Annotated in this window: 54 protein-coding genes (2 of these 54 cut by a window edge); 27 read left to right on the top strand and 27 right to left on the bottom strand. The window is 67.7% G+C overall.

Features of this window, described 5'->3' with window-relative positions:
- On the top strand, positions 1–258 hold the end of the coding sequence (gene purC, locus GH266_RS05670) for a phosphoribosylaminoimidazolesuccinocarboxamide synthase (protein ID WP_158193028.1). It extends 540 nt beyond the left edge of the window; only the last 258 of its 798 coding nucleotides appear in the window; its start codon lies beyond the left edge, outside the window; the stop codon is at positions 256–258.
- 92 nt (positions 259–350) lie between these two features.
- Here purC and GH266_RS05675 read toward each other — a convergent pair whose 3' ends face one another.
- Positions 351–1,115, bottom strand: a complete 765-nt coding sequence (locus tag GH266_RS05675) for an SDR family oxidoreductase (protein WP_158193029.1) — start codon at positions 1,113–1,115, stop codon at positions 351–353.
- A gap of 243 nt (positions 1,116–1,358) precedes the next feature.
- Between GH266_RS05675 and purS the strand changes: the two genes are divergently transcribed.
- The 4 genes from purS to GH266_RS05690 are packed head-to-tail and all read left to right on the top strand — an operon-like array spanning position 1,359 to position 2,755.
- A complete protein-coding gene (purS, locus tag GH266_RS05680; protein ID WP_158193030.1) occupies positions 1,359–1,598 on the top strand; it encodes a phosphoribosylformylglycinamidine synthase subunit PurS in 240 nt (79 codons plus the stop codon).
- Positions 1,599–1,642: 44 nt separating this feature from the next.
- A complete protein-coding gene (locus GH266_RS23440; protein WP_199270451.1) occupies positions 1,643–1,750 on the top strand; it encodes a phosphoribosylformylglycinamidine synthase-associated small membrane protein in 108 nt (35 codons plus the stop codon).
- A 38-nt stretch (positions 1,751–1,788) separates the two neighbouring features.
- On the top strand, positions 1,789–2,463 hold the full coding sequence (gene purQ / locus GH266_RS05685) for a phosphoribosylformylglycinamidine synthase subunit PurQ (RefSeq protein WP_158193031.1): 675 nt from the start codon (positions 1,789–1,791) through the stop codon (positions 2,461–2,463).
- Between the two features lie 31 nt (positions 2,464–2,494).
- Positions 2,495–2,755 carry a DUF2164 domain-containing protein gene (locus tag GH266_RS05690; RefSeq protein WP_158193032.1) on the top strand — a complete coding sequence of 87 codons (261 nt, stop codon included), beginning with the start codon at positions 2,495–2,497 and terminating at the stop codon, positions 2,753–2,755.
- On the opposite strand, the gene GH266_RS05695 is transcribed toward GH266_RS05690, so the two are convergent.
- The gene (locus GH266_RS05695) at positions 2,725–3,531 is read right to left on the bottom strand and encodes a helix-turn-helix transcriptional regulator (protein WP_158193033.1); all 807 of its coding nucleotides are present in this window, start codon (positions 3,529–3,531) and stop codon (positions 2,725–2,727) included. The two genes, GH266_RS05690 and GH266_RS05695, sit on opposite strands and share 31 nt — an antisense overlap.
- A 115-nt stretch (positions 3,532–3,646) precedes the next feature.
- On the opposite strand from GH266_RS05695, the gene GH266_RS05700 reads away from it, so the two are divergent.
- Entirely contained in the window at positions 3,647–4,186 is a 540-nt protein-coding gene (locus GH266_RS05700; RefSeq protein ID WP_158193034.1) for a peroxiredoxin-like family protein, read from the top strand.
- 11 nt (positions 4,187–4,197) lie between these two features.
- Here the strand turns inward: GH266_RS05700 and yegS are convergent, their stop codons facing one another.
- Positions 4,198–5,097 (bottom strand): lipid kinase YegS, encoded by a 900-nt coding sequence (gene yegS / locus GH266_RS05705; protein ID WP_158193035.1) that lies wholly within the window; start codon positions 5,095–5,097, stop codon positions 4,198–4,200.
- A gap of 188 nt (positions 5,098–5,285) precedes the next feature.
- Between yegS and purL the strand changes: the two genes are divergently transcribed.
- From purL to GH266_RS05725, 4 genes are all read left to right on the top strand, one after another.
- Positions 5,286–7,484 carry a phosphoribosylformylglycinamidine synthase subunit PurL gene (gene purL / locus GH266_RS05710; protein ID WP_158193036.1) on the top strand — a complete coding sequence of 733 codons (2,199 nt, stop codon included), beginning with the start codon at positions 5,286–5,288 and terminating at the stop codon, positions 7,482–7,484.
- 78 nt (positions 7,485–7,562) lie between these two features.
- Positions 7,563–7,796 (top strand): BolA family protein, encoded by a 234-nt coding sequence (locus tag GH266_RS05715; protein ID WP_067216905.1) that lies wholly within the window; start codon positions 7,563–7,565, stop codon positions 7,794–7,796.
- A 69-nt stretch (positions 7,797–7,865) separates the two neighbouring features.
- A complete protein-coding gene (gene grxD, locus GH266_RS05720) occupies positions 7,866–8,198 on the top strand; it encodes a Grx4 family monothiol glutaredoxin (protein ID WP_158193037.1) in 333 nt (110 codons plus the stop codon).
- A 199-nt stretch (positions 8,199–8,397) separates the two neighbouring features.
- The gene (locus GH266_RS05725; RefSeq protein ID WP_158193038.1) at positions 8,398–8,682 is read left to right on the top strand and encodes an antitermination protein; all 285 of its coding nucleotides are present in this window, start codon (positions 8,398–8,400) and stop codon (positions 8,680–8,682) included.
- Between the two features lie 15 nt (positions 8,683–8,697).
- On the opposite strand, the gene GH266_RS05730 is transcribed toward GH266_RS05725, so the two are convergent.
- The 7 genes from GH266_RS05730 to GH266_RS05760 form a co-directional block, all read right to left on the bottom strand.
- Positions 8,698–9,966, bottom strand: coding sequence for an Hsp70 family protein (locus tag GH266_RS05730; RefSeq protein ID WP_158193039.1), 1,269 nt, complete (start codon positions 9,964–9,966; stop codon positions 8,698–8,700).
- A gap of 101 nt (positions 9,967–10,067) precedes the next feature.
- Positions 10,068–11,000 (bottom strand): tRNA 2-thiocytidine(32) synthetase TtcA, encoded by a 933-nt coding sequence (gene ttcA, locus GH266_RS05735; RefSeq protein ID WP_158193040.1) that lies wholly within the window; start codon positions 10,998–11,000, stop codon positions 10,068–10,070.
- Between the two features lie 112 nt (positions 11,001–11,112).
- Positions 11,113–12,909: a diguanylate cyclase gene (locus GH266_RS05740; protein ID WP_158193041.1), complete on the bottom strand. Its 1,797-nt coding sequence runs from the start codon at positions 12,907–12,909 to the stop codon at positions 11,113–11,115.
- A 199-nt stretch (positions 12,910–13,108) separates the two neighbouring features.
- Positions 13,109–14,080, bottom strand: a complete 972-nt coding sequence (locus GH266_RS05745; protein WP_158193042.1) for an MBL fold metallo-hydrolase — start codon at positions 14,078–14,080, stop codon at positions 13,109–13,111.
- A 161-nt stretch (positions 14,081–14,241) separates the two neighbouring features.
- Positions 14,242–14,859: a 30S ribosomal protein S4 gene (rpsD, locus tag GH266_RS05750; RefSeq protein WP_158193043.1), complete on the bottom strand. Its 618-nt coding sequence runs from the start codon at positions 14,857–14,859 to the stop codon at positions 14,242–14,244.
- A gap of 195 nt (positions 14,860–15,054) precedes the next feature.
- A complete protein-coding gene (gene murI / locus GH266_RS05755) occupies positions 15,055–15,876 on the bottom strand; it encodes a glutamate racemase (protein WP_158193044.1) in 822 nt (273 codons plus the stop codon).
- Between the two features lie 57 nt (positions 15,877–15,933).
- Positions 15,934–16,719 (bottom strand): RNA methyltransferase, encoded by a 786-nt coding sequence (locus GH266_RS05760; protein ID WP_158193045.1) that lies wholly within the window; start codon positions 16,717–16,719, stop codon positions 15,934–15,936.
- A gap of 230 nt (positions 16,720–16,949) precedes the next feature.
- Between GH266_RS05760 and GH266_RS05765 the strand changes: the two genes are divergently transcribed.
- The gene (locus tag GH266_RS05765; protein ID WP_158193046.1) at positions 16,950–17,519 is read left to right on the top strand and encodes an HdeD family acid-resistance protein; all 570 of its coding nucleotides are present in this window, start codon (positions 16,950–16,952) and stop codon (positions 17,517–17,519) included.
- 66 nt (positions 17,520–17,585) lie between these two features.
- Here GH266_RS05765 and GH266_RS05770 read toward each other — a convergent pair whose 3' ends face one another.
- Positions 17,586–18,974, bottom strand: coding sequence for a sensor histidine kinase (locus GH266_RS05770; RefSeq protein WP_158193047.1), 1,389 nt, complete (start codon positions 18,972–18,974; stop codon positions 17,586–17,588).
- Between the two features lie 142 nt (positions 18,975–19,116).
- Positions 19,117–19,665: a putative pterin-binding protein gene (locus GH266_RS05775; RefSeq protein ID WP_158193048.1), complete on the bottom strand. Its 549-nt coding sequence runs from the start codon at positions 19,663–19,665 to the stop codon at positions 19,117–19,119.
- Between the two features lie 283 nt (positions 19,666–19,948).
- Here GH266_RS05775 and GH266_RS05780 point away from each other — a divergent pair, with 283 nt between their 5' ends.
- The 4 genes from GH266_RS05780 to GH266_RS05795 all read left to right on the top strand — a co-directional run bounded on the left by GH266_RS05780 (position 19,949) and on the right by GH266_RS05795 (position 23,991).
- Positions 19,949–21,163 carry an NADP-dependent isocitrate dehydrogenase gene (locus tag GH266_RS05780; RefSeq protein ID WP_158193049.1) on the top strand — a complete coding sequence of 405 codons (1,215 nt, stop codon included), beginning with the start codon at positions 19,949–19,951 and terminating at the stop codon, positions 21,161–21,163.
- A gap of 159 nt (positions 21,164–21,322) precedes the next feature.
- On the top strand, positions 21,323–21,763 hold the full coding sequence (locus tag GH266_RS05785) for a hypothetical protein (RefSeq protein ID WP_209001550.1): 441 nt from the start codon (positions 21,323–21,325) through the stop codon (positions 21,761–21,763).
- Between the two features lie 145 nt (positions 21,764–21,908).
- Positions 21,909–22,778 carry a cupin-like domain-containing protein gene (locus tag GH266_RS05790; RefSeq protein WP_158193050.1) on the top strand — a complete coding sequence of 290 codons (870 nt, stop codon included), beginning with the start codon at positions 21,909–21,911 and terminating at the stop codon, positions 22,776–22,778.
- Positions 22,779–22,782: 4 nt separating this feature from the next.
- On the top strand, positions 22,783–23,991 hold the full coding sequence (locus GH266_RS05795) for a GNAT family N-acetyltransferase (RefSeq protein WP_158193051.1): 1,209 nt from the start codon (positions 22,783–22,785) through the stop codon (positions 23,989–23,991).
- A 47-nt stretch (positions 23,992–24,038) separates the two neighbouring features.
- On the opposite strand, the gene GH266_RS05800 is transcribed toward GH266_RS05795, so the two are convergent.
- From GH266_RS05800 to GH266_RS05815, 4 genes are all read right to left on the bottom strand, one after another.
- Positions 24,039–25,427, bottom strand: a complete 1,389-nt coding sequence (locus GH266_RS05800) for a cyclic nucleotide-gated ion channel (protein WP_158193052.1) — start codon at positions 25,425–25,427, stop codon at positions 24,039–24,041.
- A gap of 109 nt (positions 25,428–25,536) precedes the next feature.
- On the bottom strand, positions 25,537–28,215 hold the full coding sequence (alaS, locus tag GH266_RS05805; protein ID WP_158193053.1) for an alanine--tRNA ligase: 2,679 nt from the start codon (positions 28,213–28,215) through the stop codon (positions 25,537–25,539).
- A gap of 266 nt (positions 28,216–28,481) precedes the next feature.
- Positions 28,482–29,561 (bottom strand): recombinase RecA, encoded by a 1,080-nt coding sequence (gene recA / locus GH266_RS05810; protein WP_158193054.1) that lies wholly within the window; start codon positions 29,559–29,561, stop codon positions 28,482–28,484.
- A gap of 475 nt (positions 29,562–30,036) precedes the next feature.
- Positions 30,037–30,615: a histidine phosphatase family protein gene (locus tag GH266_RS05815; RefSeq protein ID WP_158193055.1), complete on the bottom strand. Its 579-nt coding sequence runs from the start codon at positions 30,613–30,615 to the stop codon at positions 30,037–30,039.
- Positions 30,616–30,805: 190 nt separating this feature from the next.
- Between GH266_RS05815 and GH266_RS05820 the strand changes: the two genes are divergently transcribed.
- From GH266_RS05820 to GH266_RS05865, 10 genes are all read left to right on the top strand, one after another.
- Positions 30,806–31,747, top strand: coding sequence for a PfkB family carbohydrate kinase (locus tag GH266_RS05820; RefSeq protein WP_158193056.1), 942 nt, complete (start codon positions 30,806–30,808; stop codon positions 31,745–31,747).
- A 131-nt stretch (positions 31,748–31,878) separates the two neighbouring features.
- Positions 31,879–32,853 carry a pseudouridine-5'-phosphate glycosidase gene (locus tag GH266_RS05825; RefSeq protein WP_244953777.1) on the top strand — a complete coding sequence of 325 codons (975 nt, stop codon included), beginning with the start codon at positions 31,879–31,881 and terminating at the stop codon, positions 32,851–32,853.
- Positions 32,854–33,008: 155 nt separating this feature from the next.
- Positions 33,009–34,190, top strand: a complete 1,182-nt coding sequence (locus GH266_RS05830) for a coiled-coil domain-containing protein (protein WP_158193057.1) — start codon at positions 33,009–33,011, stop codon at positions 34,188–34,190.
- Between the two features lie 88 nt (positions 34,191–34,278).
- Entirely contained in the window at positions 34,279–35,217 is a 939-nt protein-coding gene (locus GH266_RS05835) for a DUF6384 family protein (RefSeq protein ID WP_158193058.1), read from the top strand.
- A 94-nt stretch (positions 35,218–35,311) separates the two neighbouring features.
- Positions 35,312–36,769: a coiled-coil domain-containing protein gene (locus tag GH266_RS05840; RefSeq protein WP_158193059.1), complete on the top strand. Its 1,458-nt coding sequence runs from the start codon at positions 35,312–35,314 to the stop codon at positions 36,767–36,769.
- Between the two features lie 193 nt (positions 36,770–36,962).
- The gene (locus tag GH266_RS05845; protein ID WP_209001551.1) at positions 36,963–37,454 is read left to right on the top strand and encodes a hypothetical protein; all 492 of its coding nucleotides are present in this window, start codon (positions 36,963–36,965) and stop codon (positions 37,452–37,454) included.
- A gap of 128 nt (positions 37,455–37,582) precedes the next feature.
- Entirely contained in the window at positions 37,583–38,200 is a 618-nt protein-coding gene (locus GH266_RS05850; protein ID WP_158193060.1) for a CDP-alcohol phosphatidyltransferase family protein, read from the top strand.
- A complete protein-coding gene (locus GH266_RS05855; protein WP_209001552.1) occupies positions 38,197–39,141 on the top strand; it encodes a phosphatidate cytidylyltransferase in 945 nt (314 codons plus the stop codon). The genes GH266_RS05850 and GH266_RS05855 overlap by 4 nt, the downstream gene beginning before the upstream one ends.
- Positions 39,142–39,148: 7 nt before the next feature.
- Positions 39,149–39,802: a lysophospholipid acyltransferase family protein gene (locus GH266_RS05860; RefSeq protein ID WP_158193061.1), complete on the top strand. Its 654-nt coding sequence runs from the start codon at positions 39,149–39,151 to the stop codon at positions 39,800–39,802.
- Positions 39,786–40,352, top strand: a complete 567-nt coding sequence (locus GH266_RS05865) for a hypothetical protein (protein ID WP_158193062.1) — start codon at positions 39,786–39,788, stop codon at positions 40,350–40,352. Before GH266_RS05860 ends, GH266_RS05865 begins: the two co-directional genes overlap by 17 nt.
- 48 nt (positions 40,353–40,400) lie before the next feature.
- Here GH266_RS05865 and cckA read toward each other — a convergent pair whose 3' ends face one another.
- The 7 genes from cckA to flgB all read right to left on the bottom strand — a co-directional run bounded on the left by cckA (position 40,401) and on the right by flgB (position 46,443).
- The gene (gene cckA, locus GH266_RS05870) at positions 40,401–42,944 is read right to left on the bottom strand and encodes a cell cycle histidine kinase CckA (RefSeq protein WP_158193063.1); all 2,544 of its coding nucleotides are present in this window, start codon (positions 42,942–42,944) and stop codon (positions 40,401–40,403) included.
- An 83-nt stretch (positions 42,945–43,027) separates the two neighbouring features.
- Positions 43,028–44,104: a flagellar biosynthesis protein FlhB gene (gene flhB, locus GH266_RS05875; RefSeq protein WP_158193064.1), complete on the bottom strand. Its 1,077-nt coding sequence runs from the start codon at positions 44,102–44,104 to the stop codon at positions 43,028–43,030.
- Positions 44,105–44,108: 4 nt separating this feature from the next.
- Positions 44,109–44,882, bottom strand: coding sequence for a flagellar biosynthetic protein FliR (gene fliR / locus GH266_RS05880; RefSeq protein WP_158193065.1), 774 nt, complete (start codon positions 44,880–44,882; stop codon positions 44,109–44,111).
- A 7-nt stretch (positions 44,883–44,889) separates the two neighbouring features.
- Positions 44,890–45,159, bottom strand: a complete 270-nt coding sequence (fliQ, locus tag GH266_RS05885; protein ID WP_158193066.1) for a flagellar biosynthesis protein FliQ — start codon at positions 45,157–45,159, stop codon at positions 44,890–44,892.
- Positions 45,160–45,231: 72 nt separating this feature from the next.
- On the bottom strand, positions 45,232–45,546 hold the full coding sequence (fliE, locus tag GH266_RS05890) for a flagellar hook-basal body complex protein FliE (protein WP_158193067.1): 315 nt from the start codon (positions 45,544–45,546) through the stop codon (positions 45,232–45,234).
- Positions 45,547–45,579: 33 nt separating this feature from the next.
- Complete coding sequence (gene flgC / locus GH266_RS05895) at positions 45,580–45,990, bottom strand: flagellar basal body rod protein FlgC (RefSeq protein ID WP_158193068.1); 411 nt, start codon at positions 45,988–45,990, stop codon at positions 45,580–45,582.
- 45 nt (positions 45,991–46,035) lie between these two features.
- A complete protein-coding gene (flgB, locus tag GH266_RS05900; protein ID WP_158193069.1) occupies positions 46,036–46,443 on the bottom strand; it encodes a flagellar basal body rod protein FlgB in 408 nt (135 codons plus the stop codon).
- A gap of 481 nt (positions 46,444–46,924) precedes the next feature.
- On the opposite strand from flgB, the gene GH266_RS05905 reads away from it, so the two are divergent.
- Both GH266_RS05905 and fliP read left to right on the top strand, forming a co-directional pair.
- Positions 46,925–48,523 (top strand): flagellar biosynthetic protein FliO, encoded by a 1,599-nt coding sequence (locus tag GH266_RS05905; protein ID WP_158193070.1) that lies wholly within the window; start codon positions 46,925–46,927, stop codon positions 48,521–48,523.
- 13 nt (positions 48,524–48,536) lie between these two features.
- Positions 48,537–49,304 carry a flagellar type III secretion system pore protein FliP gene (fliP, locus tag GH266_RS05910; RefSeq protein WP_158193071.1) on the top strand — a complete coding sequence of 256 codons (768 nt, stop codon included), beginning with the start codon at positions 48,537–48,539 and terminating at the stop codon, positions 49,302–49,304.
- A gap of 53 nt (positions 49,305–49,357) precedes the next feature.
- Here fliP and GH266_RS05915 read toward each other — a convergent pair whose 3' ends face one another.
- From GH266_RS05915 to fliM, 4 genes are all read right to left on the bottom strand, one after another.
- A complete protein-coding gene (locus tag GH266_RS05915) occupies positions 49,358–53,251 on the bottom strand; it encodes a tetratricopeptide repeat protein (RefSeq protein ID WP_199270452.1) in 3,894 nt (1,297 codons plus the stop codon).
- A 199-nt stretch (positions 53,252–53,450) separates the two neighbouring features.
- Positions 53,451–54,209 (bottom strand): MotE family protein, encoded by a 759-nt coding sequence (locus tag GH266_RS05920; RefSeq protein ID WP_158193072.1) that lies wholly within the window; start codon positions 54,207–54,209, stop codon positions 53,451–53,453.
- Complete coding sequence (locus tag GH266_RS05925) at positions 54,206–54,715, bottom strand: DUF6468 domain-containing protein (RefSeq protein WP_158193073.1); 510 nt, start codon at positions 54,713–54,715, stop codon at positions 54,206–54,208. The genes GH266_RS05920 and GH266_RS05925 overlap by 4 nt, the downstream gene beginning before the upstream one ends.
- Positions 54,712–55,718 carry the 3' portion of a flagellar motor switch protein FliM gene (gene fliM / locus GH266_RS05930; RefSeq protein WP_158193074.1) on the bottom strand. The gene runs 217 nt beyond the window's last position, so only the last 1,007 of its 1,224 coding nucleotides appear in the window; the start codon falls outside the window, past its right edge; its stop codon occupies positions 54,712–54,714. Before fliM ends, GH266_RS05925 begins: the two co-directional genes overlap by 4 nt.

The raw sequence follows: 55,718 nt of genomic DNA on the forward strand, positions 1-55,718 counted from the left end.
GGCATCCGTCTCGTCGACTTCAAGATCGAGTGCGGCCGCCTGTGGGAAGGCGACATGATGCGCATCGTCGTCGCCGACGAGATCTCGCCGGACAGCTGCCGCCTGTGGGACATCCAGTCCAACGAGAAGATGGACAAGGACCGCTTCCGCCGCGATCTCGGCGGTATGCTGGAAGCCTACCAGGAAGTGGCCCGGCGCCTCGGCATCCTCAACGACAACGACCGGCCGAATGGCACGGGTCCGGTGCTCGTCAAGTAAGATCGCCGCGCGCTGCGCCCGACGTAACAAGGAAAGCCCCGACCGGAAACGGCCGGGGCTTTCGGCTTTTCGGGGAAGCCTTGCGGCAAAGGTCAGGTGCGGTTGATCGAGACGCCGCCGTCGACCAGCATCGCCGTGCCGGTGGTGAAGCTGGAGGCCGGCGAGGCGAGGTAGAGCGCGGTCCCGGCGACCTCCTCAGGCGAGGAGATGCGCTTGAGCGCATGCAGGCTCTCCACGAAGGCGAGCGCCTCCGGCGTCGAAGCGGCCTCGCGCCCCATCGGCGTGTCGATGCCGCCGGGCAGGATGGCATTGACCCGGATCCCCTTGGCGCCGACCTCGGCTGCCAGCACCTTGGTCAGGCCGACGAGCCCGGCCTTGCTGGCGGCATAGGCCGCCATGCCCGGCAGGCCGGCCGTATGGCCGACAAACGTGGACGTGAAGATCAGCGAGCCGCCGCCGCGCTCCTCCATGGCCGGGATCTGGTACTTCGCCCCCAGGAACCCGCTGGTCAGGTTGGTGGCGAGCACCGTGTTCCAGTCACCGAGCGACAGGGACGGCGCCGGTGCCATGGGGCCGATCATGCCCGCATTGTTGAAGGCGATGTCGAGCCCGCCGAAGCGGTCCTTCGCCAGATCGACCAGCGCCCTGGCATAGTCCTCCTCCTGCACGTCGCCAGCCAGAACCGCCGCCCGGCCGCCTGCCCGCTCGATCTCCCCGGCAACCGCTTCCAACTCGCCCCGGCGCCGCGCGCCGAGAACGACCGCGCAACCTTCCGCGGCGAAGAGCCGCGCTGTCGCGGCTCCCAGCCCGGAGCTCGCCCCGGTGATGATCGCGACCTTGTCTTCCAGTATCGGCATGAAACCCTCCATCGCCGTTGCAATGGCAGGCTTGGTAGGCGGGGAGAGAGCGCGGCGACACCCGATAGCAGATTGAGCGAAGCGCGGGCCCGAACGGGAACAGAAGCCCCTGAAACGCGTCCAGGCATTGCAAAGCGCACAAAAGCCCCTTCCTTCCGCGCGGCCAGCGCGCTAGAAGCGGGCCAACTGCCCAGCCGGCGGACGCCAACGCGCGCCGGCGCCGACTTGCGGAGACATCCCCCGATGAAAGCACGCGTGACCGTTACCCTGAAATCCGGCGTCCTCGACCCGCAGGGCAAGGCGATCGAGGGTGGCCTTGCCGCGCTCGGCTTCGCCGGCGTCGACAGCGTGCGCCAGGGCAAGGTCTTCGATCTGGAGATCAGCGGCCGCGACGCGCAAACCGCGCGCGCCGACCTCACCGCCATGTGCGAGAAGCTGCTCGCCAACACGGTGATCGAGAACTACGACATCGAGATCCTCTGAAGAGGACCGCCCGCAACGCGGGCAGCGAGACGCGGGAGGCCGGCATGGACGAAGACAGCGCCAGGGCCCTGCGTCTCCTGCTGATCAAGGCAGCGGTCTTCATCGCCCTGCCGGCCGCGCTGGCGCTCGCCGCCGCGCTGTTCCTGGTGTGAACCGATCCTGGTGTGATCCGAAAGGGAGCCCTCCCGCCATGAAGTCCGCCGTCGTCACCTTCCCCGGCTCGAATCGCGAGCGCGACATGATGCATGCGCTGGAGCTGGTCTCCGGCCGCAAGCCCGAAGCCGTGTGGCATGCCGATACCAGCCTGCCGGATGTCGATCTGGTCGTGCTGCCGGGCGGCTTTTCCTACGGCGACTACCTGCGCTCCGGCGCCATCGCGGCCCGCGCGCCGGTGATGGATGCGATCCGCGCCTTCGCCGCGCGCGGCGGCCTGGTGCTCGGCGTGTGCAACGGCTTCCAGATGCTGACCGAGGCGGGCCTGCTGCCCGGCGCCCTGATGCGCAACGCGGGCCTCACCTTCGTCTGCCGCGAAGTGCTGCTGGAAACCGCCTCCACGGCCAACCGCTTCACCGCCGGCATGCGCAAGGGCGAGACCTGGCGCTGCCCCGTCGCCCATCACGACGGCAACTATTTCGCGGATGCCGAGACCATCGCCCGGCTCGAGGGCGAGGATCGCGTCGCCTTCCGTTATGCCAACGGCACCAACCCGAACGGCTCGGTCAACGATATCGCCGGCATCGCCAACGAAGCGGGCAACGTGCTCGGCATGATGCCGCACCCGGAAAACTACGTCGACGCGCAGCAGGCGAGCACCGACGGGCGCGCCTTCTTCGAGAGCATTTGCGGAGCCTTCGCCGCCGCCTGATTTGAAAGCGGCGAGACAGGGGAGACAACCGATGAGCCGTTCCGCCTCCGGGTCTCCCTTCAAGGCTGAGGAAAAGGCGGAACTCGCCCGACGGCTGCGCGATTACCTGCGCGACGAGCTGGGCGCCGAGGCCGGCATGCTGGAGACCGAGGCCTTCCTCGACTTCATCGCCGCCGAGATCGGCAACGCCTTCTACAATCGCGGCCTCTTCGATGCCCAGGCGGCGATTGCCGCCCGCCTGGAAGAGGCGACGGACGCGGTCTACGTGCTGGAAAAGCCCACCCGCGCGTGACCGCTCGGCGGCTGGCCGAACTGGCGCGAATAGGCCCGGCTGAAGGCCGAGGCGCTGGAAAACCCGACCCGGCCGGCAACGCTCTTCAACACCCCTCCCCGCTCGATCTCCTGCCGCGCCAGGCATAGCCGCCAGGCCTGCAGATAGGCGCCCGGCGTCTGCCCGACGATCCGGCGGAAGCCGGTGGCGAAGGCCGTGCGCGACATGCCGCAGACCGACGCCAGGTCCTCCAGCCGCCAGCGCCGCTCCGGCGCCTCGTGCATGGCGACCAGCGCCAGCATGATCTGCGGATGGCCGAGCCCGGCGATCAGCCCGTCGCGCGCCTGCCCGGTCTCGATGGCATGGCGCAGGAAGCGGATCACCACGATCTCGCACAGACGGTCGACGATGGCCTTGCCGCCGCAGCGCGGACTGGTCACCTCCTCGTGCAGCACGGCGGCAACCGCCGCCAGCGCCGGCGCCTCGGCAAGGTCGATGCAGACCTCTTCCGGCAGCGCGGTGGCGAGCGGCGAGCCCGGCCCGCCGAGATCGACCCTTGCCGCCACCGCCACCGGCCCTTGCAGCCGGCAGGCCTCGCGCGTGCCGTCGACGCGGAACACCAGCCGCCGCAGGGCGAGCGGCTCGTTCTCGCTAAGGTTCCCATCGCCCGTCAGCAGAAGATGCGCCGGCTCGCCCTGCGGCAGGGCCGTGCCCAGCACGCAGGCGGAAATGCGGAACCGGTCGATCAGGGCCGACAGCCGGTCGACCCGCCCTTGCGGCATGCTGGCATCGTTCATTGAACTCTCGATCATGAAAGGCGGACTGAACTTTTCCTTTCATACATTACCTTGGCACAGCCAACAAGGATGGCCGGCGACGACCGCCCGCCAAGAGCTTCCCGAAAGGACGCCCATGTCCCTCTTTCCCCGCCAGGCAGTTCCCGCGCTCGCGCTGGAGACGCTCGCCCACGGCCGCTTCGATCTTGCCGCCGAGAAGCCGGACTTTGCGACGCTCGTCGTCTTCTATCGCGGCCTGCACTGCCCGATCTGCGCCACCTATCTGAAGGAGCTGGAGCGCCTGACCCCGGCCTTTGCCGAGCGCGACGTGACGACGCTGGCCCTGTCCTCCGACGATAGGGAGCGGGCAGAGGCGATGGCGGAGAAGATCGGGGCGCAGGCCCTGCGCATCGGCTACGGCCTGCCGCTGCAGGTAGCGCGCGACTGGGGGCTGTATGTCTCGGCCGGGCGCGGCACGACCTCCATCGGCATCGAGGAGCCGGAGCTGTTCTCCGAGCCGGGCGTGTTCCTGGTGCGCACCGACGGCACGCTCTACTTCGCCTCGGTGCAGACGATGCCCTTCGTGCGCCCGCATTTCCAGGAGATGGTCGGCGCGCTCGATTTCGTGCGCAAGAACGACTATCCGGCGCGCGGCGAGTACACCGCCGCGGTCTGAGAACCGGGTTTTTACTCGCCGGTGATGAAGCGCAGGGCGCCCGGCTCGACCGCAACGTCGAGCCGGCTTGCCGACATCGGCTCGCCGTCGAGGTTGATCGCCAGATCCTCCTCGGCCTCGATGGTCAGCCTTGTGAAGCTCGCCTTGCGGGCATAGCCGTCGAACTGGCTGTCGGCCTCGCGCAGCAGGCCGGACAGGAGCGTCACCAGATGCTCCGCCTCCGGTTGGGGAAACAGCGTCAGGTCGAGGCGGCCGTCGTCGATGCGTGCATCGGCGCAAAGCGGCACGCCGCCGCCGGCCAGCCGGCCGTTGCCGATGGCCATCGCAATAAAATCGCCCTCCCAGGAAAACCCGTCCGCCTTGAAGACCGCGTGCATCGGCGACAGCTCGCCGATCCGACTGGCGCCGGCGATGAGATAGGCGGCACCGCCCAGCAGGCGCTTGGCACGCGGATCGGTCTCGCGGGTGATGCGGGTGACCGAGCCGCCGCTCGCCACATTGACGAAGACCCGCCCGTTGATGCGCCCGACGTCGATGGGGCGCGGCGTTCCGGTGGCGCAGAGCTTCAGCGCGGCGACGAGGTCTTGGACTGGCAGGCCGAGCCCGGTGGCGAAGTCGTTGGCCGTGCCCAGCGGCAACACGCCGAAGGCGCAGTCGGTCGCGGGATCCGCCTCCAGCGCCGCCGCGACCACCTGGTTCACCGTGCCGTCGCCCCCACCTGCGATGATCACCTGCGGCCGCTCGCCCGGATCGCGCCGCACGGCCTCCTGCGCGAACTGCGTCGCGTCGTCCCCGTCATAGGTCACCCTGACATGCAGCTCGTGGCCTTCGGCCCGCAGCCGCTCGACGGCCTCGCGCACATCCTCACGCTGGGAGGACTTGCCGTTCAGGATCAGCAGGAGACGACGCATGCGGATGTTCCGTTCTGGTGTGGCAGAGGCAGGGGCTGCGGCGGAAGGAAGCGGATGACCGACGATCGGGAGCATAAAGGCAAGCCTTGTGATAGATGGGAACGCCGAAGGAGCATGTCTACAATTCCCTTTGGCCCTCCGGTTTGCTAAACGGGCGGCATCTTCCGCTTCAAAGGTTGCAGGCCCCCATGATCCCCAACGACATCGCCATCACTCCGGAACTCGTCGAGGCGCACGGCCTCAAGCCGGACGAGTACGAGCGCATTCTGGCCTTGATCGGGCGGGAGCCCACCTTCACCGAGCTCGGCATCTTCTCGGCCATGTGGAACGAGCACTGTTCCTACAAGTCGTCGAAAAAGTGGCTGAAGACCCTGCCGACCACCGGGCCCCGCGTCATCCAGGGCCCCGGCGAGAATGCCGGCGTGGTCGATATCGGCGACGGCGAGGTCGTGGTCTTCAAGATGGAGAGCCATAACCACCCCTCCTATATCGAGCCCTACCAGGGCGCGGCGACCGGCGTCGGCGGCATCCTGCGCGACGTCTTCACCATGGGCGCACGGCCCGTGGCGGCGATGAACGCGCTGCGCTTCGGCGCGCCCGAGCATCCGCGCACGAAGCACCTGGTCTCCGGCGTCGTTGCCGGCGTCGGCGGCTACGGCAACTCCTTCGGCGTGCCGACCGTCGGCGGCGAGGTCGAGTTCCACGCCCGCTACAACGGCAACTGCCTGGTCAACGCCTTCGCCGCCGGCATCGCCCGCGCCGACGGCATCTTCCTGTCCAAGGCCGAGGGCGTCGGCCTGCCGGTCGTCTATCTCGGCGCCAAGACGGGCCGCGACGGCGTCGGCGGCGCCACCATGGCCTCGGCGGAGTTCGACGAGACCATCGAGGAGAAGCGCCCGACCGTGCAGGTCGGCGATCCCTTCACCGAGAAGTGCCTGCTGGAAGCCTGCCTGGAGCTGATGACGACCGGCGCGGTCGTCGCGATCCAGGACATGGGCGCGGCCGGCCTGACCTGCTCGGCCGTGGAAATGGGCGCCAAGGGCAATCTCGGCATCACGCTCGATCTCGACGCGGTGCCGGTGCGCGAGGAGCGCATGACCGCCTACGAGATGATGCTGTCGGAGAGCCAGGAGCGCATGCTCATGGTGCTGAAGCCCGAGAAGGAAGACGAGGCCAAGGCCATCTTCCGCAAGTGGGGGCTGGATTTCGCCATCGTCGGCGTGACCACCGACACGCTGCGCTTCATCGTCAACCACCAGGGCGAGACCGTCGCCGACCTGCCGATCAAGGAGCTGGGCGACGAGGCGCCGGAATATGACCGCCCGTGGATCGAAAGCCCCAAGCGCGAGACGCTGGCCGCCGGCACCATCGCCGAGCCGGACGACTATGCCGCCGCCCTCTTGACGCTCATCGGCAATGCCAACGGCGCCTCGCGCCGCTGGGTCTACGAGCAGTACGACACGCTGGTGCAGGGCAACACACTCGCCTCTCCGGGGGGCGATGCCGGCATCATCCGCGTCGGCACCGAGGGCAAGGCGCTGGCCTTCACCGTCGACGTGACGCCGCGCTACGTGGAGGCGGATCCCTTCGAGGGCGGCAAGCAGGCCATCGCAGAATGCTGGCGCAACCTGACGGCCGTCGGCGCCGAGCCGCTGGCCGCGACCGACAACCTGAACTTCGGCAATCCAGAGCGGCCCGAGATCATGGGGCAGCTGGTCGGGGCCATCAAGGGCATCGGCGAAGCCTGCCGCGAGCTCGACTTCCCCATCGTCTCGGGCAACGTCTCGCTCTACAACGAGACCAGCGGCGAGGGCATCCTGCCGACCCCGGCCATCGGCGGCGTCGGCCTGCTGCCCGACCTTGCCCGCCGCGCCGCCGCGGCCTTCGCGAGCGAGGGCGACGTGATCGCGGTGATCGGCGGCCACGGCACGCATCTGGGCCAGAGCGCCTATCTGCGCGATATCCTGGGCCGCGAGGAAGGCGCACCGCCCCCGGTGGATCTGGCCGCAGAGCGCCGCCGCGGCGACTTCGTGCGCGAGCTGATCCGCTCGGGCCGCGTCACCGCCGTCCACGACATCTCCTCCGGCGGCCTTGCCGTGGCGCTGGCCGAGATGGCCATGGCAGGGGCTAAGGGCGCGCGGGTCAAGGTGCCCGCCCCGGCCCATGCCGCGCTCTTCGGCGAGGACCAGGGCCGCTACGTGCTGACGTTCAGCGCCGACGAGGCCGCCTCCGTGCTGGAGGACGCGCTGGATGAAGGTCTCGAGATCGTCGAGATCGGCCGGGTCGAAGGCAGCGATTTGACGGTTGAGGACATCCTCACCATATCCGTTGCAAAGCTGCGCGAGACCCACGAGACTTGGTTCCCGCAGTACATGACGGGCGCCTGAGCGCTCGTCCTCAAACTTTCAGGGCATCGGGGCAGGCCGCCGGCAAGGGCCGCCCCGGAGAGGGAAGGACGGAACGCAATGGCAATGCAGGCGCGCGAGATCGAGGCTCTCATCAAGGAAGCCTTGCCCGATGCGCAGGTTGAAATCCGCGATCTCGCCGGCGACGGCGACCATTACGCCGCGGTGGTGATCTCCTCGGCATTCCAGGGCAAGACCCGGGTGCAGCAGCACCAGATGGTCTACCAGGCGCTCAAGGGCAACATGGGCGGGGAGCTGCACGCGCTCGCCCTGCAGACCAGCGCTCCCGAGTGATCCGCAACCAGGGCACCGGGCAATCCACGGTCGCCGGACCTTGACCCGGCAGAACGAAAGGACAGTGACATGAGCATTCAGCAGTGGATCAAGAACGAAGTCGACACCAACGATGTCGTGCTGTTCATGAAGGGAACCCCGACCTTCCCGCAGTGCGGGTTCTCCGGTCAGGTGGTGCAGATCCTCGACTACGTCGGCGTGCCCTACAAGGGCATCAACGTGCTGGAAGACGACGAGCTGCGCCAGGGGATCAAGGAGTTCTCCCAGTGGCCGACCATCCCGCAGCTCTACGTAAAGGGCGAGTTCGTCGGCGGCTGCGACATCGTGCGCGAGATGTTCCAGAACCAGGAACTGCAGTCGCATTTCGCTGAAAAGGGCATCTCGACCCGCCAGTCGGCCTGATCAAACAAGTTAATAAATGGTTAATAAAGGGCGGATCGAAGTCGATTCGCCCTTTCTTTTTGCAAAATTTGTCGACTAGGCAAAATTTGCCGAATCACTCACGATGAATGCCAGATGAACACGCATTTCAGGCTAGGATCAGTGAAAGGGTGCTAGTCCTCGGTTGTACAGGGGTTCCCGTCACCGAAAGGAACGACAGATGCGGATCGCAAAGCTTGCCGTTGCCGGTATTGCCCTCAGCCTGGGCCTCGGTCTTGCGACCGTAGCGCAGGAATCGGATGCAGGGCTCCGCCGCATCTCCTGCGTCAACCTCACCGTCTTCGCCCCGTCCGCCAGCGGTCTCAGCGACGCCGACACCTGCCGCGCCCATGGCGGGCTTGCGGCAAAGGGCGCGGCGGAAGCCTCCGCCGCCCTCGTCATCCTGGTGCGCAACCAGCCCGCCGGCTTCGACCGCGGGCTGACCATGGCCAGCAACGGATCGTAGCCGCTTCCCCGCAGCTCAGCCCGATCCGTATTTCCGCGCAGCGTCGAGGGCAAGTCCCGCCCCGACGCTGCCGAAGACGTCGCCCTGCACCACCCTTGCGCCCGGCAGCAGGCCGGTCAGCCGCTGCCGCACGAAGGGCACGGAGGCCGAGCCGCCGGTCAGGAACACCGACGAGATCTCCCCCGCCGCAACGCCCGCATCCGCCAGACAGGCCGACAGCGCCCCTTCCACGCCCGCGACCGCCTGGCCGATGGCCTCGATCAGGTCGGAGCGCGACACGTCGACATCGAGCGCGCCGCCGCGCAGCGGAAACGCAAGGCGGTAGAGCTCCTCGTGCGACAAGGCGATCTTCGCCGCCTCGACGGCGCCGGCCAGCGCATGGCCCTGCCGCTCCGACACCACCGACATCAGCCGGTCGACCAGCTCCGGCCGGGCCGCATCCTGCCGCAGGTCCTTCAGCCGCGTGTCGATCTGCGGGGCGTAGAGGAAGTTGATCCGGTGCCACGTGGCGAGCTCGAAATAGGCCCAGTTCGGCAGGTCGCGGCGCGGATCGCGCGAGGGCGTACGGTAGCCGAGCTCCGGCATCACCCGGGAAAGGCTGAGCAGCCGGTCGAAATCCGTGCCGCCGATATGGATGCCGGTGCTGGCGAGAATGTCCTCGCGCCGGTCCGTCTTCGCCCGCCGCTCCGGCGACACGCGCACCACCGCGAAATCCGAGGTGCCGCCGCCAAGGTCGACGATCACCGCCAGTTCCTCGCGGCTCACCGCGCGTTCGTAGTCGAGCGCGGCGGCAATCGGCTCGAACTGGAAGGCGACGGAGGAAAAGCCGGCCTTGCGGGCAATCGCTTCCAGCTCCGCCTCGGCCCGCCGGTCGGCCTCGTCGTTCTCGTCGACGAAACGCACGGGGCGGCCCAGCACCACCTCCTCGAAGGCGTGACCGGCGGCCTGCTCGGCCCGGTGCTTCACCTGCGACAGGTAGAGGCCGATGATCTCGCCGAAGGTCCAGCGCTGCGCCCGGATCGTCGTCTTCTCGGACATGGTGCTGGAGCCGAGGACGCTCTTCAGCGCCCGCATCAAGCGCCCCTCGATGCCTTCCACATAGGTGGCGACCGCATCGCGGCCGAAGCGCACATGCGAATCCTCGAAGGAAAAGAAGATCGTGCTCGGCAGGACGACGCTCTCCCCCTCCAGCGGCAGCAGCCGCGCCGTGCCGTCCCCCTGGAGCAGCGAGGCGGTGGAGTTGGAAGTGCCGAAGTCGATGCCGCAGGGGCGAAGGCTGGTCATGGTCGGATCCGGGTCAGGTCGCGCCGCGGCGGGCGCAAAACAAAAACGGCCGCGGCCGGGAGGCGGTCCTCCCGGCGCGGGCAGCGGTCTGGAAGGGGCGGTTATTCGGCGGCGAACAGCGTCCGCGTCATGGCAAGGCCGGCAGCGCAAGGCTCCTCCGCCTCGCCGCCCGGCGCTGCCGCATCGGCAGCACCTGGACGTATACCGGCGAAATCGAACAGCTGGATGTCATGCAGATGCGAGGGGCGGACCTGCGTCAGCGCCTTCGCCATGGTGGCGAGGCGGCCGGGGCTCTCCTTCTCCCAGCCCTGCAGCATGCGCTTCACCTCGGCGCGCTGCAGCCCGTCCTGGCTGCCGCACAGGTCGCACGGGATGATCGGGAACTCCATGGCGCGGGCAAAGCGCGCGATATCATCCTCCGCGCAGGCGATCAGCGGCCGCAGGACCATCAGGTCGCCCTCGTCGTTGACCAGCTTCGCCGGCATGGACGACAGCCGCCCGCCATGGAAGAGGTTCATGAACAGGGTCTCCAGCGCATCCTCGCGGTGGTGGCCCAGCACCACCGCCTGGCACCCCTCCTCCCGCGCCGTGCGGTAGAGCAGGCCCCGGCGCAGCCGCGAGCAGAGCGAGCAATAGGTGCGCCCTTCCGGGATCTTCGAGGTGACGATGGAATAGGTGTCCTGCCGCACGATCCGGTGCGGGATGCCGTTGTCTGTCAGGAACTGGGGCAGGATATGCGAGGGGAAGCCCGGCTGGCCCTGGTCGAGATTGCAGGCGAGCAGGTCGACCGGCAGCAGCCCGCGCCACTGCAGCTCCAGCAGGACGGCGAGCAGCGTGTAGCTGTCCTTGCCGCCGGACAGGCAGACGAGCCAGCGCGGCCGCTCTCCGCTCGCCTCCACCATCGCGTGGCGGGCGATGGTCTCGCGCGTTTCGCGCAGCAGCCGCTTGCGCAGCTTCTTGAAGCCGACCGAGGACGGCGCATTGCGATAGAGCGCGGGAACGTCGCTCTCCACAGTGTCGGCAAGGTCGGTCATGGCTCGCGCGTGCCCCGGCTGGCTGTCATTCTCGTTTCGGTGGTCCCGCTGCAATAACGCCTCGCGCCGCCCGCGCCAAGCGGAAAGCCGCGCCCACCTCTCGGGCGGCGCTTCAGGCCTCGCCGGCGGGCGGGGCCGCACTCTCGTCGCCGAGGGTCTGGTTGCGGCCCGACGCCTTGGCCGCGAACAGGGCGGCATCGGCACGGCTGCGCACCGTGCCAACGCTCTTGCCGCCGCGATTGTCGGCAATGCCGATGGACACGGTGACGGTGCCGAGGATCCGCCCCGCATGGGAGAGCGTCATCGTCGCCATGCGCGTGCGGATATGCTCGGCGATCCGGTAAGCCTCCTCCGGCGAGACCTGCGGCAGCAGCACCGCGAACTCCTCGCCGCCGAAGCGGTAGCACACGCCGCGCTCGCCGACGATATCGGTGAGGATGCCGCCCACGGTCTGCAGCACCGTATCGCCCGCATCGTGGCCGAACTCGTCGTTGAAGCGCTTGAAGTGATCGATATCGATCACGAAGCAGGTCAGCTCCGGCTCTCCGTCCGCGCGCGCCCAGCCCGCCAGCGCCTCGTCGAGGGACCGGCGGTTGAGCAGGCCGGTCAGCGGATCGCGCACCGCCAGCCGGGTCAGGCGCTCGCGCAGCTGCAGGTTGGCCACCGCCAGCGCGACATTCTCGCCGATCATGCCGAGATAGGCCTGATAGTCGCGGATCACCTCGCGATTGCCCGACAGGTCGGCGAAGGAGAGCACACCGAGCGTGTCGCCATGGGCGCTCAAGGGTATGCACAGGACGGAGTCGGACGCCTGCGCCAGGTGCTGGCAGTCGACATCCTCGCGCTCGCTGGTGCTGTGGTGCGGCTGGCCGCGGCGCAGGCCCCAGCATTCCTGCGGATCGAAGCTCGCGGCTGCCTCCTCCGGCAGCTTCCAGGAGCCAAGCCGCGACAGTTCCGTATTCGCCTCGTTGCGCAAGAACAGCGCGCCGCCGAGTTCGGGAAAGATCTGCGGCGAGAAGCGTCCAACCACCTCGGCGATCTCCGGCACCTTCTGGCAAGCCTGCATCCGGCGCATCATCTGCAGGATCAGGTCCTTCATCTTCAGGTCGCGCCGCCGCTCGGCATCCAGCCGCTCGCGCTCCAGCCCGTTCTCGCGGAAGACGCGGATCGCCGCCGTCAGCTCGCCGATCTCGTCGCGGCGCCCGTCATGCGGCACCTCGACGGCGAAGTCCTGGGTCGCAAGCCGCTTGACGATGCCCGCCATCTGGGTGAGCGGCACGGAGACCCGGCGGCGCAGCACGAAGTAGAGCACCGCGAGGAAGACGACCGCGGTCAGCGCCAGCAGGATGCGGGCGATCAGGCCGAGCCAGTCGGCCCGGATCTGCGCCCGCTGCAGCTCCAGGCCCGTGCGCTGGTCGACCATGGTGCGGAAGCGCTCGACATCGGCGACCAGGCGCACATGCTGGCCGTAGTGCTCGTCGCCGAACAGCGCATCGCGCGCGGCCTGCACATTGCCCGAACGATAGGTCTCGACGGCACCGGTCTCGATCTCCTCCAGCCGGTCGACCGTCGCCGTGATCCGCTTGAGCAGCGCCAGTTCCTCGCCGCTCGCCCCGATGGCCTCGGCCCGGCGCGCCATCTCCTCCAGCCGGTGCTCCTCGTCGTTCACCCGCTCGAAGACCGCCAGATGCGCCGGATCGCCGCGCATCACGTACAGCCGCGCCTCGTCGGTGCGCAGCTCGGCGTCGACCTCCAGCTGCGCACCGAGATCGTTCAGCGCCAGATGCACTTCCACCGACTGCCGCTCGGCCGCGGCCATGCGGTCGGACAGGATGAAGGCAAGGCCGGACAGGGCGGTGAGCAGGACAGTCACCGCATAGGCCAGATTGGTGATGGTGCTGATCTTCATGGGCGTTCCGAAGGCATTCGCGCTTGTTCGCGCTGTTATCCTTCCGGCCGTTTAGCACCCGCAAGCTATCCGAAAAACCAACAAGAGGTTTCGCCCGACCGATTATCGCCGTTTCGGCAACAATCGCCCGGCTTTTATCCGGGCGCGCGGCAGAAAGATCACAGGCCGGAGCAGCCCAGGGCGCCCCGGCCCGCGCGCCTCACGAGGCCGGAACGTAGCGCCAGGCGCCGTCCTTCGCCTCCGCCCGGCCGACACCGGGCCAGGGCAGATGGTAGCCGATCAGCATCAGGCCGTCGGTCGCCGCCCGGTCGAGCAGCTGCCGCCGCGTCGCGGCCGCGATCTCCGGCTGCTGGTCGGTGCTCGGCTGCCAGTCGGGCTTTGCGAAGGAGACGGACGGATGCGTCAAGGCATCGCCCAGCACCAGGAGCTGCTCGCCGCCATCCTCCACCAGCACGGACATGTGCCCCGGCGTATGGCCGGGCGTTGCGATCATCGTCACGCCCGGCACCACCGCGTGGTCCGCGCCGACGCGCTCGGTCTTTTCCGCAACAGCACCCAGATTGCGCTGCGCGCCGAGCGCGAAGGAATGCAGCGCTTCGGGATTGTTCGCGACGAAGCCGGGATCCATCCAGAAGTCCCACTCCGCAGAGCCGATCAGATAGGCGGCATTGGGAAAGCGCTCGCTCTCGTCGAAATCGTCAATGATGCCCCATACGTGATCGGGATGGGCATGGGTCAGCGCCACATGCGTCACCGCCTCGCGGTCGATGCCCGCCTCCTTGAAGCTGTCGGCGAGCTGGCCGGCGGTCTCGAAGAAGTTCATACCCGCGCCCGTGTCGACCAGCACAAGGGCATCGCCCCGGCGGATCAAGGTGATGTTGAGCGCGCTCGCCCGGGTGACGGGGTCATGGCCGTTCGCCTCCAGAAAGGCCGCGCGTTCCGCGTCCGGCACATTGGCGGCGAGCGTGGAGGCCGGCAGCGACAGCCCGCCATCGCTGAGCACGATGATCTCGGTCTCGCCGAGCTGGAAGGAATGCGCCTTCGGCTCGGCGCGGGCGCGTGTGGCAGCCAGCGGCAGGGCCAGTCCGGCACCGGTCAGCACCTGCCCGGCGCGAAGCGTCACGGGCGCGGCCAGTCCGCCGCCCAGAAATGCACGTCTCGAAAAGCTCACGGCGCATCCTCCCTTTATCTGGACCATCATATTCGAACGCACGAATATGAAAAGCCGAAAGCGGTGGGGGGATGCCGGGGGACGGACAACGCGGCGCCAAAAAGCAAAAGGGCGCGCCGATGGCGCGCCCCTTCCAAGGCCTGGCGGTCCTTGTCAAAAAATCAACGCGAGTAGAACTCGACGATGAGGTTCGGCTCCATCTGGACCGGATACGGCACGTCGGTCAGCGTCGGGACGCGCGAGAAGGTCGCGGTCATCTTGCTGTGGTCGGCGGTGACGTAGTCCGGCACGTCGCGCTCGGCCAGCTGGACTGCTTCGAGCACGGTGACGAGCTGACGCGACTTCTCGCGAACCTCGATCAGGTCGCCCGGGTTGCAGCGGTAGCTCGCGATGTTGACGCGGCGGCCGTTGACCTTGACGTGACCGTGGTTGATGAACTGGCGGGCAGCGAAGACGGTCGGGACGAACTTCGCGCGGTAGATCACCGCATCGAGACGACGCTCGAGCAGGCCGATCAGGTTCTCCGACGTGTCGCCCTTCATCCGCGAGGCTTCCACGTAGATCTTGTGGAACTGCTTCTCGGAGATGTTGCCGTAGTAGCCCTTGAGCTTCTGCTTGGCGCGCAGCTGCACGCCGAAGTCGGAGAGCTTGCCCTTGCGGCGCTGGCCGTGCTGGCCCGGGCCGTACTCGCGGCGGTTGGCCGGAGACTTCGGACGACCCCAGATGTTTTCGCCCATCCGGCGGTCAATCTTGTACTTTACACCATGGCGCTTCGACATGCGCGGTTCCCTCGTTGTGTTTGCAGTCTTGCAAGGAAACGCGACCTCCTCTCCTCATCTCCCGCAATCGGAAGATCAGGCGACAGGACCCCCGGCCAACAGCGCCGGCGCGAGGTTCCACGGTTGCGTGAAATGCAAAGCGGGCCGACAGGGCCCGCAAAGCGAGAGGATGCCTACTCCAAAGCCGGCATCGAGTCAAACGCTTGCTGCCGGCTCCACGGTGGAAATCGCCAGCGTTTCCGCCGAAAGCAGCTCCAGCACCGGCGACAGGTCCGCTCCCGAGGTGGCCAGCGCCCGCACGGGCGCGGCGGTGCGCCCCTCGCCGGTCGATGCCCCGCTCGCGGCCAGCACGTCGCGCAGGCGGCGGGCAATGGCAGGTGCCGGGTCGAGCCAGTCCACCGGCCAGGGCGCGATCTGCGCCATGTGCGGCGCCAGCAGCGGGAAATGCGTGCAGGCGAGCACCACGACATCCGTCCGCCGGCCGCCTTTTTCCACGAAACAGGGCGCGATCTCGGCCGCCAGCGCGGCCCGGTCGAGCCGCCCGCGCAGCAGCGCCTCCTCGGCAAGGCCCGCAAGATGGCGCGCGCCGACCAAGGTGATCGCCACGTCCGGCGCGAATCGGCGGATCAGGTCGAACGTGTAGTCGCGCGTGACCGTGCCGGGCGTCGCCAGCACGCTGACGAGACCCGAGCGCGTGCGCTCCGCCGCCGGCTTGATCGCCGGCACGGTGCCGACGACGGGACAGGCGAGAGCAGCCCGCAAGGGCGGCAGGACCAGTGTCGAGGCGGTGTTGCAGGCAATGACCACGGCGGCGGGGCGCAACTCGCCGGCCAGCCGCACCACCACGTCGGTGCAGTGGCGGGTGAGCGCCTCCGCCTCCCAGGCGCCATAGGGGAAGCCGGCATCGTCCGCCGCATAGACCAGCGGCAGGCCCGGCATCAGCCGCCGGATCTCGCGGGCGACCGTGATGCCGCCGATGCCGCTGTCGAAAACGAGGACCGGAGCCGGTTCCGCCATGCCTTCCCCCGGATGAGGATACGGGCGGGCCACCTGGCCCGCGCGACCCGCCTCCCGTCAGCCCCGCGGGCGGGTCGAGCGGCCTTCGAGCGCCGCCACCACCCCGCGCAGGGTCTTCACTTCCTGATCGGTGAGTGAGGCTTTTTGAAGGATGTTGCGCAGGTTGCGGACGATCGACGGGCGCTTCTCCACCGGGCGGAAGAAGTTCACCGTGTCGAGCGCTCCTTCCAGATGCTCGAACAGGCGCACGAGGTCTTCCTTGCTGGCCGGCGGGTTCTGCTCCTCGTCGAGACGGAAGGGCAGCGCCCCGTCATTCGCCTTCAGCCGCCATTCGTAGGCGCAGACCAGCACCGCCTGGGCGATGTTGAGCGAGGCGAAGTCCGGGTCGACAGGCAGGGTGACGATCTCGTCGGCGAGCGCCACCTCGTCGTTGTTGAGGCCCCAGCGCTCGCGGCCGAACAGATAGCCGGTACGGGTGCCGCTGGCACCGAGCCGGGTCGTCGTCACCGCCGCCTCGTCCGGGCCGCGCACCGGCTTGGCGATCTCGCGCGAACGCGCCGTGGTGGCGAAGACGAAGCCGAGATCGGCAATCGCCGCCTCGACGCTATCGAACACCTGCACGGCCTCGATCACATGGTCGGCGCGGCTGGCCGCCGCCCGTGCCCTCTCGCTCGGCCAGCCGTCGCGCGGATTGACCAGGCGCAGGTCGCGCAGACCGAAATTGGCCATGGCGCGGGCCGCCGTGCCGATGTTCTCGCCGAGCTGCGGCTCGCACAGGATGATGCAGGGCGGGGGCAGGTCGCGGACCCTGGCCGCCGGGTCGATGGTGGCGTTGCGTGTCATGGCGCGCGAGATATCCCAATCCGCGCGGCTTTTCCAGCGCCAGCCGCGCCAACGCAGCCGGGAGGCGCAAATATTCCGTCGAAGCCCCTCGCCGGTTGCGATAACTTCACATATGGGGAGTTGAAATGCCCGTCGGCGACACCCCGGCCGACGCAAGCATGTCTTCCGCGCTCCGCCGACGCCAGGCCCGCCCTGCCCCTACCCGCACCCTCCGACGACAGGATCCCACGATGACCGACGTTCCCTCCCTCCCCGTCACCGAAGCCGTCCGCCAGAAGTGGGGCTGGTTCCTCGCCCTCGGCATCGTGCTGGTGATCGGCGGCATGCTGATGATCGCGCTGCCGCTCGCCAGCTCCATCGCCGTGACACTGATCATCGCCATCGTCTTCGCCATCGGCGGCGCGGTGCAGATCTGGCACGCCTTCTCCGTGCCCGGCTGGGGCGGCTTCATCTGGAACATCGCAACCGGCGCCATCGCGCTGGCCGGCGGCATCGCCGTCTATTTCAATCCGGTGGTGGGCGCGGCCGCGCTGACGCTCGTGGTCGCGGCGATCCTGCTGGCCCAGGGCGTTGCCCAGGTGCTGCTGGCGCTGAAGATCCGGCCGCAGGACGGCTGGGGCTGGGTGATGTTCGCCGGCATCGTCTCGGCGCTTGCCGGCCTGTGCATCTGGTTCGAGTTCCCCTCCTCCGCCGTCTGGGTGCTCGGCCTGCTGGCCGGCGTCTCCGTGCTGATCAACGGCTGGAGCTTCATCGCCATCGCGCTCGCCGCACGCACCATCTCCAAGCGCCTGTCCGCCTGAGCGGGCAGGTCGCCTGAAACAACGAGACGGAAAGTCCGGAAACGGGGCCGGCGAAAAGCCGAACGGCTATTCGGCGGCCTCGACCATGTTCGGCAGACGCGCCACGCCGGGCATGAAGTCGATGCGGAAGTCCGAGCCGCGGCCCGGCTCGCTGACCGCGTCGATGTCCCAGCCGTGGCGGCGGGCGATCGCCTGGCAGATGGCCAGCCCCATGCCGGTGCCGGCATAGCGGTCGCGCGAATGCAGCCGGCGGAAGGGCTCGAACACCTGCGCCTTGTGCTGCATGTCGAAGCCGATGCCATTGTCGCGGATGACGATGGCCGCCGTCGCGCCGGTACCGAGCCGCTCGGCCAGCACCTCCACCACCGGCGGCCGGTCGGGATGACGGAACTTGATGGCGTTGCCGATCAGGTTCTGGAACAGCTGCTCCAGGAACACCGCATCGCCCGAGAGCACCGCGTCGCTGTCGCGCAGCACGACTTCGGCCCCGTTCTCGCGGATCAGCTCCGACAGGCTGTCGCGGACGCGCTCGACCAGCTGCGCCAGCGGCACAGCCTCGCGCGACAGCTCCCGGTCGGAGGCGGCCGAATAGTTCAGCAGGTTGGAAATCAGCGTCTTCGCCCGCCCGGCCGAGGCCTTCATCACGTTGGCAGCGTAGTCGATGGTCTCGCGGTCCTTGTTGGCCACCCCCTCGAGCAGCAGATCGCTGAACACGGTGATCTTGCGCACCGGTTCCTTCAGGTCGTGCGAGGCGAGATTGTTGAACTGGGTCAGCCGCTCGTTGGCGGCCAGAAGGTCGGCATTGGCCTGTGCCAGCTCGCTGGTGCGCTCGGCCACCCGCCGCTCCAGCTGCGCCTGCAGCCGCATCAGCCGGCTGCGGTCGCGCAGGAGCAGCAGCCCCATGGAGACGCCGGCAACCAGCAGGCCGACGATCAGCGCCAGCACCAGGTTCACCGTGCGCTGCAGCGCCGCGCGCTGGCGCGAGGCCGCATCCAGCTGCAGCCGATAGACCGCCGAGCGGAACGAATCGATGGTTGCCTGCAGGGCGGCGAAATCGCTGCGCAGCTTGCGCGCGGCCAGGACATCGCCGGAGGCGATGGCGGACATCAGGGGATCGGCGGCGCGCAGCACCGCCTCCAGCTCGCCCATCAGCGGCACCGAGCCATCGACCCGCACCAGCTCCTGGCCCGCCTCGCCCTCGCCAAGGCGCATGGCACGGCTCCACAGGATGTCGAAGCGCGCGGTCACCTCCTGGGTGTGCTCGCTCGCGCCGTCATGCACGATCATCTTGTTGAGGGCATGAATCAAATCCTGATACTCGACCACAAGCTGGGCCGTGTACCAGATCAGGCTCTGACGGTATTCGGAGCGGTCTTCGCTGTTCTGGCGGTTGAGCGTCGAGACCACGAAGAAGAGCGACGCAGTGATGATGGCGACGCCGATCAACAGGGACACGTAAAGCGTCCGCACCCATCTTGCGCTGAGGTCCATGGCCGCCCGTTTCGCTCCCGTAGCCGTCCGCCCGCGCAAGACCGCAGGCCCGGACATGAAGCTTACAGCCGGGGAGGAAGCGAGGAAAGGCCGATTTCAACCAGAACTATCGGGATCGTGAATCCACTACTATGATTTCGCGGATCTGCCAGATCGCGCGGGAGTAGTAGAGTTCCTGGCGCAGCTCCTCGTGGCCCGACCAGGGATAGATCAGCCACAGCGGTCCGCGGTCGCGGATGCTCATGTCCTTGCCGCCGACGCGCATGGCCAGAATCACGTCGTAGCCGGTCGCGTCCGACAGCGGGATCTCCACCCGGTAGTTGTTGAGCGCCACCGCCTCGATCCGGTCGCCGGTAGCGCCCACCCGCTCCAGCAGGTCGCGCAGCAAGGGTCCCTCGAACAGGACCTCGTCCGCCATCCACGGCGTTTCGGTGGTGAGCGACGTCATGCCGAGCGCCGTCAGTTCGGCGCGGGTGAAGCTGACCGGCGCACCGCCCTCGATCGCCCCGCTCACCACCAGCACCGGCTCCTCGTCGGCCCGCACGGTGCCGCCGGCCGGCAGCAAGGCAAGGCCGATCAGAAACGCAAGCGCCGCGACGACACGGCACAGACCCTTTCGGCCGGCGGCACACCAGCCTTCCATCGGTCCCTGCATCCGGTCCACCTGCACCGTTACCCTCCGAATCTTTGACAAGGAGATATGCGATGAATAGGCACTTCTCGCAAGCGGTCGAGGGTTGCATCCGCCGATATGGTTTCCAAGCGCGCCGAGCATGATTGACGAATGGCCGGCTTTCCGTTTGGCCGGCCCTTTGCTATAGGGGCCGCGCGGCCCCTGCGTCCGGCGGCGCCAACCTGCAACGGCAGGCGCCCGGCAGGGCCGGACGTATCGGGCGCATCAGGCGCGCAAGCCACCCAAGACGCGAGGTCATCTGCACATGGCGAAGATTAAGGTTGTCAATCCGGTTGTCGAACTCGACGGCGACGAGATGACCAGGATCATCTGGCAGTTTATCAAGGACAAGCTGATCCACCCCTATCTCGACATCGACCTGAAGTACTATGACCTTTCGATCGAGAAGCGCGACGAGACGGACGACCAGATCACCGTCGACGCCGCCAACGCCATCAAGAAGTACGGCGTCGGCGTGAAGTGCGCCACGATCACGCCGGACGAGGCCCGCGTCGAGGAGTTCGGCCTCAAGAAGATGTGGCGCTCGCCGAACGGCACGATCCGCAACATCCTCGGCGGCGTGATCTTCCGCGAGCCGATCATCATGCAGAACGTCCCGCGCCTGGTGCCGGGCTGGACCCAGCCGATCATCGTCGGCCGCCACGCCTTCGGCGACCAGTACCGCGCCACCGACTTCCGGTTCCCGGGCAAGGGCAAGCTGACGGTCAAGTTCGTCGGCGAGGACGGCACCACCATCGAGCACGAAGTGTTTGACGCACCGTCGTCGGGCGTGGCCATGGCGATGTACAACCTCGACGATTCGATCCGCGACTTCGCCCGCGCCTCGATGAACTACGCCCTGCAGCGCAGCGTGCCGTGCTACCTGTCGACCAAGAACACCATCCTCAAGGCCTATGACGGTCGCTTCAAGGACATCTTCCAGGAAGTGTACGACGCCGAGTTCAAGTCGGCCTTCGAAGCCAAGAAGATCTGGTACGAGCACCGCCTGATCGACGACATGGTCGCGGCCGCGCTGAAGTGGTCGGGCGGCTATGTCTGGGCCTGCAAGAACTACGACGGCGACGTGCAGTCGGACATCGTCGCGCAGGGCTTCGGCTCGCTCGGCCTGATGACCTCCGTGCTGATGACCCCGGACGGGCAGACGGTGGAGGCGGAAGCCGCCCACGGCACCGTCACCCGCCACTACCGCCAGCACCAGCGCGGCGAGGAGACCTCGACCAACCCGATCGCCTCGATCTTCGCCTGGACCCGCGGCCTCGCCCACCGGGCCAAGCTCGACGACAACCAGGAGCTGGCGAACTTCGCCGCGACCCTGGAGAAGGTCTGCATCGACACCGTCGAGTCCGGCCACATGACCAAGGACCTGGCGCTGCTCGTCGGCCCGGACCAGAAGTGGCTGACCACCAACGGCTTCCTCGACAAGATCGACGAGAACCTGAAGAAGGCGATGGCCGCCTGAAAAGCTGCCTGAAGAGCTGCCTGCCGACGAGTTTGCGAAAGGCGCCCCTCGCGGGCGCCTTTTTGCATTTCGGCCCGCCCCGACCATCTTGCGGAGCGCGACGCGGCGCGCGCAAGCCGCTAACATGTCGGCATCATTCCTTTCAGGAGCCCCATCGCGATGACCTTGCGCTTTCCTTCCGTCGTCCGTCTGCTTGCCGCCGCCCTCACCCTCTTCGCCCTCGCCCTTCCCGCCGCAGCGCAAGGCGCATACGAACCGGCCCGCGGCACGCCCGAGCGCGCCGCGCTGATGGATGCGATCCGCCCGCTGGTCGAGGTACGCGTCGGCGGTCCGGTGCAATTCGTGGTCGACCGCCTGCAGGTCTCCGGCGACTGGGCCTTCGCGATCCTCGACCCGCAGCATCCCGGCGGCGCGCAGATCGACCCGGCCAAGACGATCTATGGCGAGGACGCGGAGTACATGGACGGCTTGCGCACCTTTGCCCTTCTCGTGCGCGCCAACGGCCGCTGGAACATCGTCGATTATGCGGTGGGCCCGACCGACGCCTTCTGGGACGGCAACCCGCTCTATCGCCAGATCCCGCGAGGCCTGCTTCCTTGAGGGAGCCGATCGCCCCTCCTGGAAAGCTCGTGTTTACCACGACGGAAAATTGACAGCATTCCGGAGGGGCGAATTGCCGGGATTGAACCCATCTTCACCTGAACAGGACATCTTCGACGAAAGTCGAAGATGGGAGAGGGGACCAATGACGACACTCGGGCTGCCGAAAGACATCGCGGATATCTGGGACAGGGAGATCGTCCGCGTGACGCACGACCTCCCCGACAACCCGCTGTTCTCGGACGAGGCGCTGGCCGAACTCGTCGCCAACAACCCGGACGCCGTGCGCGAGATCGCCACGATGGACACCAGCGTCGAGGACAAGAGCCGCTGGCGCGCCAGCGGCATCTCCGCCGACGACCCGCAAGGCCTGTTCAGCGCCGTGCGCAGCGGCGCGCTCTGGGTCAATATCGGCCATGTCGGCGGCCGCGACGCCCGCTACCAGCGGCTGATCGACGACATCATGGACCAGATCGACGCGGCCGTTCCCGGTCCGGCCAGCTACAGCCGCCAGATCGGCATCCTCATCTCCTCGCCCCGTGCCCGCGTCTACTATCATGCGGACGTGCCGGGCCAGGGCCTCATCCACATCCGCGGCGAAAAGCGCATCTGGCTCTATCCGGGCCGCGAGCCCTATCTGAAGCCGGAGGAGCTGGAGCGCGTGGTGACCGCCGTCACCGCCGAGGAGATCAGCTACGATCCCAGCTACGACGAGGCCGCCACGGTGATCGACCTGACGCCGGGCACCGCCCTGTTCTGGCCGCTCAACTGGCCGCACCGGGTCGTCAATGCCGACAGCCTCAACGTTTCGGCGACGGTCGAATACCACACGCCCAAGACCCGCCGGCACTTCGCGGTCAACTATGCCAATGGCGTGCTGCGCCATGGCCTCGGCGTGACGCCGCGCTCGCGCGCCATCGACGGGCCCGGCTTCTGGGGCAAGGCGGCCTTCGCCTATGCCTGCCGCAAGTCCGGCCTCGCCAGGCGCTTGCTGCAGTCCGCCAAGGGAGCCTGAGCCGATGGCGGATGTCGCCAGGCCGCTGGCCCGACGCTTCGACAGCATCCACGATCCGCACCTCGTCGAACGATGGACAAGGCTGGAGGAGAGCGGCGGTTCCACCGCCTTTCTCGGCCTCGACTTCGTGCGCTCCATGCAGGACGGGCTGGCGCCGGAGCGGCACGGCACGCCGCTCTATATCGCGATCGACGACGCACAGACCGGCGCGCCCTTGATGATCGTGCCGCTGCTCGCCGACACGCGCTTCGGCGTGCGGCGCCTCGGATTTCTCGACTACGGCGTCGTCGACTATCACTTCCCGCTGGTCGATCCCAAGGCCTGCGCCGACCCGCAGCGCTTCGTCGCGATCCGCCGGGCCTTCATCGCCGCCCTGCCGCCGCACGACGCCCTGCTGCTGCGCAAGGTCATCCGCGAATATCGCGGCGTGCCCAATCCGCTCTGGAGCGAAGACCAGCTGATCGACACCGGCGAGGGCGCCTCGCGCATCGACCTCGACCCGGAGAGCCTGGAGCGGGCGCAAAGGAACCATTCGGTCTATCCGAAGATGGCAAAGCAGCGGGCGAAGCTGGACAAGCTGCCCGGTTTCGAGATCGTCGAGGCCAGGACGCCCTGTGAGATCGACCAGATCCTTGGCGTCATGGCGCGCCAGCGCCAGCAGCGGATGTCGGCACAGGGTATCCCGGACCTTTTCCAGGACCCGGCGGTCTTTGCCCATTACCGCCGCCTGGCGATGGACGGATGCAAGGACGGGCGGATCCTGTTGCTGGGTTTGCGGGTCGGCGAGACATGGCTGGCGACCAGCTACTGCCTGTGCCACCGGGGCATCGTCACGGGCATCCTGTGCTCGCTGGACGAAGGCCCCTATCGCAAGCATTCCCCCGGCCTCATCGCCACGATCCTGGAGATCGAATGGGGACAGCGCCACGGCTTTGCGCTCTATGACTTCGGCGCCGGAAGCTACGGCTACAAGGACCGTTTCGGCGGCCGGCACCGCGTCATCAAGGCGCTCGGCGTTTCGGCAACCTTGCGCGGCTCGGCCTATCTTGCGCTCTGCCGCGCACGCATCGGCCTGCGCCTGTGGCTGCGCGATCACCCCGCGCTGGCGCAAGCCGCGCGCCGGGCAAAGACGCTGCTCGCCGCCGCCATGGGGCGCAAGCGCGACCCGAAGAGCGGCGCCGTGAGGCGAAGCCGGCCGTTGCCGCTCAACTGAGGCCTCGCGGCGCGGCGTGCTCCTTTCCTGACGCCTTGCCGGGCCTGCTACGTCTTGTCGTCGGGCTTGACGCCCGGCGAGCCGCCCTCCGCCCCGCCGTCGTCGTCCTGGTCCCGGTCTTGTGCGTCCGGCAGGTCGGAGAAAAGGTCCGGCAGCATCTCGGTGTCCGGCCCCATGTCCGACAGGCCCTCGCCGTCGCTCGCAAGCGCATCCTCCGTCTCGTCCGCAGGCTCGCCGGCCGGCTCCACCTCGGCAGCCTCGGCGATCTCCTCCTCCACGATGTCCCCGCGGGGAAGATCCCGGCGGCGGCGCACCTCGTCCAGGATGCGGCGGGCGAGGTCCGGCTTGCGGATCAGCAGCGCATGCAGATCCTGCGAATCCAGCACCATCAGCTGAGCATCGGACGTCGCCATCACCGTCGCCGAACGCCGCCGCTCGCCGAGCACCGCCATCTCGCCGAAGAAGCCCCCCTCTTCCAGATGGACACGGCTCTGGCCAATCGTCATCTCGATGAGGCCGGAGGCGATGAAGAACATGCTGTTCGCCGGTTCTCCGCGCTGGCTGATCACCTGGCCGGCCTTGACCGACCGGCCGCGCAGCAGCCGGGCGATCTCCGCGATGTCGGCCGCCCGCAGATCCTGGAACAACGGCACCCGGGCGACCATGCCCCAGGTCACCGCGAAGTCGCGCGAATGGATCTCCCGGGCAAACGCGGTCGCCACGATGCCGACCGGCAGGGCCAGCAACCCGTAGCCGAGCAGCATCACCAGCCCGCCGAGCACCTTGCCGGCCGGCGTCACCGGAACCACGTCGCCATAGCCGACCGTCGTCACCGTGGTCATCGCCCACCAGACCGCATCCGGGATCGTGCCGAAGGCCTGCGGCTGCACCTGGCGCTCGACCATGTACATGGCGGTGGCCGCCAGCATCACCACGCCGAAGATGATGATCAGGCTGGCGCCGATGGCGTGGCGCTCCGACAGCAGCGCATTGGTGAGCGAGCGCAGCGCCGGCGAGTAGCGCGCCAGCTTGAAGAACCGGGCGAGCCGCAGGATCACCAGGACCTTGAAATCGGTGGGAACCAGAAGAATGCCCAGCACGAAGGGCAATACCGCCAGCAGGTCGACGATGGCAGCCGGCTGCAGCGCGTAGCGCAGACGCGCCATGAGCGGCCTGTCCTTGCGGTAGGGCGGATGCAGGTTCGCCACCCACAGCCTTGCAAGATATTCGGCAAGGAACGTCGTGCCGATCACCAGTTCGGCCAGCGCGAAGCTGTCGCCCCACTCGGACGCCAGCGAGGGCACCGTCTCCAATGCCACCAGCGCGACCGCAGCCAGCACCAGGGCGATCAGCAACCGGTCGAACCAGCGCCCCTGCGGGTCGCCTGCCGAGCCGAGCTCCAGCCAGCGATAGAGACGCCAGCGGAGCCGTGTCATGCGTCCCGCCGGCGCAGGCGCATCCTCGCCGGAATGCGGCCGGCCGGCCGCCGGCCGCGGCGGGTCGCCAGCCTCTCCGGAAAGAGGATCGCGACCCGTTGCCATCTCGTCAGGCCTTGGCCGGCGCTGCAGTCTCCAGCGCTTGCGCGATCGCCGTCACCGCCGCTTCCGCCTGCGAGGCATCGGAGCCGCCCGCCTGCGCCATGTCCGGACGGCCTCCGCCGCCGCGCCCGCCCAGAACCTCGGAGCCGACCTTCACCAGGTCGACCGCGTTGAACCGGTCGGTCAGGTCGCCGGTGACACCGACGACGATCGCCGCCTTGTTGTCTTCCGACGCGTTGACCAGAACGACGATGCCGGAGCCGATCTGGCCCTTGGCCTCGTCGGCCAGGCCCTTGAGATCCTTCGGGTTCAGGCCCTCGACGATGCGCGCCATCAGCTTGACGCCGCCGATCTCCCGCAGGCCATCACCCGCATCGCCCGCGCCGCCGCTCATGGCGAGCTTCTTGCGCGTGTCGGCAAGCTCGCGCTCCAGCCGGCGCTTTTCCTCCACCAGCGCCGCGACACGCTCGGCGACGTCAGCCTGGCCCGACTTCAGCACCGAGGCGATCTCGCGCACCCGCGCGTCCTGCCCGGCCAGATGCCGGCGGGCAGCCGCCCCGGTCAGCGCCTCGATCCGGCGCACGCCGGCGGCAACCGCGCCCTCAGTCACCAGCGTGACGAGGCCGATGTCGCCGGTTCGCGACACATGGGTGCCGCCGCACAGTTCCGCCGAATAGGTCTTGCCCGCCTTGTCGCCGCGCAGCGCCCGGCCCATCGAGACCACGCGGACCTCGTCGCCGTATTTCTCGCCGAAGAGCGCCATCGCCCCCTCCTCGATCGCCTCGTCGACGCCCATCAGACGGGTCTCGACGGCAGCATTCTGGAGCACGATCTGATTGGCGATCTCCTCGACCTCGGCCAGTTCCTCCGCCGACATCGGCTTGGGGTGCGAGAAGTCGAAACGCAGCCGCTCCGGGCTGACCAGGGAGCCCTTCTGCGCCACATGGGTGCCGAGCACCTCGCGCAGGGCCTCGTGCACCAGGTGGGTGGCCGAGTGGTTGGCGCGGATCGAGCCGCGCCGCGTGGCATCGACCAGGAGCTCCAGCGGCAGGCCGATGGTCACCTTGCCGGAAAGCACCCGCACCTCGTGGACGAAGAGGCCGTCGGCCTTCTTCTGAGTGTCGGTGACTTCCAGCTCGACGCCGCCCTCGCCGCGCATGCGGCCCGTATCGCCGACCTGGCCGCCGGACTCGCCGTAAAACGGCGTCTGGTTGAGCACCACGAAGCCGGTGTCGCCTTCCTTCAGCTCCATCGCCTCGCCGCCGTCACGCACCATCGCGGCGACCACGCCTTCGGCGGTCTCGGTGTCGTAGCCGAGGAAATCGGTCGCCCCGCAACGGTCCTTCAGCGTAAACCACACGGTGTCGGTGGCCGCCTCGCCGGAGCCGGACCAGGCGGCGCGCGCCTCGGCGCGCTGGCGCTCCATCGCGGTGTTGAAGGCGGCAAGATCGACGCTGACGCCGCGCGCGCGCAGGGCATCCTGCGTCAGGTCGAGCGGGAAGCCGTAGGTGTCGTAGAGCTTGAACGCGGTCTCGCCGTCGAACTCGGCGCCCTCGCCGAGGCCGGCGCTGGCATCGTCCAGGAGGGTGAGGCCACGCGCCAGCGTCTTGCGGAAGCGCCGCTCCTCGAGCTTCAGCGTCTCGGTGATCAGGGCCTCGGCGCGGGTCAACTCCGGATAGGCCCGGCCCATCTCGCGCACCAGGGTCGGCACCAGGCGCCACATCAGCGGCTCCTCGGCGCCCAGCAGGTGGGCGTGACGCATGGCCCGGCGCATGATCCGGCGCAGCACGTAGCCGCGGCCCTCGTTGGAGGGCAGCACGCCGTCGGCGATCAGGAAGCTGGCCGAACGCAGATGGTCGGCGATCACCCGATGGCTGGCGCGCTGCGCGCCCTCGGCCTCCACGCCGATCGCGTTTTCCGAAGCCGAGATCAGCGCGCGGAACAGGTCGATGTCGTAATTGTCGTGCACGCCCTGCAGCACGGCGGCGACGCGCTCCAGCCCCATGCCGGTGTCGATCGACGGCCGCGGCAGGTTGATGCGCTCGCCCGGCAGCTGCTCATACTGCATGAAGACGAGGTTCCAGATCTCGATGAACCGGTCGCCGTCCTCTTCCGGCGAGCCCGGAGGGCCACCCCAGATGTGGTCGCCGTGATCGTAGAAGATCTCCGAACACGGACCGCAGGGGCCGGTGTCGCCCATCGCCCAGAAATTGTCCGAGGTCGGGATGCGGATGATCTTGTCGTCAGGCAGGCCGGCGATCTTCTTCCACAGCGAGAAGGCCTCGTCGTCCTCGGCATAGACCGTCACCAGCAGCCGCTCCTTCGGCAGCGCGAATTCCTTGGTGATCAGGTTCCAGGCGAGCTCGATGGCCCGGTCCTTGAAATAGTCGCCGAAGGAGAAGTTGCCCAGCATCTCGAAAAAGGTGTGGTGGCGGGCGGTGTAACCGACATTGTCGAGGTCGTTGTGCTTGCCGCCGGCGCGCACGCATTTCTGCGCCGTCGTCGCGCGCTGGTAGTCGCGCTTCTCGAGGCCGGTGAAGACGTTCTTGAACGGCACCATGCCCGCATTGGTGAACATCAGGGTCGGGTCGTTGCGCGGCACGAGCGGGCCCGATGCGACGATCTCGTGACCGTTGCGCCCGAAATACTCGAGAAAGGCAGACCGGATTTCGTTTACGCCGCTCATCAGGATCCCATCCGTTGCGCCGCGCCTGCCCGCCTGTCCCGCGGTCTTCGAATGGTCCGGAAGGGGGAGCGCGCCTGTCTTCGTTCTTGTGCCCGCTTTTAGCTTTGTGCCGGCAGCAAGTCCAGCGCGCGCCACGCCTTCGGCGGCGTCTTGCAACAGCAACCCTGGGCGGACCGCAAGCCACCCTCCCGCGGACCTGCCCTCGCGTTCATTTGGCCGGCGCCCCAAAAACAAACAGCCGCCCCGAAGGGCGGCTGCGGCAGTTGTTACTCGTCGGAAGCTCCGTCGTCGTCGCTTTCCGAGAAGGGATCGGTGATCCGCTCCGCGATCAGGCCGGCGTTCTGCCGGATAGCCAGTTCGATCTCCTCGGCGGCCTCCGGATTGTCGCGAAGGAACTGCTTGGCGTTCTCCCGGCCCTGGCCGAGCCGCTGGCTGTTGTAGGAGAACCAGGCGCCCGACTTCTCGACGATGCCGCCCTTGACGCCGAGATCGATGAGCTCGCCCATCTTCGAGACGCCCTCGCCATAGATGATGTCGAACTCGACCTGACGGAACGGGGGGGCGAGCTTGTTCTTTACTACCTTGACGCGGGTCTGGTTGCCGATCACCTCTTCGCGGTCCTTGATCGCACCGATGCGGCGGATGTCGAGGCGCACGGAGGCGTAGAACTTCAGCGCGTTGCCGCCGGTCGTCGTCTCGGGCGAGCCGAACATCACGCCGATCTTCATGCGGATCTGGTTGATGAAGATGACCATGCACTTGGAGCGCGAGATCGAGGCCGTCAGCTTGCGCAGCGCCTGGCTCATCAGCCGCGCCTGCATGCCCGGCAGGCTGTCGCCCATCTCGCCGTCGAGCTCCGCCTTCGGCGTCAGCGCGGCGACCGAGTCCACCACCAGCACGTCGATGGCGCCGGAGCGCACCAGCGTGTCGGCGATTTCCAGCGCCTGCTCGCCGGCATCCGGCTGGGAGATCAGCAGGTCGTCGATATTGACGCCGAGCTTGCGGGCATAGATCGGGTCGAGCGCGTGCTCCGCATCGATGAAGGCGCAGATGCCGCCCTTCTTCTGGGCCTCCGCAATGGTGTGCAGAGCCAACGTCGTCTTGCCCGACGATTCCGGTCCGTAAATCTCGACGATGCGGCCACGCGGCAGGCCGCCGATGCCCAGCGCGATGTCGAGGCCGAGCGAGCCGGTCGACACGGTCTGGATCTCGACCACCTGGCCCTGACCCATCTTCATGATGGAGCCCTTGCCGAAGGCGCGTTCGATCTGTGAAAGGGCGGCGTCGAGCGCCTTGTTCTTGTCCATCTGCATGCCTTCGACCAAGCGGAGTGAATTCTGTGCCATGAGGCTACCATCCTTATTTCACGCCGCGCCCGGCGATTCAAACTGCGCTTTTGTACCAGTTTTGTTCTCATCAAGCAACAAGCATCAACATACTGAATATGTTTGACTATTCGATATATGTTCCGCTATTGTTCATGAACCCACGTCATTCGTGTTCTGCCGCCGGAGGGCGAGAATCGGTTGCAGGCGGAAGACAAGCCCAGCGGAAGACGTGGTGCGGGCGCGATCAGGAACGGTTCTGCCGGAACGCACAGGCCATCGGAACGGGCGGCAGAGGCGCGGCCGGAGCCGTGGGCAGGGCTGCCGCCGCGCGAGGGCGGACGGAGGAACCGGGCGGCGGGATTGGGCAGCAGGACTGGGCAGCAGGACTGGGCAGCGAAACCCTGCCTCCAGGTGCGAGGCGCAACGGAGTTACAAGGAGATCAAAGGACCCGGAAGGACGGCAGGCGCGCAAGCGCGACGGCACAAGGCCGCTTCAAGTCCAGATGTCGTCCACGCCGTTTTCGACGACGTGGACGACGCCCTGCGGCTCTTTCAGACGCAGGATCTGCGCATCATCGAGGCCGAGGCAGATGCCGCGGATGACCTTGCCGATCTGGCCGTGTGCCACGGCGATGGTCGGACGCGAGAGCATGCCGAGCCAGCGGCTCGCCCGCTCGCGAAGGTGGGCGAGCGTCTCCCCGCCCGGCGCGCCGAAATACCAGTCGTAGTCCGGCTTTCCGGCCATGTGTGCGGGAAACCGCTCGATCATCTCGGGCTTGGTGAGGCCGCTCAGCTGCCCGAGATCAATTTCCTTGAGCAGGTCCGTTGCGACCGGCCGGAGGTCGAAATGCTGCCGGATATTGGCGACCGTCTCCTGCACCCGCCCGATGGGGCTCGCCATCTGGTCGAAGCCGTCTGGCGAGTCGAGCTCCCGCGCCAGGATCTCGCCGAGCCGCTGCGCCTGCTGCCGGCCCGTCTGCGTCAGAGGAGAGTTCAGATGACCCTGGGCCCGGCCGGCCAGGTTCCACTCGGTTTCGCCATGGCGCATGAAGACAAGTCGCGGGTGCTGCAAGGGATCGGTCCGCCATCGGTTGGGACATGACGCTCGAAAGGCGCCGGAGAGGAGCCCCGGCTACCCTTGCTGATCGGAAAAATCAACGCACGCCGCAGCGCTGGTGGCGGCAAGCCGGTGAAGCCCCTCCCCTCGCATTGCGCGAGCCGGTATAAGCGGTTGCAAGGACAAAGGCCGGAGACCTGCCCGCATGCCGATTGCCGCCTTCGGCGCCATCCATCTCGACACGATCGCCCATGCGGACCGCCGGATCCTGCGCGAAACCTCCACGCCGGCAGCACTTGCCATACGGCCCGGCGGCGTCGCGACCAACGTGGCGCGTGCGTTGGCGCGACTCGACTGCCGCATCGCGCTGGCCGGCCGGCTGGGACGCGAGGCGGAGGCCGACGGGCTGCTGGTGCAGCTGACGGCGGAAGGCGTGGAGACGGGAGCCATCCGCCGCAGCGACCTGCCGAGCGGGCGCTATCTCGCGCTGCACGATCCCGACGGAACGCTGGCGGCGGCGGTGGTCGATGCCCGCATCACCGAGACGCTGGAGCCGGGCGCGCTGCTACCACTGACCGAGGCGCAAGCGGCGGCGGGCTGCTGGTTTCTCGATGCCAACCTGCCGCAGCCGCTTCTGGCGGAACTGGCGGAGACGGCGGGAGAGCGGATGCTGGCTGCCGACGCGGTCTCGCGGGCCAAGGCCGCACGGCTCGGCCCGATCCTGCCGCGGCTCGATCTGCTGTTCTGCAACCGTGCGGAGGCCGCCGCCCTGCTCGGGCGGGATGGCGAACAAGACGGGGAGCAGCAGGAAGAGGACGGCGCGGAGACGGCAAACGCGCTGGTCGAGGCCGGAGTAAAGGCCGTTGTGATGACCCGCGGCGCGGCCCCCGTGCTTCTGGCGACCCGCTCCGGCATCGACGAGATCTCGCTGACGACATGCGATGGCGCAGCCGCTCCTCCGCCGCGGGTCGTGGACGTGACCGGGGCGGGAGATGCGCTGATCGCCGGCACGCTGGCGGGCCTGGAGCACGGATTGCCGCTTGCACGGGCGGTCGCGGCCGGCATGCGCGCCGCGGCGCTGACGCTGGAAAGCCCTGGCGCGGTGGCGGACACATTGACGTGGGCAGCAATCGCGCCGAGGAGATAGAAAAGGATGCGCGGCAGCCGCCACCCGGCCATGCGCAAACGGGGTGGCCGGGCGCCTCGACAGCGACGGGGCGCCGGCCCTATAAGGCGGTCCGCACCCGGCAGGGTACGGCAGGACGGAGCGAATTCGACATGCTGGACAAGGATATGACCGGGCTGGCTTCGGTACTGCAGCTGGGCGAAGAGGTCGCAGCGGCACTGGCCGAGAGGCGCCCCGTGGTGGCGCTGGAATCGACCATCATCACCCACGGCATGCCCTGGCCGAAGAATGTCGAGACCGCCCGGCTGGTCGAGGCGGACATCCGCGCCGGCGGCGCCGTCCCGGCGACGATCGCCGCCCTCGACGGCAAGCTGCATGTCGGCCTGTCCGACGGCACGCTGGAGCGGCTGGCCAAGGCCGAGGGCGTGATGAAATGCTCACGCGCCGATCTCGCCATCGCGCTAGCGACCGGCCGACCCGGCTCCACGACCGTCGCCGCGACGATGATGGCCGCCCATGCGGCCGGCATTGCGGTCTTCGCCACCGGCGGCATCGGCGGCGTGCATCGCGGCGCGGAGACGAGCTTCGACATTTCCGCCGATCTCGACGAGCTGGCGCGAACGCCCGTCTGCGTGGTGGCGGCCGGCGCCAAGGCGTTGCTCGACCTGCCCAAGACGCTGGAAGTGCTGGAAACGCGCGGCGTGCCGGTGATCGCGCACGGGCAGGACGCCTTTCCGGCCTTCTGGTCGCGCGACAGCGGCCTTGCCGCGCCCTACCGCATGGACACGGCGGACGAGATCGCCGGGCTGCTGGAGCTGCGCGCCCGGTTCGGCGACCATGGCGGCGTTCTGGTTGCCAATCCGGTGCCGGAGGCGGACGAAATCCTCCCCTCGCAGATCGCCTCGGCCATCGAGCAGGCGCTGGCGGAAGCGGCAAGACGCGGCGTCAGCGGCAAGGCGGTGACACCCTTCGTCCTGGCGATGATCTACGAGCTCACCAAGGGGCGCAGTCTCGTCACCAACATCGCGCTGGTCCGCAACAATGCGAGGCTGGCAGCGGCAATCGCGGTTGAGCTGGCCGGACGACGGAACAAGGCCGCGGCAGACCGTCTCTCCTCTGACGTGTAACTGCCGCATTTTATATGCTTAACTCGCTGCGACCGGCAGCCATGGGGGGCGCCGAACGATGCTCCCACCCGCGCCGGTCGCCGGAGTCCAATACGGCCCTGCCCAGCCCGTCCCTCGGGCGGCAACGAGGGCGAGACAGGAAGACAGAGGCTAAGATGGCGGAAGCAGCAGCTCAGACCGGACTTTCTCCGATGCAGTATCTCGACAAGGCGGTGGCCGCCCTGCGCGACATGGGCCTGATGCCCGACGGCACCGCCGAGGCGCCGATCAACGCGCTGCTGGAAAGGATCTCCGACCTGTCTCCGGACAAGATCGCGGTGATCACCCGCACGCTCGGCCAGTCGCAGACCTTCAACGAGGTGGTGCGCAACGAGATCCAGGCCATGTCGATCGGCGAACGCTACGAGGCGATCACCGAGGCCTTCAACTCGATCCGCGACGACGCCAAGGGCATGGTCGACCAGCTGGCCGACGGCAAGATCTCCTTCATGGAGAACATGTCCAACAAGTGGCGCGACATGACGCGGGGCACCGTCTCCGACCGCTTCGGCAAGATCAGGGAGACCTATCTCGACGTCGCCCGCGACACCAAGGACCAGATCGAGCGCGAACAGCGCATCCTGGAGGCCTATCGCGATTTCCGCGGCGCGCTGAAGCAGGCCGAAGTCCTGGCGCTCGAAGTGCTGAACACCGCCACGGCCCGCCTGGAAGAGGCCAAGGCCGCGCTGGAGGCCTCCAACAAGGAAGTCGAGGCGCATGACGGCGGCGACGCTGCAGCCAAGGCTCGCCTGGAATTCGCCCGCGACGAGAAGATGCGCGCGATGCAGGACGAGGAGAAGCGCTACCAGATCGCCAAGGACCTCTCCGACAACCTGACCATCGGCTACAACACGTCGGAAGTGATCATGGCGCGTCTGATGCAGACGACCAACGCCAAGGAGCGGGTCTATGCGCAGTCGGTGACCTTCTTCTCCACCAACGATTCCGTGCTGACCGCGCTGAATGCCTCCTTCACCGGCCTGCACGGTCTGCACGAATCGACCGAGGCGCTCAACGCCATGAAGGACGGCGTGTCGAAGTCGCTGGAGACCCTGGCGGAGATCGGCGATGCGGTGCAGGAAGCGGCGCTGAAGGCCGGCTACGGCCCGACCATCCAGGCGGCAGCCGTCAAGAAGCTGGTCGACTCGGTCATCAACTTCCAGGTCAACTCGCGCGAGATCATCAACGAGATGCGCGTCATGTCGACGAAGAACTCCGAGGAGATCCGCGACGCGGTCGAGGACGGCAAGCGCCGTCTTGCAAAGCTCGCCGCGCAGGGCAACATGATCGGCGCCTGAGCCGCCCGCAAGGGAACCGCATCCATCACGGCCGGCCGCGGATATCCGGGGCCGGTCCTGCCGCAAAAGGCTGCAGGGGAACGAGTGCATGGCCTCCGACACCGCCTCGACCAGGGCGCCGCTCGATGAGCTGATGATGGCGATGGACGTGGTCGACACGCTGCGCCACGACGAACGCATCGCGCTGAAGGAACTCGGCTCGGACGAGCGCGACGCTGCGATGATCCAGCGTCTGCGCGAGATCTATACGAGCCAGGGCATCGAGGTTTCCGACCGCCTTCTGCGCGAAGGCGTCGAAAACCTGAAGCAGAACCGCTTCGTCTACAGTCCGCCCGCAGCCGGCTTCCAGCGCACGCTGGCGCTGATCTATGTCACGCGCCTGCGCTGGGCGAAGGCCATTCTTGTCCTGCTGCTGCTGGCCGTTGCCGCAGCGCTGGCCTGGCATTTCCTGGTGACCGCCCCGCGCGAGCGGGCCGCCGAGGCGCTGCGGATCGAGCTGACGCAGACCCTGCCGACGGAGATCGCCGCAACGGTGCGCCGGATCGGCGAGGTGAGCGAGGAAACCGCCGCCCGCGAACGGGCCGCGACGCTGGCCACCGGCGGCCAGGCGGCCCTTGCCGCGAACGACGCGGCCGCCGCCCGCAAGGCGCTCGCCGACCTCAAGGCGCTGGAGGCGCGCCTGCTGCAGGTCTACGACATCCGCATCGTGTCCCGTCCGGGCACGCCGACCGGCGTCACCCGCATCCCCCAGGCCAACACCTCGGCGCGCAACTACTACCTTCTCGTCGAGGCAGTGGCGCCGGACGGAAAGATCGTGCCGCAGGAAGTCACCTCCGAAGAGGACGGCGCCCGCAAGACGGTCGCCATCTGGGGCCAGCGGGTGCCGCAATCGACCTTCGACGCGGTGCGCCGCGACAAGGAGGAGGACGGCATCGTCAGCAATCCGGTACTCGGCAGCAAGGCGCGCGGCAGGCTGCAGCCCGAGTGGCAGGCCCGGGTGGAGACGGGAGCGATCACGCAATGGTAGCTCTTGCCGGAACGGCATCGCGCCGAACGACATTTGAGGGAGGGACCGGCGGGAGGCCGGCAGGCACGAACAGAACGGCAAGGGGCACGCGGGCATGGTGAGCGGACGTCAGACCCTCGGCTCGATCGAAAGGGCGCTCGGTGAGGTCCGGCAGGAGGAAGACCTCCTGCGGCGGCGCGTCGACGACGCCATGCGCGAGATCAACGATCTGCGCGGCGCCGAGCTGGAAGCGTTCCGGGAGCTTGCCCGCTTTCGCCTGCGCGAAGGCGGCGACAAGGCCTTCGGCCAGCGCATCGACAAGGACGAGGCCGAGGCCCGTCGCCAGCTGGAACAACGGGAGCTGGCGCTATCGGCCTTACGCGCCCAGCATGATGCCCTGACGAGCGACGTCGCCGCGCTCACCGAGCAGCGCCGCCGCCTGACGCGCGAGCGCGATGCGGCGAGCGACCGGCTCGACGCCATTCTCGAGGCCGTCGACAAGAAGCTTGCCGGCGATCCGGCCTACACCGCCCAGCGCGAGGCGGCGGAAGCCGCGCAGCGCACCGCAGAAGCGGCGCGGTCCAAGGCACGGCAAGCGCAGGACGACCGGGCCGCCAAGAGCAAGGCCTACGAGGACGACGCGCTCTTCGCCTATCTCTGGAAGCGCGGGTTCGGCACCTCGACCTATCGTTCGACCGGCCTCATCCGCATGCTCGACCGCTGGGTGGCACGGCTCATTCGCTACAATGATGCGCGCCCCAACTACGCCATGCTGGTGGAGATCCCGCATCGGCTCGACGCCTATGCCAGCGACCGAGAGGCGGAGGCGCAAGCGGAACTGGCCAAGCTCGGCGCCCTGTCGCGCCAGGCGGCCGCGGACGTCGCCGGCGAAGACCTTGCCGCGGCCATCGAAACCGCCGAACGCGAGATCGAGGACACGACGGCAACGCTGGAGAAGCTGGAAGTCGAGCTTGAGGAACTGGGCAAGCGCGAGCAGCCCTATCTCTCCGGCGAGGATTCCGAGTTCCGCACCGCCGAGGAGGCCTTGCTGCGCTCGCTGCGCTCCGAGGAACTGACCACCCTGTGGCAGGAGGCGCTCGCCACCCCCTCGCCCGAGGACGAGCGGATCGTCCGCCGTCTGCAGGATCTCGACGCCCGCATCGAGATCCTGAACAGCGCAACGGAAAACGACCAGCGCACGCTGCGCGACCTTGCCCGCCGGCGCGACGAGCTGGCCAAGGTGACGCGCCAGTTCCGCCAGAAGCGCTACGACACCTGGGACTCCACCTTCGACAATGACAGCCTGACCGGCGTGCTGCTCGGCGAGCTGGCCAAGGGCGCCCTGTCGGGGGCCGACTACTGGGCCAAGGCCGAGAAGTCGCGCAAGCGGCGCAAGCGCCACGGCGGCGGCGTCGGCTTTCCCGGCGGCATCGGCCTGCCCGGCTCCATGGGTGGGTTCGGGGGTGGGTCCGAGGGCGGCTCGGGAGGTGGACGCGGCGGCTTCGGCGGCGGCGGCTTCGGAAGCGGCGATTCCTTCGGCGGTGGCGGCTTCAAGACCGGCGACACGTTCTGATCGTTCGCACCCGGACCTCCAACCGGGCACGCGCCTTGGCACATTCGCCGGGATGCCTGTGCCCGCAGTCTTTGTTAACTTCGCTGTCGCAAGCTTGCGCTTGCGCGAAAGATCCGCCGACACCGCCTTCCAGGTGCCGCCCGGATATCCTGCCCGTATCCGGGCCCTTACAGTCTTCTTGGGGATTGCCGCAATGCTGCTCCGCCTGACCCTCGTCCTCGTCGCCGCCACGGCGCTTACCGCCTGCCAGTCCGGCCGGCGCGGACCCGCCCCGGTCGAACCGCAGCAGGCGGTGCTGACCGTGCCGACCGGCGCGCAGTCGATCACCGTGCGGGCGAATACCGAGACGGTTCGCCAGACCATCGTCGCCAACGCGACGGAGCGCGGCACGCCGATCACCCAGAACCAGCCCAACATGGTGATTCTGGAGCGGACGGTGACGGGAGAGAACCCGGCCCTCGACAGCGAGTTCGGCCCCTCCGACAACGGCCCGCGCAAGTTCCGCATCCGCGTCCGCTTCCAGGGCACCGGCTGCGATACGCTGGTGGTGCAGGACGTCGCCGTCGTCAACAATGCCGGCACCGCGTTGGAGCAGGTCTTCACCCTGACCCAGCCGCAATACAACCCGCGCGACAGTCTTGTCGGCCTGAAGTCGAAGGCCGAATCCGGCGCCCGCTGCATCTGACGGCAGAGCCGGCAAACCTGAGGGGAGCGACCTTGTCGCTTCCCTGCCGTTGCATGCGAGGCGAAAACGCGCTTGTCTCGCGGTCGGGTTGAATCGAACTTCCCCTCCCGCTCGCAACCGGCAGCGCCATGGCCACCGTCTATGATCTGAAATCCCGCTTCCAGGACCTGCTGCGCCCGATCGTGCGCGCCCTGGCGCGCGCGCGCATCACCGCCAACCAGGTGACGCTGGCGGCCCTCGCCCTGTCCGTGATCGCCGGGCTCGCGATTGCCCTGTGGCCGGCCGCCGGCCTGCCGCTCGCGCTCCTGCCCCTGGTGCTGTTCTTGCGAATGGCGCTCAACGCCATGGACGGCATGTTGGCCCGCGAGCACCATCAGCAGTCGGCGCTAGGCGCCGTGCTCAACGAACTCGGCGACGTCGTTTCCGACCTGGCGCTCTACCTGCCCTTTGCGCTTGTCCCCGGCGTCTCGCCGATGGCCGTCGTCAGCCTGTGCCTGCTGGCCGTGATCAGTGAGATGACGGGTGTCGTCGGCATCCAGATCGGCGCCTCGCGGCGCTATGACGGACCGCTCGGCAAGAGCGACCGGGCCGTCCTGTTCGGCACGCTCGGCCTGTTGCTCGGCATCGGCCTCATCGGCCCCGTCTTCGCCAACTGGGTGCTGGCAGTCGCGCTGCTTCCCGCCGCCCTCACCATCTTCAACCGCGCCCGCAAGGCGCTGGCCGAGGTCCGGGAGGGCCGTCCGTGAGCCTGTTCGACGACCTCACTCCGCTCCACCTCGCCATTGCCGGCATCTGGGGCATCCTGGTCCTTGCCAGCATCCTCGTCTTCGCGCTGAAGCGTCTTCAGCCCCATCGCGACCACTCCGAGCTGGTCAGCCGCACGGTGAGCTGGTGGGGCATGATTGCCCTGTTCACCGCTGCCTTCCTGCTGAGCCGGACGCTCTCCATCGTGCTATTCGCGCTGGTGAGCTTCCTCGCCTTCAAGGAATACCTGTCGATGATCCCGACGCGCCGGGCCGACAGGCGGGTGCTGTTCTGGGCCTATCTGTCGATCCCCGTCCAGTATTACTGGGTGGCGGACGGCTGGTACGGCATGTTCGCCGTGTTCATCCCGGTCTACATGTTCCTGTTCCTGCCCTTCTCCATGCTGCTGTCGCAGCAGACGGAAGGCTTCCTGAAGGCGATCGGCACGCTCAACTGGGGCCTCATGCTCTGCGTCTTCTCGCTGAGCCATGCCGCCTTCCTGCTGGTGCTGCCGGTGACCGGCAACACGGATCCGCAGGCGGGCGCCGGCCTGCTGCTCTATCTGGTCTTCCTGACCCAGTTCAACGACGTCGCCCAATACACCTGGGGCCGGCTGTTCGGCCGCCGCCCCATCGTGCCCGTCGTCAGCCCCAAGAAGACCTGGGAAGGCTTCCTCGGCGGATTGCTGACGACGACGGTGGTGGCGGTTCTCGCGGCGCCGCTGGTGACGCCCTTCGACTGGCAGCAGGCGGCGGCGGCAGGACTGATGATCGCGGCCGCCGGTTTCATCGGCGACGTCACCGTCTCGGCGGTGAAGCGCGATCTCGGCGTCAAGGATACCGGCGCGCTGATCCCCGGCCACGGCGGCATCATGGACCGGATCGACAGCCTGACCTTCACCGCGCCGCTGTTCTTCCACTTCGTGCGCTACTTCCACACGTGAGGGCGCAATGACGCGCGTGCTGCAGATCCTGTTCTTCCTGGCAGTGCGCATCGTCGTGCTGTTCGTGCTGGGGCTGAACGTGCGCCGGCGCGAATGGCTGCCGGAGCACGGGCCGGCAGTGATCGTCGCCAACCACAACAGTCATCTCGATACGCTGGTGCTGATGTGCCTGATGCCCCTGTCGAAGCTGCACCTGCTGCGTCCGGTCGCCGCCGCCGACTACTTCCTCGCCAACAGGGCGATGGCCTGGTTCTCGCTCAACATCCTGCGCATCATTCCCATCGTCCGCAAACCGGGTGAGCGGAAGGACGGGGCGCCCGGCGCCGACCCGCTGGCCGAGTGCCACGCCGCACTGGCCAAGGGCGAAATCCTGATCCTGTTTCCCGAGGGCAGCCGCGGCGAACCGGAAAAGATGACCGCGCTGAAGAAGGGCATCGCCCATCTTGCCGAGAAGAACCCGCATGCCCCCGTCGTGCCGGTCTTCACCCATGGGCTCGGCAAGGCGCTGCCGAAGGGATCGTTCCTGCTGGTGCCGTTCTTCTGCGACATCTTCGTCGGCGAACCGATCCGCTGGCCGGGCGACCGCACCGCCTTCATGGAAACGCTCACCGCGCGCTTCGCTGCCCTCTCCGCGGAGAAGACCTTTGCGTCTTGGGAATAGCTGGTGGAATAGGCTGGTCACGCTGGGTGCCGGCCTGTGGGGCCTTGCCGAGGCGACCGTCTTCTTCATCGTGCCGGATGTGCTGCTGAGCTTCATCGCGCAGGTCTCGCTGAAGCGCGCGCTTCTTGCCGCCCTTGCAGCTGTGGCCGGAGCGCTGGTCGGCGGCGCGTTGCTCCACGCTTTCGCAAACGCCGATCCGCAAGCCGCGCAGGCGCTGCTCCTGAACGTGCCGGGCATCTCACCCGAATTGGTCGCGCGGGTGGCCGAGCTGACCGAGCACGGCCAGCTCGCGGGCATGGTCGCCGGCTCCTTGAGCGGCGCACCCTACAAGATCTTCGCCGTGGACGCGGCGACGGCCGGAGTGCCGCTCTGGGCGTTCCTCATGGCAAGCGCGCCGGCACGCCTGCTGCGGTTTGCGCTCGTTGCCCTTGCGAGCTGGCTCGTCTTCGCAAGGCTGCTCGGGCACCTTGCGCTGCGTACCCGCCGTCTACTGCTCGCCGGCGCGTGGCTGGCGTTCTACGCGGGCTATTTCACCGCGATGGGCTGGTAAAAGGACCGGCGAGGGGCGGAGCCGCCGGCCCCGCCCCGCCGCAGCGGCTCAACTCGCCAGCACGTCCTTCACCATCGTTGCCAGCTGCTTCAGCGTGAAGGGCTTGGGCAGGAACGAGAACTTCTCGTTCTCCGGCAGGTTCTTCTCGAAGGCGTCTTCCGCATAGCCGGAGACGAAGATGATCTTCAGATCCGGCTGGGTCTTGCGCAATTCGCGCAAGAGCGTCGGCCCGTCCATCTCCGGCATGACCACGTCGGAGACGACGAGATCGACCTCGCCATCGGTCTCTTCCATGATCTCGAGCGCCTCGGCGCCGCTGGACGCCTCGTGCACGGTATAGCCGCGCGAGGTCAGCGCCCGTGCCGCAAAGGCGCGCACCGCCTCCTCGTCCTCGACCAGCAGGATGGTCGCCGAACCGGTCAGATCGGTCAGCTGCGGCGCCTCGACCGGCTTCACCTCCACCTGCTCCGCCTCGTTGCGCACATGGCGCGGCAGGAAGATGCGGAAAGTCGTGCCCTTGCCGATCTCGCTGGTGCAGAAGATGAAGCCGCCGGTCTGCTTGACGATGCCGTAGACGGTCGACAGCCCCAGGCCCGTGCCCTTGCCGACCTCCTTGGTGGAGAAGAACGGCTCGAAAATCTTCTCCATCACCTCCGGCGTCATGCCGGTGCCCGTATCGGTGACCTCGGTCAGCACGTATTCGGCGACCGGCATGCCGCGCGTACCCTCGTAGGACTGCGACTGATCCTCCGGCACATTGAGCGTGCGGATGGTCAGGTGACCGCCCTCGGGCATGGCATCGCGCGCGTTGACGGCAAGATTGACGATCACCTGCTCGAGCTGGTTGAGGTCGGCCATCACCGGCCACAGGTCGCGGCCATGGACGACGCTGAGCTCCACCTTCTCGCCCAGCAGCCGGTCCAGCAGGATCGACAGGTCCGCCAGCACGTCGTTGAGCGCCAGCTCCTTCGGCCGCAGCGTCTGGCGCCGCGAGAAGGCAAGCAGCTGGCGCACCAGGCCGGCCGCCCGGTTGGCGTTCTGCTTGATGTTCATGATGTCCTGGAAGGACGGATCGCTCGGCCGGTGGCTGGCCAGCAGCAGGTCGGAGAAGCCGATGATCGCGGTCAGGACGTTGTTGAAGTCGTGCGCCACGCCGCCGGCCAGCTGGCCGATCGCCTGCATCTTCTGGCCTTGCGCGAACTGCGCTTCCAGCACGCGCTGCGCGGTCGTCTCCAGCACATAGACGATGGCCGCATCCGAATCGTCCTCGCCGTCGCGCACCGCCGAGACGTAGACGGTGGCGGAGCGTCCGTCCTCGCGCTCGTCGAGACGCACATCGACCGGCGGGATCTCGCTGCGCCCCTCGGCGGCGGCGGCAAGCGCCTCCATCAGCGCCGGGCGCGAGGGAGCGGTGACGTGGTCGACGAGCTTCGGCGCGCCCTGCGTGGTGTCGGAGGTGCCGAACAGACGCACGAACGGGGCGTTGGTCTTGCTGATGCCGCCGTCATGGTCGATCGAGGCGATGGCAATCGGCGTGTTGTTGAAGAAGCGCGCGAAGCGCACCTCGGAGGAGCGCAGCGCCTCGGCCGCATCCTCGCCGCGCGAGCGGTTGAGCACCAGCGTGCGGCTCTCGCCCGGCAGCCCGCCGGCACCGAACGGCACCCGGTGCAGGATGCGCACCGGCACGGACCGCCCGCCGCGGGTGGTGAGGTCGAGATCGAAGGTCTCGGTCTTGACCTCGCCCGCCTTGCCCTGGACCGAGAGCAGGAGCTCCGCCCCGTCGCCGCGCATGAATTCGCTGACGCCGAGCGAGCCGGCCTCGAAGCTGACGAGGTCGTAGCCGAGCCAGTCGGCCAGCGTCGCATTGAGATAGACGACGCGGCCGGCGGCATCGCACGAGAAGAAGCCCGCCGGCGCGTGATCGAGGAAATTGATGACCCGCTGAAGCTCCTGGAAGGACGTCTCCTGCTCGGTGCGGTCGCCGCTGATATCCGACAGCTGCCACACGGTGCAGCCGCGCTCGCCGCCCCGCCCCGTGGCCAGCGGCAGCGGCCGCACGCGCACCCGGTACCAGCACGGCTCGCCATCATTGCGCCCGAGCGGATGCGGCAGGCGGATTTCCTCCTCCGCCGCGCGCTCGGCCTCGGCCGCCCGCGTCAGGTGGAAGATCGCGTCGGTCGCGGCCGGATCGCTGGAGAAGACACGCTCGACGCCGCGCATTTCGGTCGGCCCCTCGGCGCCGATCAGCCGCGCATAGGCATCGTTCGCATAGACGATGCGCCCATCGCGCTCGACCACGAGGACGCCGTCTTCCAGCGTGTTGAGAAAGGCGGCGGGTACGGGACTTGCCGGCGCGCGCGAGGAAAAGCGCAGGAGGCCGATGGCCCCGGCGAACAGCGAGAACACGCCGACGACGGCAAGCACGCCCAGCAGCGCCAGCACGAAAGGCTCCGCCTGGCCGCGCTCCATCAGCGACAGGGCTGCGGCGGCACCGACAAGGCCGACCGCAAGCAGGATCAGCAACAGGATGCTGCCTGAGCGCTCCTGCCGCTCGACCGCGGGAGACGACGGACCCCGATCACTTCTGCTCATTCACATATCCCGTGGCGCCAATCGCGCCAGCCTCCCCTTCGGCACCCACCGTGCGCCCATGCGCCCGGCGACAGGAGCCGCTCCTAGCTGCGCCAGGCGCGGCGTTCCCGCATTCGATAAACGAAACCGATCACTTCTGCCACCGCGCGATACTGCTCTTCCGGCACTTCCTGGTCGATGTCGATCGCCGCGAAGAGCGCACGGGCCAGCGGCGGGTTCTCGATCACCGGCACCTCGTTGTCGCGCGCGATCTCGCGGATCCGCAGCGCCACCGCGTCTGTGCCCTTGGCGACGCAGATGGGCGCCTGCATGCCCTGCTCGTATTTCAGCGCCACTGCGTAGTGGGTCGGGTTGGTGACCACCACCGTGGCCTCCGGCACCGCCGCCATCATGCGCCGCCGCGACCGCTCCATGCGCAGCTGGCGGATCTTGCCCTTGACCAGCGGATCGCCCTCGGTCTGCTTGTATTCCTCCTTGATCTCGCGCTGGCTCATCTTCTGCTTGTCGAACCACTTCTTGCGCTGCCAGACATAATCGAGAGCCGCAACCACGGTCATGAACGCCAGGATCGCCGCGATCAGCTGCAGCACGAGGATCTGCACCTCCTCCAGCATCACGATTGTGTCGCGGAAGATCATCGTGTCGATCGTGTCGCGCTGCGGCCACAGCACGGCGACCATCAGGCCGCTGACCACCGCGATCTTCACCAGGCCCTTTGCGAAGTTGACGAGGCTTTCGGACGAGAACAGCCGCTTGAACCCCGCCAGCGGCGAGATCTTGGACAGTTTCGGCTTCATCCGTTCGGCAGACCAGATGAGCTGGTGCTGAATGATATTGCCGATGACCGCCGCCGCCAGCAGCAGGAGAAGCGGCAAGGCCAGGATGGCGCCGATCCGCAGCCCGGTGTCGCGCCACAACTGGCCGAGGCCGCGGGCATCGACAGGGATCTGGTGCGAATGGGCGAGATAGCCGCGCAGCGCAGCCTGCAGGTCGTCCGCCATGCCCGGTGCCAGCAGCGCCACCACCAGCCCGGTACCGAGCATGGTGAACCAGGTCGAGACCTCCTGGCTCTTGGCGACGTCGCCCTTCTCGAGCGCGTCGTCCAGCTTCTTTTGCGTGGGGTCTTCTGTCTTTTCGGCGTCGTCGTTCTGTTCGGCCATCGCCCTACCCCGCGATGAACCGGCCGAGCGCCGTCTCGAAATGCGACAGATACCACATCATCATCGTCACCAGCAGGGCGAAGAGCATCAACCCTCCGATGGCGATGTTGAGCGGCATCGCGATGAAGAAGATCTGCATCTGCGGCATCAGCTTGTTGAGCAGGCCGAGCCCGAAATAGAAAACGAGCCCGACCACGATGAAGGGCGCGGCGATGCGGATCGCGATCGAGAACAGCTCCGCCGTCAGCATCGTGGCGAGCTCCGCCATGTCGCCGACGGGCATGCCGCTCCCGGGCGGAAACAGGCGGAAGCTGTCGTTCATCGCGGCAATCACCAGATAGTGCAGGTCGAAGGCGAAGATCAGCGTGATGCCCAGCAGGCTCAGGAAGGAGCCGATCACCGCGCCCTGCTGGCCGTCCATCGTCGGATCGGTGGCCATGGCGAAGGCAAGGCCCGACTGGTTGGCGATGATCATGCCGGCGATGGACAGGACATAGGTGATCAGCCGCGCTCCCAGACCGACGAAAAAGCCGATCGCGAATTCGGACGCCAGCAGCACGCCGATGCGAGGCAGCGGCATGGTCGCATCGACCGAATAGAGCGGCGCAGCGACGGGATAGAAGACCAGCGTCAGCAACAGCGCCACCGCCAGACGGATATTCGGCGGAATCGACCCCTCCCCCAGGGCCGGCATCAGCATCAACATCGTGCCGAGCCGGGCGAAGAGCAGCATGAACAGCAGCGCCACCTGGGGAAGAAGGGAAATATCGAAGCTCATGGCCCGGCTATCCGGAGCCGGTGACGATGAGATCGGCGATGCGCGCCGTGTACGCCTCGAGCGCCTGTCCCATGAAGGGCAACGTTATGATCAATGTCACGAAGATGGCGAGGATCTTCGGCACGAAGACGAGGGTCATCTCCTGGATCTGCGTCAACGCCTGGAACAGGGCGATGACGACGCCCACCATCAGGCCGACGACCATCGGCGGAGCGGACACGATGATCAGGGTCCAGATGCCCTGGCGGGCGATATCGAGGACCTCCGGCCCGGTCATGACAGTCCTTCCGCTCCAGCCTTCCGCTCCGGCCTGCCGCGGGGCGGCAAGGACCGGCGGAGCCGCTCAGGCTCAGATCGGCATGCGCATGATTTCCTGATAGGCGGAGATCACGCGATCACGGACCGAAACGAGCGTTTCCAGGGCCACCTCGGTCTCGGCGACCGCAGTGACGACATCGACGACATTCGCCTTGCCTTCGGTCAGCGCCAGCGTCTGCTTGTCTGCGCCTCGGCCCTGATCGACCACCTCCTCGACGGCCGACTTGACCATGTTGGCGAAGTCCGGCGTCGGCGTCGACGAAGTCTTAACACTTGTATCCTGATTCGCACCCGCAAGCGCGGACGTCATGCGGTAGGCGGTGGCGGCGATCGACGGCGTGGACATGTCGTTCTACTCCGAAAGGAAGGCAGGCGCGGATCAGGCGCGCAGGATCTCGATGGTCTTCTGCAGCATGCGCCGCGTCGCGCTGATCAGGTTGAGGTTCGCCTCGTAGGAGCGCTGCGCCTCGCGCATGTCGACCATCTCGACCAGGGTGTTGACGTTGGGCGTGCGCACATAACCGCGCTCGTCGGCGGCCGGATGACCGGGCTCATAGCGGGTCTTGAAATCGGAGCGGTCGAACTCGACCGGCCCCAGTTCCACCACCTCGGCCTTGATGTTGCGGTCGAGTTCGGCACTGAAGGTCGGGATCTTGCGCCGATAGGGATCCTCCTGCGGCGTGCGCCCGGTGGAATCGGCGTTTGCGATATTCTCTGCGATGATCCGCATGCGGCCGTTCTGGGCCTTCAGGCCCGTTGCGGCGATGAAGATCGACTTGACGAAATCCACGGTCAAACTCCCCGGCCCCGAAGGGCCTGATCACGGCGCGCGAGCTCAGCCGTTGCGCGACAGAGCGGTACGGATGAGGCCGAGCCCCTTCTGGTAGAGCGAGGCAACCGTCTGGTAGTCCATCTGGTTGGCCGTCACCTTCATCATCTGCTCCTCGAGCACCACCGTGTTGCCGTCCGGCGTGATCTCGAAACCGCTGGCATCGTCGCGCTCCGCGCCGCCGCTCTCGCGCATCATCGAGCCGACGATATGGGCACTGCTGGTGCGGGCCGTCGCGAGGCCGACCGTACGGCTGGCCAGAGCCTTGTCGAAGGTGAACTCCTCGAGGTCCTTGCCCCGGAAGCCGGGCGTATCGGAATTGGCGACGTTCTCGGCCAGCACGCCCTGCCGGCTCTGATGCCATTGCATCTTCGACTTGAGCGCCTGAAACAGCGGCAGGTCCGAGACCGACATGGAACGATCTTCCCGTTGCAGCGAGGGTTAACGACTAGGCAGATCCTGCCGGGTAGATGGTTAACGAGGAGTTAACGATTAACGTTTCCGAAAGGAGGGGCCTCCGGTTTCCCGCACATGAGAGGCGCAAGTTCCGGTGGCCGCTTGCATATTGGCGGCGGATATCGGCATTTTTTGCCGATATGCGTTAACCTTCCCTCTTTGAGAGAATCGTACAAAACAGCTAAACAGGATGCAGTAAGGCAGGATTCGCGCGCGTTCGCCGGGCAAGACCGGTTGCGCGATGCCATGGATCGGGGTTAAGGCGCGGGGAACTCCAACGCCGGACGGACGGGTAGACCGGACCGCAAGGCTCGCGTGACAGGCGGGCGGCGGGCGCACCCTCGAACAGGAAGAGGCCGAGAAAGGCATGACAAGTTGGCTGGTTGACACCTTTCAGATGGAACCGGGTTGGGCCCGTGGCATAGGTTTCTTTCTCGCGGTGGCGATTGTCCTGGCGCTGATATCCGTCTTCATCTGGATCCTGCGCCGCATCGCCGGAAGCCGAAGCCTCGGCAGCCGCTCGCGCCAGCCGCGCATTGCGGTGATGGACGCCGCCTCGCTGGACACCCGGCGGCGGCTCGTGCTGATCCGGCGCGACAATGTCGAGCATCTGCTGCTTGTCGGCGGGCCGAGCGATCTCGTCGTCGAGCAGAACATCGTGCGCGGCGTGCCGGTCTCCCAGGCCTATCCGCGCCAGCCGGCGATGGGCAACGAACTCTCCGCCGCCTTCAGCCCGGCCGAGATCGAACCGCAGCCGGTTCCGGCCGCTCCTGCTCCCGTTTCGGCGCCGGCGAGCGCACCCGCCGCGCAGGCGGCGCCGCAGCCCGCCGCCCCGCGCCGCCAGCCGCTGGCGCCCGCACCGCGCCGCCCCGTGGAAGGCAGTGACGGCTCGCCGCTGAAGCGCGCCGGCGCCTCCGTGGCAGCAGCAGGCGCCGCGGTCGCCGGCCTTGCCCGCGCCGCGGCCCCGAGCCGCAGCGAACCGCAGGGCCAGGCCCCTGCCGCCGCTCCCTCCGCTTCCCGTCCCGAGGCGCCCGCCGCTCCGGCCCCGCGTCCGCCGCTGCGTCCGCTCGGCATGCAGCCGTCGGCACCTCAGGCGCCGCAGGCACAGCCGCCGCTGGGACAGGCGCCCGCTTCACAGGCCCCGATCTCGCCGGCTCCCATCGCGCAGGCTCCCGCTGCACCGGCTCCTGTCGCCCAGGCACCTGTGGCACCGCCGAAGGCTCCCGAAGTTGCCCCCGCCGCCGCTCAGTCTGCCCCCGTGCAGCCTCGGCGCGAACCGCTGCCGCCGATCCGCCGCAACGTGACGCCGCCGTCTTCCGGTCCGGCGGCCAATGCCCGCACCGCCTTCCCGCAGTTCAATGAACCGGCGGACAAGCCTGCAGCTGCCGGCGACAAGCCCGCGGCCCGCGGGGATCTGTCCGGCGTGACCGCAGGCGCGGCCGGCGGCGCTGCAGCCGCGGCGTCTACACCGGCCACACCGGCACCGGCCGCCCCCTCCGCTCCAAAGGCCGAGGTGAAGCCGGAGGCCAAGGTCGAGGTCAAGCCGGAGCCGAAGGACGAAGCAAAGCCCGGCGCGTCTACAGCCGCCCCTGCAGCCCCTTCTGCTCCGGCAGTGGCAGCGGCACCGACGGCAAGCCGTATCGAGCCGGACCTTGCCTCGCTGGAGGATGCTCTGCTCGCCGAGCTGGACCAGTCGCGCAGCAGCGCGCCGGCCGCCCGCACCGAGCCGCGCGCCGACTTCGCTCCCGCAGCACCTGCCGCAAGCCCGGCACCGGCCGCTCCGAAGGTGGAGGCGTCTGCGCCTGAAGCTGCGCCAGCATCCCCGGCGAGCGAAAAGCCGGCGGCACCCGCAGCCACCCAGCAGGAGAACAAGCCGGACGCGCCCGAGGCCGAGGACAAGCCGGCGGCGGACGATGGCCCTGCGGCCGGCTCCGACAAGGGCGCGGAGGCCAAGAAGGACAATGGCCCGGTGACGATGGATGCCATCGAGGAAGAAATGGCGCGCCTGCTGAGCGAGATCGGCGGACCGCGCAAATGACGGGACTGCGTCCATGACAGGGGCCCGGCACGCCGTCCTGCCCTTCCGCAAGACGGCGGTCGCAACCCTTGCCGGTCTGCTCCCGTTTTTCCTCGCCACCGGCGCGCAGGCGCAGGGCGTCTCGATTGATTTCGGCGAAGGCACAGGCCTGACCGAACGCGCGGTTCAGCTCGTCGCACTGCTGACGGTGCTGAGCCTCGCGCCCTCCATCCTGGTGATGGTGACGAGCTTCACCCGCATCGTGGTGGTGCTGTCGCTGCTGCGGTCGGCGATCGGCCTGCAGACGGCGCCGCCCAATGCGGTGATGACGTCGCTTGCGCTCTTCCTGACGCTCTTCATCATGGCTCCGACCTTCGAGGCCGCCTACAACGAAGGCGTCCAGCCGCTGGTTGAGGGCAGCATCGAGCTGCCGGAGGCCTTCGAGCGGGGCTCGCGCCCGTTCCATGCCTTCATGCGGGCAAATGTGCGCGAGAAGGACCTGGCCCTGTTCACCGAGCTTTCCGGGCAGGAAGCACCGGAAACGCCGGAGGAGATCAGCATGCGCGTGCTGGTGCCGGCCTTCATGATCAGCGAGTTGCGCCGGGCCTTCGAGATCGGCTTCCTGCTCTACCTGCCGTTCCTGATCATCGACCTGGTGATCGCCTCGGTGCTGATGTCGATGGGCATGATGATGCTGCCGCCAGTGGTGATCTCACTGCCGTTCAAGCTGATCTTCTTCGTGCTGGTCGATGGCTGGAACCTGATCGCCGGAAGCCTCGTCCAGAGCTTCTCCAGCGGCTGAGGCGCGGCGCCCCCCCCGCCATTTTCCCTTACCTGTTTGCGCGACCGAAGGTGCTAACCGGCATCGCCGGCGGCGGCCGCATCGGCGGCTTGCGGCGTCGGGGCTGCCTCTCCGGTACGGGCGGCGGTCCGCTGCGCGTCGCCCTCGTCCGGCGCCTGCGACATCGGCAGCTCCGACGGCGCAACCGGCGCGGCATCGGGCGACGGCTGCAGGTACTTGCGGCGGTACTCGGCCAGGAAGATGTCGAGCGAGTCGACACTTTGCAAATTGTCGAGCACGGACATGAACTCCACCCCGCGGTCGGCCACCGGCCGGGTGACGATGTCGAAGGCCGCTGTGTCCGGGCTGTCGCTCATCTTGTCCGTGAACTTGGCCTTCAGCCGCGACAGGCTGAAATCGTCGTCGGCCAGCGAATAGCCGATGGCTGCTCGCAGGATATCGGTGCGCTCCTGGTCGGCCAGTGCGACCGAGTCCGACCACCGGCCGCCGACCAGGCCTTCCAGCAGCTCGCCCGCCTCGCGCCAGCTCTGTGCGGCCCATAGCGTATCCGCCTTCAACCGGTCGACATCCTCGCCGCGCATGTTGCGGACGATCTCAAGCGCCAGATCCGGGCGGCCGCTCTCCGTCAGGGCGCGCGCCTCCACCATATTGCGCTGGCGCTCCAGTTCGCGCGGGAGCTTGGCCTGGCGGGTCCGATTGAGAACACGCAAGGCCTCTTCCGGCTTGCGATCCATCAGGTAGACGACACCGAGATCGGCGGCGATCTGGGCGCGGGCGGCGCCCTTCAGCCGATGATCGACCTGATGGCGCAAGAGTTCGGAGGCCTGCGCCAGAAGGTCCATGTCGATGAGCCGGCCGGCAAGACGGCGCACCATCTCGTCGCCGCGGCGGCCCACCGGGGTCATCTCGCGGAAATCGTAAAAGAGCGCCAGCGCCTTGACCGGATCCATCCGGTCCGCCTCGCCATTGAGGAACAGGTTGGCGAAGACCGCGCCCATCTCGTCCTGCAGCAGGCGCGTCGTCTCCGCATCCGCATTCGCCTGGAGCGCCGATTGCATCGCCTCGAAGGCGCTGCGGTAGTTCCCGTTCTGGACTTCAAGCTGCGCCAGGAAGCGCAGGGTCTTCAGCTCGGTCTCGTCGCCGCGCCAGGAGGCTGCAAGGCCGGCAAGCTGGTCGATCGCCTCCTCGGTGGAAAGCTCCCCGTCGCGGTGGCGAACCCGCAGCGCCCGATACGCCGCTTCCGCAGCCAGGGCCCGGTCCGGCGAGCGCTGTACCAGGTCGAAGGCCGTCAGCGCCTCGCGCGAACGGCCGGAAGCGTCGGCGATCTGACCGCGGATGATGTCGTAGCGCGCCGCCTGGTGCGCGGACGCAAGGCTCGGGTCGATCTCGGAAAGAATGGCAGCCGCATGGCCGTAATCGCTCACCTCGACCATCGCCTCGGCGGCGGCAAGGTGAAAATCGATCTGCACGCTCGCTGGGTAGTTGCCGACCACCGCCTGGCCGCGCGACAGGTTGTCCCGTGTCGTCGTCCAGTCGCGCCGGTCCGCCGCCGCAATCGTACGCCAGACGGAGGCATCGGCATTGTTGAGCAGTTCCGGCCGACCGAGATACTCGAGCGCCTCCCGCGGCCGCGCTGCCAGCGTTTGCGCGGCGCCCATCAGCAGATTGTAGCCCGAGTCTCGGACCAGCGCGGGGTCGTCTCCCGCCGCCAGTTTCATCAGCCCGAGCGCCTCGTGGGCGAAACCATGCGCCAGATAGAAACGCGACATCTCCATGCGCGGCACCCGCCGTTCCTCCTCCGGCGTGTTGGCGATCGCGTATTCCATCTTCTTGATCTTATCGAGAAAATCCTTGGTGTTGCTGCTCATCAGGTTGCCGAGGTCGACGTGACCGGGCGCGGCCGGATCGACCACCGGCGGCAGAATTTTCGATCCCTTTGTGAGGTTGCCATTGGAGACGGCAAGCCCGCGCGGACGCTCCAGGATCACCGCATCGCCGTTCAGCTTGACCTCGAGATCATCCGCCTTGCTCAGTACGGCAACGCCATGCGCCGACATCAGGGCGTCGAACTCGGCAAAGCTCTGCGGCTTGAGCACGCCGCGTGCAGGCGCAAAGCCGGTCACCACCGTGACCTTGTCGCCGGCGAAGGGATCGACGACCTCGCGCACCGCCGCCGGCGCCTGGAAGGGGATGGTGATGATCGTGCCGCCGTCGCCCCGCACGGTCCGCTCCAGGGCGAGCGGGCGGGACGGCTCGAGGATCATCTCGCCTATGGTCATCACCCAGGCACTGCCGTCGATGCCGACAGAGGCGAGCGCATCGCGCATCAGGTCGATACGGATCACCTGCCAGTCCGCATTGGCGGTCACTTCCACCGCCTCGACCCGGTCGGCAAGCACCGACCGCATGCCGCGGATGTCGACCGGATCGGCCGTGTCGAACACGAGGTAGAGGCTGCGGTAACGCCGAAAGACCGACGAGGCGACGGGCTCGGAGAAGGGAAACACGACCCGCACCGTATCGCCGATGCGACGTGCCTCGGCGACGACGAACCGGCGCGCCTCGTCGTCATAGCCGGCCGGCGGCATTTCGGGCGAGGAGGCGACCTCGGCAGAACCGGAGATCTCCTGCCCCGCAACGCCGCTGAGGTCGATTTCCGACGGCAGGATGTCTTCGGCCGCAGGCGCGGGCGAACCGGAGGTGGCAACGTTTTCCGGCGCGGGAGCTGCAGCCGGTTGGACCGGCTGGCTCTCGGCGGACGGAGCCGCCTTGGCGGCCTCTGAGACCTCAACCGTCTCGGCGGCAGGTGCGGCCTCCGCAGAAGGCTCAGCGGCAGGGGGCGCGGCCGCAGTTGCATCGCTCGCCTCAGCGCTCGGCTTTTCTCGCGGAAGCGGCGATGCCGATGCGGCCTCTTGCGCAGGAGCCGGCGCCGGCTCGGTGCTTTCGGGCGATGCAGCAACCTCGGCCGGGTTCGGCGTGGGCGCAACGCCTTCCGGAGTTCCGGCAGGCGCGTGACCATCGGCCATGCGCTGTTCGGCGGCGGCCTGCTCCGGCGGCACCTCGGCCGTCCCACCGGCGAAGACGACGGAGGTGGCATTGGCCGGGATCTGTTCCCCCGACTTCACGGCGTCGTCGATCGCGGCGTTGACGGGATCCTGCGCCATGCTGCGCGGGGTCACGTCGAGAATGTAGAAATTGTCCTCGCGGAAGGACCGGATGTCGACATCCGGCTCGACCCGCAACAGGAACTTCAGCCGTCCCTCGTCGATGAAGGACGTGGCATCCACCACGCCCGGCGGCAGGTGCGAGCGCAATTCCGACAGGTCGAGCGGGACGTCGTAGTTGAAGGTGACCTTGATCATGTCGCCTTCACGCACGAAGGCGGAATCGAAATTCAGGTTCCACTCGAAGGAAAGGCGCGTGAAGGTCGGATGGGTACCGATGGACAGCTCCACCTTCGGCTCGTCCTGCCCCTTCAGCCGCGCCTCCTCCAGCGCGCGGGCGCGGCGGATCGCCTCTTCGGCCCGCCGGGCCAGTTCCTGCACCACATCGTCAGGCAGGCCGGGTGGCAGGCCCTGCCATGTCGGCGGCAGCAGGTCGATGAACAGTTTCTCGCCCGCCTCCATGGTATTCACGCGGAAGTCGCCCATCAGCGCGAAGCGCAAGGCCGAGCCGTCAGGGTCTCGCCGGGCGATGGAAATGAAGTTCGGCATGTCGATGGGTACGCTGTCGACATTGGCCTTCACTTCGTCGCGAAAGCGGATGCGCAGCACGCCGTTGGAGGCGAGCGCGTCGTATTCGGGAAGCAGGGTCCGGTCCTTGAAGGTAAGCACCAGACGGCCATAGCCGTCCTGCTGCGAAGCGCGCAGATCCGCCTGAAGGGGTTCCGCGCGGGCGTCCGAAACGAGACCGGAAACGGGAGCCAGCACCGTTGCAAGCAGGAGCACAAACGCAGAAAACGCCGCCGCGAGGTGCGCGACGACGGTTCGTAGCCTGTCTCTTTTCGAGCCGTCCTGCCTCACAGGGCTCCCCTGAACCTTTCGACCGAGCAGCCAGTCTAGCGGTCGCGGCTTAACGCTGCGTTTAACGGATGTCCCGGATTCCCGGGCATTCCGGTCAGGGAGCAGCTCCCCGGCGGAGCTTTCATCAATTGCCCATGATCTTCGGCAGGTCCGGAGCGACGACCGGAACGGCCTCCTCCTTCGGCTTGCGCCCGGTGACGAGAGCCACCGTCAACCGCTCGCTCGCCTCCGGCGTCATCCGCCCCATGATGTCGGCCATCTTGCGCGGCTTCATCTGCTTGGCGACCCGCACGAGAATGTCGAGATCGAGGCGGTCGAAGATGCGTGCTGCGTCCTTCGCCTTCATCGATTCGTACATGAGCACCAGATCCTTGAGCTCGTCCTCGCGCTTCTTCTCCTGCTCCTGGTTGAGCGTCCGGATGCGCTCCTCGATGGCCGCGATCTCGTCGGCCTTCTGCTGCAGCCGCTCTTCGGTGTCCTTCATCAACTGCTGGCGCAGCTCGAACTGCTTTTCGCGGTTGTCCAACTCGCGCCGACGGTCGCTGAGAGATTCGAGCACCTTGCGCTCGGCGATCGAGCCGCCGAGTTCCAGCCCGCCCGGCGCGGCAGGTGCATCGCCGCCCGGCAGCGGGGGAACGGCGGCTGGATCGGCAGCCGCCGTATCGGCGGGGGCGTCGGCGGCCGGCGTATCAGCTGCCGGCGTCTGGTTGTCGGAAGCTGCATCGGCGGGAGCGGCCGCCGTGTCGGCCGCCTGCTGCGCCATCGCCACGCTCACGCCGGCGGTGACGGAGGTTCCGCCATCGACTGCGAGCCCGAGCAGCTTCAGCACCAGAAGCGCGCTGGCTGCAAGGACGAGAACGGGGATCAGGCGCAGGTTTGTCACGCGGCCTGCTCCGCAGCGCGCTTGCGGAACAGCTCAAGGCGAGCGGTCGCTTCCATGGCGGCCGAGCGGATATCGCTGGCCCGCATGGCGGCAGGACGGGCGGGCGCCGGCTCGGCGACCGGGGCCGCCGGAGCATGCGAGACGGGCGCAGGAGCCGCCGCATGCTGCTGCACGGTGCGGGCCGCCTCGGTGATCTGGGTGATACGCTCGAGCACGGTATTGCCGCGCGAGACATGGGCCGCGAGTTCCTGCGACAGCCGCTCGGCATCGACCAGACGCTGGCCGAGGGTGCGGTCAGCCTCGCCTGCCGTCGCCTTGAGGCCGAGGATGGCGCGCTCGGCGATTTCCGAGGCGGTGATCAGCTCGGAGATCGTGGCGCGCAGCGCCTCCTCGTCGGCACGCAGACGCTTCAGCCGCTTGTTGAGCACGACGCAATATCCGATCGTCACCACCAGCAGCAGCGCGACGAGGCTCTCGATCAACAGTCCGACAGGGAGCGTGCTCATGTTGGGTCCATTTCCTTCTGCATGGCACGCTCGAAAGCGGCCAAGGTCATCTTGGGCTTCTGCAGCCCGCGGTCGACGCGGATCGCTATGGAATCCTCGTCCTTGCCCATCGTCCCTTGCGTCAGCGGGATGCCGCCGCACTTGATCGACACGGGGTCGCTCGGGGAAATATCGAAGAGCAACGTCTCGCCCACCTTGAGATCGAGCACCCGCCCGAGCGGAATGTGCGTCTCGTAGAGGACGGCATCGACATCCACTTCCGCCGCATAGATCTCGGTGGCCAGGTGGCCTTCCCAGATCTGATCGCGGCCGAACTTCTCGCCCATGAACATCTGCAGGAGCAGATCGCGGATCGGCTCCAGGGTCGCATAGGGCATCATGATTTCGATCTTGCCGCCCCGGTCCTCCATGTCGATGCGCAGTTCGACGAGGATGGCCGCATTGGCCGGGCGCGAGATCGCGGCGAAGCGCGGATTGGTCTCCAGGCGCTCCAGGTTGAAATGGACGGGCGAGAGCGGCGAGAAGGCCTGCTCCATGTCGTGCATGATGATCTCGATCATCCGCCGCACGAGATTGCTTTCGATGGTCGTGTAGGGACGCCCCTCGACGCGCACGGCCGACATGCCGCGCCCGCCGCCGAGCAGCACGTCGATGATCGAGTAGATCAGGCTCGATTCGACGGTGCACAGGCCGAAGCCGTCCCATTCCTCGGCCTTGAAGACGCCGAGAATGGCCGGCAGCGGAATCGAGTTCAGATAATCGCCGAAACGGACCGAGGAAATACTGTCGAGCGACACCTCGACGTTGTCGGACGTGAAGTTGCGCAACGACGTGGTCGTCAGCCGCACCAGGCGGTCGAAGACGATCTCGAGCATCGGCAGACGCTCGTAGGAGACCATCGCCGAGTTGATGAGCGCGCGGATGCCGCTCTGGTCGGCCGCGATCGTATCCTCGATGTTGAAGCCGAGGAGGTTGTCGATCTCTTCCTGGTTGAGGATTCGGT

It is taken from the genome of Stappia indica (genome assembly GCF_009789575.1).
Classification (GTDB): Bacteria; Pseudomonadota; Alphaproteobacteria; order Rhizobiales; family Stappiaceae; genus Stappia; species Stappia indica_A.

Excerpts from the sequence above, each read along its gene's own strand:
- GH266_RS05675 (WP_158193029.1), bottom strand. The coding sequence starts at position 1,115 with ATGCCGATACTGGAAGACAAGGTCGCGATCATCACCGGGGCGAGCTCC.
- purS (WP_158193030.1), top strand. The coding sequence starts at position 1,359 with ATGAAAGCACGCGTGACCGTTACCCTGAAATCCGGCGTCCTCGACCCG.
- GH266_RS23440 (WP_199270451.1), top strand. The coding sequence starts at position 1,643 with ATGGACGAAGACAGCGCCAGGGCCCTGCGTCTCCTGCTGATCAAGGCA.
- purQ (WP_158193031.1), top strand. The coding sequence starts at position 1,789 with ATGAAGTCCGCCGTCGTCACCTTCCCCGGCTCGAATCGCGAGCGCGAC.
- GH266_RS05690 (WP_158193032.1), top strand. The coding sequence starts at position 2,495 with ATGAGCCGTTCCGCCTCCGGGTCTCCCTTCAAGGCTGAGGAAAAGGCG.
- GH266_RS05695 (WP_158193033.1), bottom strand. The coding sequence starts at position 3,531 with ATGAACGATGCCAGCATGCCGCAAGGGCGGGTCGACCGGCTGTCGGCC.
- GH266_RS05700 (WP_158193034.1), top strand. The coding sequence starts at position 3,647 with ATGTCCCTCTTTCCCCGCCAGGCAGTTCCCGCGCTCGCGCTGGAGACG.
- yegS (WP_158193035.1), bottom strand. The coding sequence starts at position 5,097 with ATGCGTCGTCTCCTGCTGATCCTGAACGGCAAGTCCTCCCAGCGTGAG.
- purL (WP_158193036.1), top strand. The coding sequence starts at position 5,286 with ATGATCCCCAACGACATCGCCATCACTCCGGAACTCGTCGAGGCGCAC.
- GH266_RS05715 (WP_067216905.1), top strand. The coding sequence starts at position 7,563 with ATGGCAATGCAGGCGCGCGAGATCGAGGCTCTCATCAAGGAAGCCTTG.
- grxD (WP_158193037.1), top strand. The coding sequence starts at position 7,866 with ATGAGCATTCAGCAGTGGATCAAGAACGAAGTCGACACCAACGATGTC.
- GH266_RS05725 (WP_158193038.1), top strand. The coding sequence starts at position 8,398 with ATGCGGATCGCAAAGCTTGCCGTTGCCGGTATTGCCCTCAGCCTGGGC.
- GH266_RS05730 (WP_158193039.1), bottom strand. The coding sequence starts at position 9,966 with ATGACCAGCCTTCGCCCCTGCGGCATCGACTTCGGCACTTCCAACTCC.
- ttcA (WP_158193040.1), bottom strand. The coding sequence starts at position 11,000 with ATGACCGACCTTGCCGACACTGTGGAGAGCGACGTTCCCGCGCTCTAT.
- GH266_RS05740 (WP_158193041.1), bottom strand. The coding sequence starts at position 12,909 with ATGAAGATCAGCACCATCACCAATCTGGCCTATGCGGTGACTGTCCTG.
- rpsD (WP_158193043.1), bottom strand. The coding sequence starts at position 14,859 with ATGTCGAAGCGCCATGGTGTAAAGTACAAGATTGACCGCCGGATGGGC.
- murI (WP_158193044.1), bottom strand. The coding sequence starts at position 15,876 with ATGGCGGAACCGGCTCCGGTCCTCGTTTTCGACAGCGGCATCGGCGGC.
- GH266_RS05760 (WP_158193045.1), bottom strand. The coding sequence starts at position 16,719 with ATGACACGCAACGCCACCATCGACCCGGCGGCCAGGGTCCGCGACCTG.
- GH266_RS05765 (WP_158193046.1), top strand. The coding sequence starts at position 16,950 with ATGACCGACGTTCCCTCCCTCCCCGTCACCGAAGCCGTCCGCCAGAAG.
- GH266_RS05775 (WP_158193048.1), bottom strand. The coding sequence starts at position 19,665 with ATGCAGGGACCGATGGAAGGCTGGTGTGCCGCCGGCCGAAAGGGTCTG.
- GH266_RS05780 (WP_158193049.1), top strand. The coding sequence starts at position 19,949 with ATGGCGAAGATTAAGGTTGTCAATCCGGTTGTCGAACTCGACGGCGAC.
- GH266_RS05785 (WP_209001550.1), top strand. The coding sequence starts at position 21,323 with ATGACCTTGCGCTTTCCTTCCGTCGTCCGTCTGCTTGCCGCCGCCCTC.
- GH266_RS05790 (WP_158193050.1), top strand. The coding sequence starts at position 21,909 with ATGACGACACTCGGGCTGCCGAAAGACATCGCGGATATCTGGGACAGG.
- GH266_RS05795 (WP_158193051.1), top strand. The coding sequence starts at position 22,783 with ATGGCGGATGTCGCCAGGCCGCTGGCCCGACGCTTCGACAGCATCCAC.
- GH266_RS05800 (WP_158193052.1), bottom strand. The coding sequence starts at position 25,427 with ATGACACGGCTCCGCTGGCGTCTCTATCGCTGGCTGGAGCTCGGCTCG.
- alaS (WP_158193053.1), bottom strand. The coding sequence starts at position 28,215 with ATGAGCGGCGTAAACGAAATCCGGTCTGCCTTTCTCGAGTATTTCGGG.
- recA (WP_158193054.1), bottom strand. The coding sequence starts at position 29,561 with ATGGCACAGAATTCACTCCGCTTGGTCGAAGGCATGCAGATGGACAAG.
- GH266_RS05820 (WP_158193056.1), top strand. The coding sequence starts at position 30,806 with ATGCCGATTGCCGCCTTCGGCGCCATCCATCTCGACACGATCGCCCAT.
- GH266_RS05825 (WP_244953777.1), top strand. The coding sequence starts at position 31,879 with ATGCTGGACAAGGATATGACCGGGCTGGCTTCGGTACTGCAGCTGGGC.
- GH266_RS05830 (WP_158193057.1), top strand. The coding sequence starts at position 33,009 with ATGGCGGAAGCAGCAGCTCAGACCGGACTTTCTCCGATGCAGTATCTC.
- GH266_RS05835 (WP_158193058.1), top strand. The coding sequence starts at position 34,279 with ATGGCCTCCGACACCGCCTCGACCAGGGCGCCGCTCGATGAGCTGATG.
- GH266_RS05840 (WP_158193059.1), top strand. The coding sequence starts at position 35,312 with ATGGTGAGCGGACGTCAGACCCTCGGCTCGATCGAAAGGGCGCTCGGT.
- GH266_RS05845 (WP_209001551.1), top strand. The coding sequence starts at position 36,963 with ATGCTGCTCCGCCTGACCCTCGTCCTCGTCGCCGCCACGGCGCTTACC.
- GH266_RS05850 (WP_158193060.1), top strand. The coding sequence starts at position 37,583 with ATGGCCACCGTCTATGATCTGAAATCCCGCTTCCAGGACCTGCTGCGC.
- GH266_RS05860 (WP_158193061.1), top strand. The coding sequence starts at position 39,149 with ATGACGCGCGTGCTGCAGATCCTGTTCTTCCTGGCAGTGCGCATCGTC.
- cckA (WP_158193063.1), bottom strand. The coding sequence starts at position 42,944 with ATGAGCAGAAGTGATCGGGGTCCGTCGTCTCCCGCGGTCGAGCGGCAG.
- flhB (WP_158193064.1), bottom strand. The coding sequence starts at position 44,104 with ATGGCCGAACAGAACGACGACGCCGAAAAGACAGAAGACCCCACGCAA.
- fliR (WP_158193065.1), bottom strand. The coding sequence starts at position 44,882 with ATGAGCTTCGATATTTCCCTTCTTCCCCAGGTGGCGCTGCTGTTCATG.
- fliQ (WP_158193066.1), bottom strand. The coding sequence starts at position 45,159 with ATGACCGGGCCGGAGGTCCTCGATATCGCCCGCCAGGGCATCTGGACC.
- fliE (WP_158193067.1), bottom strand. The coding sequence starts at position 45,546 with ATGTCCACGCCGTCGATCGCCGCCACCGCCTACCGCATGACGTCCGCG.
- flgB (WP_158193069.1), bottom strand. The coding sequence starts at position 46,443 with ATGTCGGTCTCGGACCTGCCGCTGTTTCAGGCGCTCAAGTCGAAGATG.
- fliP (WP_158193071.1), top strand. The coding sequence starts at position 48,537 with ATGACAGGGGCCCGGCACGCCGTCCTGCCCTTCCGCAAGACGGCGGTC.
- GH266_RS05925 (WP_158193073.1), bottom strand. The coding sequence starts at position 54,715 with ATGAGCACGCTCCCTGTCGGACTGTTGATCGAGAGCCTCGTCGCGCTG.